Consider the following 54,890-nt stretch of genomic DNA (forward strand, 5'->3'; position numbering starts at 1 on the left):
AAAGATATGTTCCGCCGTTTATCCAGAGGTAAACGTTTCTATATTTCCCGAGTTCGTGCGGTGGGGCCGGATGGGGTGGAGCGTTTGCTGCCTACTACGTTGGAAGTGATTGTGAATTAAAATTAGAAATCGAATATAATAAGGTATAAGACTATGAAACTTTCCTTGAAACTCATGATAGCTGTCACACTCTGTGCGCTGAATCTTTCAGTGGGGTGGGCGCAAAGGCAATATCCGGGTTCGCCTGGCTTGCCGGAGGATGTGGTGTGGATGCGCGAAATCTATCGTACGTTGGATTTGACAAAGGATACCAATGGTGCATTATACTATCCGGTAGAACCACAGGGAAATAAGATGAATCTTTTCGCTACCGTGTTCCGTTTGCTGGCGCAAAAGAAGATTCCGGCTTATGAATATCAGCTGGATGGTACGGAGCGCCTTCAGAAAGATGCTGAGGTGACTTTCCGTGATGTGCTGGATCGCTTTCAAATTTATTATGAACTGAAGAAAGTGGCAAATCGCCGTGACAGTGTTTTGTCTATCAGTAATAGTGATATACCTTCAGCGGATGTATTGAGTTACTTTGTGAAGGAGGTATGGTATTTTGATCAGCGTACTTCTACTTATGGCTCAGTGATAACGGCTATCTGTCCGGTGTTGCATCGTTCGGAAGAATTCAGTTCGGAGAAAGTGAAGTTACCTATGTTTTGGGTGAACTATAAAGACTTGGTTCCCTATCTGACTCAGACAAAAGTCTCCGTTAGCAATTATAATAATGCGGCAAACAGTACTTGGGATGACTTCTTTACGGCACGTTTATATAAAGGAGATATTTATAAAACAACCAATCTGCAAAATCGTACTTTGTCACAATATTGCCCTACGGATAGCGCCATGGTGAAAGAGCAGAAGCGGATTGAAAAAGAACTGGTGGATTTTGAAAATACATTGTATGGCAGGGACCTTATAGAAGAAACGGATTCGGTTTCTACAGCTTCGGGAATAAAAACAGCGAAGACTAATTCGAAGAAAAGGGGGCGTGACAATGCTGTTACAACCAAAAGTAAATCTTCTTCCTCATCAAAGTCAAAATCTTCCGCAGGTAAGTCCCAATCGGTATCTAAGCGGGAAGCAGCAGCCCCGAAGGCGTCAGTACGACGACAACGCCGTTGAACAAAAATGAATCTTTATTGTTCTTTTTAAGAATAAATCCATATATTTGTCCCGATAATTTAAACAAAAAAGAATTATGAAGAAGATTTTTAGTGCTTTCATTATAGCTGTAGGCTGTATGTTTATGGCTATGCCTGCTCAGGCTCAACTCATTAAATGGGGTGTAAAGGGTGGTGTCAACTTGACAAAGATAGACTGGGATGGCGGATATAAAGGTAACAAGGACAACTCTGCCGGTTTCTTTATTGGTCCGATGGCTGAAATTACGATTCCTATTGTAGGCCTGGGTGTTGATGGTGCTTTGTTATTCTCGCAGAGAGGTAAGGGTGACGTAAAACAAATCGGAGCGGAAGTTCCCATCAATCTGAAATATACGATTGGCTTGGGTAGTTTGCTGGGTGTTTATTTTGCAGCTGGTCCTGATTTCTTCTTTGATTTTGACAAGAAGGACAACGTTGACCGGAAGAAAACTCAGGTAGGGCTTAATCTGGGAGTCGGTGTGAAGCTGATCAAGCACTTGCAAGTAGGCGTAAACTATCAGTTCCCGATGGGCGACAGCTTTAAATGGAAAGAGGTAGGTCATGCCATCGGTGCAAAGAATAAGACTTGGCAAATATCTGCCGCTTATCTCTTCTAAGAAAATAGAATCTATTGCGATATAATAGCGTTGCTGATTTTGATTGGCAACGCTATTTTTTTATTGTATCTTTGTCACCGCAATGAAGAAATTTGTGGATGTCATATTGCCTTTGCCTCTGCCCCGCTATTTTACCTATTCTTTGCCTGAGGAATGGGCGGATGAGGTGCAAATGGGGTGTCGGGTGGTAGTTTCGTTCGGGCGTAAGAAGTACTATACAGCGATTGTACGTAACGTACATTATTGTGAGCCGGCGGATTATGAGGTAAAAGAAGTATCTGCATTATTGGATGCCCATCCGATTTTATTGCCGGAACAATTTAAGTTCTGGGAGTGGCTGGCAGATTATTATCTCTGTACACAAGGCGATGTTTATAAGGCTGCTCTTCCTTCCGGTCTGAAATTGGAGAGCGAGACGATGGTAGAGTATAATCCGGATTTTGAATCGGAAGTTCGTTTGCCGGAGCGTGAGCAGAAGATATTGGATTTGCTCTCTGCGGAGCCCGAACAGTGTGTGACGAAACTGGAAAAAGACAGCGGTCTCAAGAATATACTTTCCGTAATTAAATCCTTACTGGATAAGGAGGCCATCTTTGTAAAAGAAGAACTTCGCCGGACTTATAAGCCAAAGACCGAAACGCGTGTGCGACTGGCGGACGAAGTACGGAATGAAAAACGGCTGCAAGAACTTTTTGATGAATTGGCGCGTGCTCCGAAGCAACTGGATTTACTGATGAAATACATCGAATTATCCGGTATTTTGGGAGGTGACGGGCTGAAAAGTTTTCCCAAAGAGGTTAATAAGAAAGAACTATTGCTGCGGGCATCCGCTTCGCCGGCTGTGTTCAATGGCTTGGTAGATAAACATATCTTTGAAGTTTACCAACAGGAAGTGGGACGGCTGAACTCCGTTCTTCGGGAAATTCTTCCCATTAATCCTTTGAATGAACATCAACAAATGGCACACGATGAGATTGTACGAAGCTTCCAATCCAAGAATGTGTGTCTGCTCCATGGGGTAACTGCCAGCGGGAAAACAGAAATCTATATTCATTTGATAGAAGAAGCTGTCCGGCAGGGAAAACAAGTGCTGTACCTGCTACCTGAAATAGCTCTTACCACTCAGATAACCGAACGTCTGCAACGGGTGTTCGGCGATCGTTTAGGAATTTATCATTCTAAATTTCCGGATGCCGAGCGTGTAGAAATCTGGCAGAAGCAGCTGACGGAAAAGGGATATGATATTATCCTTGGAGTTCGTTCTTCTGTTTTCCTGCCTTTTCGTAACCTCGGGTTGGTGATTGTGGATGAAGAACATGAGAATACCTATAAACAACAGGATCCGGCTCCCCGTTATCATGCCCGGAATGCGGCAATCATATTGGCGGCCATGTATGGTGCCAAGACCTTGCTGGGCACAGCTACCCCTTCTATTGAAACCTGGCATAATGCTTCTTCCGGAAAGTATGGACTGGTGGAGCTGAAAGAGCGGTATAAAGAAATTCAATTACCGGAAATTATCCCCGTGGATATCCATGAGTTGCATCGCAAGAAGCGTATGAACGGACCATTCTCGCCGCTGTTGCTTCAATATATTCATGAGGCTTTGGATCAAAAGCAACAAGTCATCTTGTTTCAGAACCGGCGTGGCTTTGCTCCGATGATTGAGTGTAATACGTGCGGGTGGGTGCCGAAGTGCAAAAACTGTGATGTGAGTCTGACATTTCACAAAGGATTGAATCAGCTGACTTGCCATTACTGCGGTTATACCTATCAATTGCCCCATAAGTGCCCGGCTTGCGAAGGTACTGACTTGCGCAATCGTGGGTTTGGTACAGAGAAGATAGAAGATGATATCAAGATTTTGTTTCCCGAAGCCGCTGTTGCCCGTATGGATTTGGATACCACCCGTACCCGTTCTGCTTATGAACGTATCATTGCGGATTTTGAGCAGGGGAAAACGGATATACTGATAGGTACACAGATGGTTTCTAAAGGATTGGACTTTGATCATGTCAGTGTAGTAGGTATTCTGAATGCAGATACGATGTTGAATTATCCTGATTTCCGTTCGTATGAGCGTGCTTTTCAGTTGATGGCACAAGTGGCAGGACGTGCCGGACGGAAGAATAAACGAGGACGTGTGATTTTGCAGACGAAAAGTATCGATCACCCTATTATAGCCCAGGTCATCCATAACGATTTTGACCAGATGGTGGCGGGACAGCTTGCTGAACGTCAGATGTTCCACTACCCGCCTTACTATCGTTTGGTGTACGTCTATCTGAAAAACCGCAACGAGCAACTGCTTGACTTGATGGCACAAACCATGTCAGGCAAGTTGCGTGCAGTCTTCGGTAATCGTGTGTTGGGACCGGATAAACCGCCTGTTGCCCGGATACAAACATTATTTATCCGAAAGATTATTGTCAAGATAGAGTATAATGCTCCGATGGCTCGCGCCCGTGAACTGTTGGTGCAGGTTCAGAAAGAGATGGTGGCGGAGGATCGTTTTAAATCTTTAATCGTCTATTATGATGTAGATCCAATGTAACGGCTACTCTTTGGTTCCTTGCAGAATACCGGAATCTGTATCCATATTCTGAATTCTCTTATTGGCACCCTTGTATTGTCGTCCGAAGTTCAGATTGAAGTTGAGCTTGACAACGATGGTATTTGACATATTGGTACTGTGTATATCTGATTTTACAGGATTCAGTGCAGACCAGTTCTCATTCTCGGAACGGTAAGTTTTCATAAATGGATTGTGTATTCCTGCCATAATAGACCATGCCGGTTGTTTATAACCTATCATGAGCGTATGCATCAGATCCCCTTTCAGCAATTGTTCACCGTATACATACCGGTTAGGCGGGGTGATAGTCATAAAGTTCAAAAGCCAGTTTTTATAGGAAGCATCCAGGTTGATACGTAATTCCTTCAGGGTATAGGTGTGCAGGTAATTGTTTCCTGTACTTATATACCGGTTGATTCCCGGTGTAATGGAAAGGCTGATATGATCTTTCCAGGGCTTGATTTTGAATGTGACTTCTGCTGTCAGATGTTGGAAGGACTTCTGATTTTCATAAGTGCGGATGAACATCCCTTCTTCATAAATCACAGATTCCATGATGGGATTCTTTTCGTATGCATAGCTCACCAAGGCGTCAATGCTGCAAATCCCGGTATTGAATACTGCATTAAAATCCTGGATAGTACTGCGAAATGATTTTAAGTTCGGATTACCCCTGCGTGTTTGTAAGATGTCGATTCTTTGCTCCACATCATTCAGATAGGCTATAGAAGGGGCATTGTTTTTCAAATTGATATGATAGCGGAAATGCAGATTGTCCACAGGGTTGTAAGATACTAAGAGAGAAGGCTGGAGGCCATATCTTTCACTACGGTTGTCCCTTTGGCTATAGTAGAAACGGTTGAGTGATAGATTTGCCATGTATCCCCAATTCTGAATTTTACCTTTATACTCGGCATAGGCATAACTTTCCGCTTGTTTCAGGATGACGTCCATCGCATCTTTCCCTTCATATCGGTTGTCTGTATAAGATTGCAGATGTCTGAGACCTCCCGTCAGTGTTCCTTGCCCTAATTTTTTCTCATAGATAGCTTCGGCTATCAGCGAATATTTCTTTCCGGCAATATCGGAATATAACTCTGTATTTGCGATACCTTCCTGCTTCTCCTGATGAATGCGTGTATTGCTGCTCTTGATGTACGTGCCGACAAGATTGAATATGAGACGCTGGTCATTCTTTAGATTTCGCTGATAGTATAGATCGAGGGATGGCAGGTGGTTCCGTTCTTTGGTGTGGTCGTAGATGGATACCGGAATCTCGGAATCAGATGTGTAGAGTTTGCTCTTCCGGTCTTCATATCCGGCAGGATTATCTTGCAGGGTATATCTGAATTGTGCATTAAAGAGATATTTACCTTTCTCCTGCAGGCTGTAGCTCAGGCTGGAAGTTAACAACTTCTTATTGAACAGCGTTGGCTCTCCGGTTTCCAGGCGATGAAGTTCCTTGTCGGGGAAGATGAAGCGCTCGTCATACTCGCGTGTCCAGTCTCCTTTGCGTTGTATATACCGTGTGTTGGCTGAGATTTCAGACTTTCCATAGTTATATCTTCCGGAAACTATATCGTCAATAGAGGTACGGTTGCTGCTAAGGCTGTGGATGGCACCGCCGCTGATGCTGCCTCCCGCTTTTTTGTTTTTGGTTATATAGTCTATCACGGCAGCGGCGTTTCCGTAGCGTGCCCCCGGAGTGTCGTGATATTCTATGCGGAGAATATCTTCGGGGCTGAGGGAGGATATCTCTGTATAAGTAACCTGAACACCATTAATCAGTAATTGTACTTCTCCGTTGCCGGAAGTGGTTATTTCGCCCGACATAATATCAACTGTGATTCGGGGAAGTTGTAATTTGCCTAATAAGTCTATGCCACTGGACGACATTTTCAGTTGATTCTGAGTCGGAAGAATTACTTTCCGGTCGCCTTTTTCGATGACAGACTGTGCCTGGATGGTTATTTCATCCAGAGAAATAGCCATGACTCCGGTAGAATCTTTAGCAATGAGTTGGGCATAGGAGGGGCTGGCCATACATAGTAGTATGGTCAAAATTGACACTATTGTTTTCATAAATATTTATGGGAATAGCTGTTACCCGGTGGGTAAGCAGATCGTTGAAAAATGAGGTTAGTAATTTAGAAGATCGTTATACAGTCCTTTTAGCCGTTTACGAAGATGAATGACGGCATAATGTTTTCGTGATAATAAGGTATTGACTGATATTCCGGTGGCACTGGCAACTTCTTTGGCTGACAATCCTTCCATTTCCAGTAGCTCGAATGCTTCCCGTTGCTCGGGCGGCAGCTCGGCAAGAGCTGTTTCAAGCTCTTGCCACACGAGTGACCGCATATATTCTATTTCCGGAGTAGGCGGAGCATCGCTGAACAGCACTTCCGAAAACTCGCTCAGTACATTGTCTTCTTTATCATAGCTCGAAGCGGGTAGTTCTTCTTCCTGCATCTTTTTGCCTTTATTGATAATCGTATTTCGTGCTACGCGATATAGCCATGCTGTTACCTGTTCGATAGGATTGAAAGTGCTTTCAATGGTTTTCACCAATTGATACAGTACATCTTGCAGAATATCTTCGGCATCTTCTTTAGTGGAAACCCGCTTGCGGATAAATGCTTTCAGGCGGGGTTGATGTTCTACAATCAGTTCTTCCAAACTGTTGCCTTTGCCGGTCAGATTATTCATTTTCTTTGGGAGTTTCGCTACCGTTGTTTCTATCAAAGTTTTTCTCGTTGAAGAATCCGTCTCTTCCGAAAGGACCACCGAATCCAAACTTCTTTCTTTTATTAATGAAATCCTTGCGTTCTTCCGGAGACATCTTCTCCCATTTAGCGCGGAACGGATTACCCTCTTTGCCACCGGGCATTCTTCTTCGACCTGGGAAACCTCCTCTACCAGGGAAGCCTCCGAAGAAAATGCGTGCAAGCACGAACAATGCCAAAGCTTGCCAGAAATTAATGGCTGCCAGTCCTAAGACTCCGGGTACTACGAAATTCCATAATAGCATGACTATTGCCCCAAATGCTGCAATGGCTAATACCCAAAACAAAGATATAATAAAAAACCTTTTTTTCATGATGTCCTAATTTTATTGATTTACATATTACTTTGAAAACGTTCTCTGTATATGCTGACAACTGAGAAGAAGAAATATTTTAAGAGAATGCAAAAAACTTCTATATTTGCGTTCCTAAATTAAAAATGAGCTTATGAAACCTTGTAGAATACTTTTTGTTTGCCTGGGTAATATTTGCCGTTCTTCCTCTGCGGAAGGTGTGATGAATCATTTGGTTTCAGAAGCCGGACTGGAAGATCTGTTTGTGATAGACTCTGCCGGTATCCTCTCTTATCATCAGGGAGAGTTACCAGATAGCCGGATGCGTGCCCATGCTATTCGTCGCGGTTACGACCTCACACATCGTTCGCGTCCCGTGCGGACAGAAGACTTTTATAACTTCGATTTGATAATAGGGATGGATGACCGGAATATTGAAGATTTGAAAGACCGTGCGCCCTCCCCTGAAGAATGGAAGAAGATACACCGTATGACGGAATTCTGTACTCGCTTTACGCATGCCGACCACGTGCCCGATCCGTATTATGGTGGGGCGGAAGGATTTGAGTATGTGCTCGACTTGCTGGAGGATGCTTGTGCCGGGCTGTTGGAACATCTGAAATAATCGGGTTCGTCAGTGCGAAGTGTCTTGATAGAACCTCTTGTCTTCATTCAGGCTGCATGTTGCATCCACTCCTGCGCTTTGTAGTACTTCGGCAATATCATTCAGGGTTCGGCGCGATACCCTTCCTATATAATAGAGGCGATAGTGATAGTCTTTATCCAATATCTCCATAACGTGCGTAAAAGCCTGTTCGCGTGCAAAGTCAAAATTGACTTTGAGTATGTCTTCGTAAGGATACTTAATTTCACGTCCTACGCTGTATATCCTAAGACTTTCGTCATCTACTTTCAGATAACAGAAACGCGTCATCAACATGTGTATAAAGTAGATACTCAGGCCGAATGAAATGATTCCGAGAATGTATGCCCACCAACTTCCGAATGCTACAGCCTGATATCCCAATATCATAAATGTGATGAAAAGCACAAAGAAATAGAACATATAGAGTGATGGGCGCTGATAGGTCGTGGTCGGAATCTCTGCTGCTGTCCGTTTTCGGGTGATATGGTTCTCAAAAGGTATATCTTGTGAAATCAGATAGCGGATAACAGATGACGGCTTTTGAAACGGATGGACATAAAAAGCTCTTTGAATACCCTGTTTCAGGCGCAATGTTAATATGCCCGCGCCATATTTATCTTTGACCTTCAGGTTGCTCTTGCGCGGAACTTCATGAAAACGTTTCATGAAACTGAAACTTTGGATGTCGTGTAGCCGGATGCCTTTGCGTTGTAGCAGGCTTTCGGTACGTTTCTGGTCTTGTGCGATTGTTTTCATATCTTTTATTTTTTAAGTTCGGGATAGCTGATGCGGGTATGATAAATTGTTTTCAGTTTCTCTTTGAACACTGATTTCACGATAGCAATGTCCTTGAATGTGATAGGACATTCTTTGAAGAAACCTTCTTCCACCTGCGAGTCTATAATCTTTTCTACCAGGTTGTTGATGCTTTCTTCTGTATATTCGGGCAGACTGCGGGATGCAGCTTCTACTGCATCCGCCATCATTAGAATGGCTGTTTCGCGGGTGAACGGGTTTGGACCGGGGTAAGTGAACAATTCCTCGTTCGGCTCTTCATCGGGATGCTCGTTCTTCCAAGAGATATAGAAGTATTTAGTCTTTCCCTTACCGTGATGGGTACTGATGAAGTCTTTTATCACTTTAGGCAAATTGTTTTTTTCCGCCAGTTTCAGTCCGTCCGTCACGTGACTGATTATCACCTGTGCACTTTGCTCGTAACTAAGATTTTTATGCGGATTGACACCTCCTGATTGGTTTTCAGTAAAGAATACCGGATTTTCCATTTTTCCGATGTCGTGGTACAAAGCTCCGGTACGCACCAACTGGCTCTTAGCTCCAATACGGTTGGCGGCTTCTGCGGCAAGATTAGCCACTTGCATGGAATGTTGGAAAGTTCCCGGAACAGTCTCTGACAAACGGCGCAGCAACGGGCTGTTGATATTGGAAAGTTCTACCAGAGTAACGTTGGAAGTAAATCCAAATGTTTTCTCCAACAAGAACAGAAGCGGATAGGTGAACAATAGAAGTACACCATTGACTATAAAGTAACTATACATACTTCCGTTTAATTTCGATAAATCGTTTTCGGTGATCAGTTCGAAAGCGAAGTAAAGAGCGGCATAGGTCAGTATCACTAATAATGCCGTACGGAAGAGCTGCGAACGTTGTGACAATTCGCGCAAACTGAAAATAGCGACCAGGCCGGCAGCCAGTTGCAGCAATATAAATTCGTGTGGGTAGCGTAAACAAATGGAGCAGATCAGTATAGTGACCACCTGCGTAAGGAATGCTGTGCGTGAGTCGAGGAATACGCGGATAATGATAGGCAGCATGGCATACGGAATGATATAAACATTGTATATGTTATTCGACACCATGAGCGCTGTCACTACACAATAGAACATAATCAGTGTAAATAGTAGGGATAAACTCCCCTTGCGTTCGTAATAATCCTTGCGGAATAAATCGAGGTACAGCATAAAACACAGCATGAAAATGCTGACAAACAAGATTTGTCCGGTCAGTATCAAACGTTTTTGTCCGATGGATTCACTGCGTTGGATAGACTCCTTTCTCAGACTTTCAAGGATATTGTAAGTTTCCTTATCTACGATTTCCCCCCGATCAATAATCTTCTGGCCACTTTGTACAACGCCATTGGCCCAGGCATAATTATCCAGTGCTTCCTTTTTGGCTGTTTCGGTGCGTTGCTCATCGTAAGTCAGATTCGGGTACAAATATTCGTTGAGTGAGCACTGGCGCAGGATATACGGAGAATAATGTGCCGTGTCCGCAGTGAGCAGGTAGGCATAAGCATCTTTTACGGAAAAAAGCTGTTCGGTTCCCCGCTGGTTGGCCAGCTTATCATCAATCACCATGATGACAGCGGTGCTGTCTTTTTGTAATTTGTTGCGTTCTTCGGTAGAAAGTATACCTGCTTTATAAATTTCGGATAACCTTTTCTCCAGATAGCGCATATAGTCAGAAGACGGAACAATGTCGCGCAAGTGACTTTGATAATCCGTTTTTAATTTGCTGAGCACGGTTTTTTCTACACTTTTATCCAACTGATAGTAGGGTTGGAAACTGGCAAGCATGCTGTCTTGTTCATGTTTTACTACAGCATCATCTTTATATATGGGGAAATTGAATGTGGCCATAAGTTGCCCATACTTCCACGGTTTGTCAATATCGAACTGATAATTAAACTTGCCGTCACGCGGTAAGAAGTATACTATGATGGCTACCGTGCCGATAAAAATGAGTGCTTTGTATAGCAAATCTCTGTAAGAAAAGCTTTTTTTAGTCTTGGATTTATTCATATCGGTTGAATTTTTTGCGAAAAGTACAAAAAAAAACATTAGTGTGGAAAAAAAGGTTTAATTTTGCCGTCTAATTATCTCATAAGTAATGCAAAATATGACAGAAAGAAGAGTCAGAGTCCGTTTTGCCCCGAGTCCTACGGGGGCTTTGCACATTGGTGGTGTGCGTACAGCATTATATAATTATCTCTTTGCGCGCCAGCATGGGGGAGACATGATTTTCCGTATTGAAGATACTGATAGTAACCGTTTTGTACCGGGTGCAGAAGAATATATCCTTGAGTCTTTCAAGTGGTTGGGCATTCCGTTTGATGAGGGTGTCAGTTTTGGTGGAGAATATGGTCCGTACCGTCAGTCCGAGCGCCGCGAAATATACAAGAAGTATGTGAAGGTGTTATTGGAGAATGATAAGGCTTATATTGCTTTTGATACTCCTGAAGAGCTGGATGCGAAACGTGCCGAGATAGCCAATTTCCAATATGATGCTTCTACTCGTATGCAAATGCGTAATTCATTGACACTTTCGAAAGAAGAAGTGGATGCGTTGATCGCTGAAGGTAAGCAGTACGTAGTTCGTTTCAAGATAGAACCCAATGAAGATGTACATGTAAACGACTTGATTCGTGGTGAGGTGATAATCAATTCTTCCATTTTGGACGATAAAGTACTTTATAAATCAGCTGACGAACTGCCGACTTATCATCTTGCCAATATTGTAGATGACCACTTGATGGAAGTTTCCCATGTGATTCGTGGTGAGGAGTGGTTACCTTCTGCACCTCTGCATGTATTGTTGTACCGTGCTTTCGGGTGGGAAGATACAATGCCGGCTTTTGCTCATCTGCCTCTGCTGTTGAAACCGGAAGGTAACGGCAAATTGAGTAAACGTGATGGTGACCGCCTCGGTTTTCCTGTATTCCCGTTGGAATGGCATGATCCCAAAACCGGTGAAATATCTTCCGGATATCGCGAATCGGGATATTTGCCTGAAGCTGTAATTAATTTCCTGGCTTTGCTGGGCTGGAATCCGGGTAATGATCAGGAGTTGATGTCAATGGATGAGTTGATCAAATTGTTCGATTTGAGTCATTGTAGCAAGTCTGGCGCTAAATTTGATTATAAAAAAGGCATCTGGTTCAACCATGAATATATATTGTTGAAGCCTGATGAAGAAATAGCGGAACTTTTTGTTCCGGTTCTGAAAGAACATGGAGTAGAAGTTCCGTTCGAGAAAGTAGTAACGGTGGTAGGCATGATGAAGAATCGTGTAAGCTTCGTGCGGGAACTTTGGGAAGCATCCAGTTTCTTCTTTGTTGCTCCAACGGAATATGATGAGAAAACCGTGAAGAAACGCTGGAAAGAAGATTCGGCTCAGTGTATGACTGAATTGATGGAAGTACTGGCAGGAATTGAAGATTTTGGCATTGAGAATCAGGAAAAGATTGTAATGGACTGGATTGCCGAAAAAGGATATCATACCGGAAACATTATGAATGCTTTCCGCCTGACATTGGTAGGCGAGGGGAAAGGCCCGCATATGTTCGACATCTCTTGGGTGCTGGGCAAAGAAGAGACACTGGCGCGTATGAAGCGTGCAATTGAAGTACTTTCTTAATTCAATAAGTATGCTTTACGACCTTGCGATAGGTATCTATGACCTTTTGGTGCATCTTGCGGCTCCATTTAGCCGCAAGCCCCGTAAAATGATGAAGGGGCATTGGGTAGTGTACGAACTTCTCAGGCAGCAATTGGAAAAAGATGTACGTTATATTTGGTTTCATGCCGCTTCCTTAGGTGAATTTGAACAGGGGCGTCCCCTGATTGAAAAAATTCGTGCCAAATATCCCGATTATGGTATATTGCTGACATTCTTTTCTCCTTCGGGATACGAGGTACGCAAGAATTATCGCGGGGCGGATGTAGTGTGCTACCTACCGTTCGACAAGCCTCGGAATGTGAAGAAATTCCTGGATATAGCCAATCCTTGCATGGCATTCTTCATTAAATATGAGTTCTGGAAGAATTATCTCGATGAATTACATAAGCGTCGTATTCCGGTGTACAGTGTGTCATCTATATTTCGTCGTGGCCAGGTATTCTTTAAGTGGTATGGCGGTACGTATCGCCATGTTCTTCGTAATTTCGACCACTTGTTCGTACAGAATGAACGTTCCAAGCGTTATTTGGGTAAGATTGGCATCAACCGTGTGACGGTGGTCGGCGATACGCGTTTCGACCGGGTGTTGCAGATACGTGAGGAGGCGAAAGATTTGCCTTTGGTGAAACTCTTTAAGAATAACACCATGACCTTCGTAGCAGGTAGTTCCTGGCAACCGGATGAGGAACTGTTTATTGAATATTTCAATAATCATCCGGAAGTGAAATTGATTATTGCTCCACATGTGATAGATGAGAATCATCTGGTAGAGATTATCCGGAAGTTGAAACGCCCATATGTTCGTTATACGCGTGCGGATGAAAAGAATGTGCTGAAAGCGGATTGTCTGATTATAGATTGTTTCGGCCTGCTTTCTTCTATTTACCGTTATGGTGAAATTGCGTATATCGGAGGCGGCTTCGGGGTCGGTATTCATAATACGTTGGAAGCAGCTGTTTATGGTATTCCTGTAATATTCGGACCTAAGTACCAGAAGTTTATGGAAGCAATTCAACTTTTAGAAGCCCAGGGTGCATTCTCTATCAAGAATTATGAAGAACTGAAAGAATTGCTGGACCGTATGTTGGCTGATGAGGTTTTCTTGCGCGAAACCGGAACGAATGCCGGATACTACGTCACTAGTAATGCTGGGGCTACGGATAAGATATTAAGTATGATTAATTTCTAAGGGATACGAAATAATAAGAACAGCGGGCGGATAGATTTCTATTCGCCCGCTGTCGTATATGGAAGTTCATCTGGCTTTATTCTTTATACCAGTTAGAATACATCAGATAATTATGTGCTATCTTCTGATTCAGTTCTTTAGCCTGAGCCGGATCTACTTTTTTTATGAACTTGGCAGGTACACCGCCCCAGATGCTTCCCGGTTCAATAACTGTATTGCTTAAGACCAGTGAACCGGCGGCAACGATAGCTCCTTCACCTATCACTGCATGGTCAAGGATTGTAGAACCCATTCCCACTAATGCATAGTCTTTGATAGTGGCTCCGTGAATAGTAACATTATGTCCTACAGAAACGTGGTCACCTATTTCAATTGTTGACTTTTCATATAATGTGTGTAGCACACTTCCGTCTTGTATATTGACTCCATTCCCGATACGGATAGAATTTACATCTCCGCGCAATACTGTGCTGAACCAAATGCTGCAATCGCGCCCCATTTTTACGTCTCCGATGATGGCTGCGTTATCTGCTAAAAAACAATTTTCGCCAAACTCGGGAGTAAAACCTCTTACTGATTTAATTAATGCCATTTTATATAGTGATTAATTTTTTGATTATAATTGACTCGTTGCTTCTTTCAACCATGCCTGCTCTTCTTTGTTCAAGCCGGACGATAATTTTTCATATACAGTCTGATGATATTGGTTAAGCCAATTGATCTCTTCTGATGTGAGCAATTCTTTGATAATTCCCTTTTTACAAATAGGGCAAAGGGTTACTGTTTCAAATTGTAGATAGTTGCCAAACATTCCTTCTCCGGCTGGTACTACTAAAACCAGGTTCTCCGTACGAATCCCATGACTTCCGGCTTTATATACTCCCGGTTCATTGGAAGTCAGCATACCCAATTGCAATGTTACCGGATTTTCATTCATACGAATACTCTGAGGTCCTTCGTGTACATTCAGAAAGTGGCCTACACCATGCCCTGTGCCATGCAGGAAGTTCATTCTTCTTTGCCATATCGGCATACGTGCCAGCACATCCAGTTGCGCACCCCGTGTACCGGCAGGGAATACAGCCATTGCCAGTGCAATGTGCCCTTTCAATATCAATGTATAATCAGTCTTTTCTTCTTCTGTCAGTTTTCCTAAAGCAATGGTACGTGTGATATCTGTTGTTCCATCCAGATATTGTGCACCTGAATCCAATAACAAAAAACCTTCCGGTTTTAGCTGGACATCTGTTTCGGGAGTGGCTTCATAGTGCACGATGGCTCCATGTTCCTTGTATCCGGCAATCGTATCGAAACTTTCTCCCATATATAAATCCTGCTCCGCACGAAATTCATGCAGTTTTTTATCTACGCTGATTTCAGTTTCCTTACCCGTGGGAACAGATGCTTCTAACCATTTCAGAAACTTAACCAAAGCTACTCCATCCCGTTGCATGGCAGCATGTATTCCAGCTATTTCCTGTTCGTTGCGGATGGCTTTCAATAAGGTGACCGGAGAAGCGCCATGAATGATCCTGCAATCAGGGTTGACAGCTGAATACATAGCATAATTTGTTTTAGCCGGATTAAGAAGTAGACTCTCAACACTGATTCGGCTGAGGTATGTTTCTGCTTCCTCGTAGGCGTGCAGGTTTGCTCCTGTTTCTTTCATATAAGTAGCAACCTCAGCGGTTATCTTTTGAGGTTGAATAAAATAGTGAGTTTCGTTCTCTTCGATAAGTAGATAGCTGACAAGCACGGGATTGCAATGTACATCGTTTCCACGCAGATTAAGAGTCCATGCGATTTCATCTAAAGCGGATAAGAACAATGCCTTCGCATTGCACTTTTTTAGTTCTTTTCGAATAATGGCAATCTTTTCTATGCTGCTTTTTCCTGCATATTGGATTTCATAAATGAAAGCAGGAGCTTCCGGCATTGGCGGACGATCCGTCCATAATTTATCTAAGGGATCTGAAATGCTTTTTACTTCTATCTGGCATTTTTGCAACTCGGCTTGCATCCTTTCTACTTCTTCTGCAGAAAACATCTTTCCATCTATGCCGACAGCATCGCCAGGAGTTAGTTGTGTACTTAAAAAAGCTGAAATACTGGGTGTTTCGGGAAGCATCTCCTTATAAAGTTTTATTTCCGTGCCTTCTAATTGCTGGGCAGCCTGGAGAAAATAGCGAGAGTCAGTCCATAGTCCTGCTTGGCTTGTAGTAATAACAACGGTTCCTGCCGAACCAGTAAAGCCGGAAATCCATTCCCGGGATTTCCAGTGGGGAGCAACATATTCGCTCAGATGAGGGTCGGTACTTGGGATAATAAAGGCTTGTATGCCTTCCTGGCTGAACAATGCCCGTAGGTCTTGTAGCCGATCATTGATAGTTTGGATCATATACTATATATAATAAGGTGTAACATTCACTCTTCAAAGATACTCACTTTCTTTGAATTTTTTTGTGGGTCGCTGCACTTTATCCGCTGGCATATTAGAAACTAGTTTCTTGCAGTCTTGCGATTAGTTCTTAGTGCATCCCCGGTTGGTTTATCTTTTTCCTCTGGCGGAAGAAGTTTGAGGGGGATAATCTTTTCTCTTTTTGCAGTTTTTTTGGCAGAAAGTTTTGTGAATAAAGAAACTATGTGTAATTTTGCCGCTCAATTTAATCGTGAGATTTTTAAACCATTAACATTTTAATAAAAAGAAAATGATTGTAGTACCTGTAAAAGAAGGCGAAAACATTGAAAAAGCGCTGAAGAAGTTTAAAAGAAAATTTGAGAAAACTGGTATCGTTAAGGAATTAAGAAGCAGACAGCAGTTTGACAAACCGTCTGTAGTTAAAAGACTTAAGAAAGAACGTGCAGTTTACGTACAACAACTTCAGCAAGTAGAAGATTAATAATTCGTAATTTCCTTTGAATTATTGAATTCTTTTCATACATTCGTTGCATGATTTAGATATGTAGCGATATGTTATTGACAGATTCTTTTCTTGACTATCTTCTGTATGAACGGAATTATGCTGAGGGTACGGTTAAGTACTATCGGAGTGATATTTTGGAATTACAGAAATTCGGTGAAGAAATGTTGGGAGATTTAACCCCGTCGGATGTAGATGCAGACCTTGTTCGTGAATGGATTGCTTCCTTAATGGACAATGGTTGCGCTTCGAATACGATTAATCGAAAGTTAAGTTCAATTCAGGCATATTTTAAATATCTCTTGAAGAAGGGGGAAGTTGCTGTGGATCCGTTGCAAAAAATAACGCGACCGAAAAAGAAAAAGCCGCTTCCTGTTTTTTTGAGAGAAGGAGAAATGGATAAATTGCTGGATGATATAGACTTTGGTGAAGGATTTGAAGGTTGTCGTGACCACTTGATAATTGAGATGTTTTATGCTACTGGCATACGACTTTCTGAATTGATAGATTTGGATGATAAAGGTGTTGATTTTTCGGCTTCTCTGATAAAAGTGACGGGAAAGCGAAATAAGCAGCGCTTGATACCTTTTGATGAGGAGTTGGAACGCTCGATGATGGATTATGTCAATGTGCGGAATGAGGCGGTCCCGGATCGTTCGGATGCTTTTTTTGTCCGGAAGAATGGAAAACGACTTGATCGCAGTATCGTAACTAGTCTTGTGAAACGGAATCTCTCGAAAGTAGTAACTGTAAAAAAAAGAAGTCCCCACGTTCTGAGGCATACCTTTGCAACGGCTATGCTGAATAATGGTGCCGATTTGGGCTCAATAAAAGAGTTTCTTGGGCATGAAAGTTTGGCGACAACCGAAATTTATACGCATACTACTTTTGAAGAACTTAAAAAAGTGTATAACCAGGCTCATCCTCGGGCCTAAAAGTAAGGAGGTAAGTATGGAAGTTAGAATTCAGTCAATTCACTTTGATGCGTCAGAGCAATTGCAAGCTTTTGTTCAGAAGAAAGCAGTAAAATTGGAAAAGTATTACGATGATATAAAGAAAGTAGAGGTGTCATTAAAGGTTGTGAAGCCGGAGACTGCAGAAAATAAAGAAGCAGGTATAAAAGTGATTATTCCCAATGGGGAGTTTTATGCAAGCAAAATCTGCAATACGTTTGAAGAGGCGATTGATTTGAGTGTTGAAGCCTTGGAAAAACAGCTGGTTAAACACAAGGAAAAACAACGGAGCAAATAAAATTTCGCTAAAATTTTGCGGAAAAGAAATAAATGCCTAAATTTGCAGCCGTTTCGCTCACGATAGAACGTAACGGTTGCATTTTTTGAGTAATTGCCTCTTTAGCTCAGCTGGCCAGAGCACGTGATTTGTAATCTCGGGGTCGTTGGTTCGAATCCGACAAGAGGCTCAAAAAAACAATAAGGAAAAAAGAGTTCTTTATTTAAATGTAAGGGCAAATACCAGAGTGGCCAAATGGGGCAGACTGTAAATCTGCTGGCTTACGCCTTCGGTGGTTCGAATCCATCTTTGCCCACACCTCTTTTTCTCCTTGCTGTTATAGCTCAGTGGTAGAGCACTTCCTTGGTAAGGAAGAGGTCCCGGGTTCAAATCCCGGTAACAGCTCGTAAGGAAGTAAATGCTGATTATTAATCAAATAAATAACAAGTAAAGCTATGGCTAAAGAGAAATTCGAACGTAAAAAACCGCACGTAAACATCGGTACAATCGGTCACGTTGACCACGGTAAAACCACGTTGACTGCTGCTATCACTACAGTGTTGGCAAAGAAAGGTCTTTCAGAAGTTAAGTCTTTCGATCAGATCGATAATGCTCCTGAAGAAAAAGAAAGAGGTATCACTATTAATACTTCTCACGTAGAGTATGAAACTGCTAACCGCCACTATGCTCACGTAGACTGTCCGGGTCACGCCGACTACGTAAAGAACATGGTAACTGGTGCTGCTCAGATGGACGGTGCTATCATCGTAGTTGCTGCTACTGATGGTCCGATGCCTCAAACTCGTGAGCACATCTTGTTGGCTCGTCAGGTAAACGTACCGAAGCTTGTTGTATTCATGAACAAGTGCGATATGGTTGACGATGAGGAAATGTTGGAACTCGTTGAAATGGAAATGCGCGAACTGTTGGCTGCATACGAATTTGACGGTGACAATACTCCTATTATCCGTGGTTCAGCTCTTGGTGCATTGAACGGTGTAGAAAAATGGGAAGATAAAGTTATGGAGTTGATGGATGCAGTTGACACTTGGATTCCGTTGCCTCCGCGTGATATCGACAAACCGTTCTTGATGCCGGTTGAAGACGTATTCTCTATTACTGGTCGTGGTACTGTTGCTACTGGTCGTATCGAAGCTGGTATCATTCACGTAGGTGATGAAGTTGAAATCCTTGGTTTGGGTGAAGATAAGAAATCTGTTGTAACTGGCGTTGAAATGTTCCGCAAATTGCTGGATCAGGGTGAAGCTGGTGATAACGTAGGTTTGTTGCTTCGTGGTATCGATAAGGAATCTATCAAACGTGGTATGGTTCTTTGTAAACCGGGACAGATTAAACCTCACTCTAAATTCAAAGCTTCTATTTATGTTTTGAAGAAAGAAGAAGGTGGTCGTCATACTCCATTCCACAACAAATACCGTCCTCAATTCTATCTGCGTACTATGGACTGTACAGGTGAAATTACTCTTCCGGAAGGAACTGAAATGGTAATGCCTGGTGATAACGTAGAAATCAACGTAGAATTGATCTATCCGGTAGCTTTGAACGTAGGTTTGCGTTTTGCTATCCGTGAAGGTGGTCGTACGGTAGGTTCTGGTCAGATTACTGAAATCCTTGACTAATTACCAAATATATTAATCAGTTCCCGGTTTATATCGGGAACTGATTATATTCACACGGGAGTAGCTCAGTTGGTAGAGCACCGGTCTCCAAAACCGGGTGTCGGGAGTTCGAGCCTCTCCTCCCGTGCTAATATTTTTGAAATGAAGAAGATTGTAGCTTATTTTAAAGAAACTTACGACGAACTTGTACATAAAGTATCGTGGCCTACGTATTCTGAACTTACTAACAGTGCAGTAGTTGTTTTATATGCTTCCCTGCTTATTGCTCTGGTAGTATTTGCGATGGACTTCTGTTTCCAGAACGTAATGGAGAAAATTATTTATCCACACTAAAAACGAGGGAAAATGTCTGAGATTGAGAAAAAATGGTACGTTTTGCGTGCTATTAGCGGAAAAGAAGCTAAGGTAAGGGAATACCTTGAAGCTGATATTAAAAACAGCGACCTTGGTGATTATGTATCTCAGGTATTGATTCCTACCGAAAAGGTTTATCAGGTTCGCAATGGAAAGAAAATTGTGAAAGAGAGAAGTTATCTCCCTGGTTACGTTTTGGTGGAGGCTGCTCTGGTAGGTGAGGTCGCTCATCACTTGAGAAATACTCCTAATGTGATTGGATTCTTGGGTGGATCGGATAAACCTGTTCCTCTGAGACAATCGGAAGTGAATCGTATACTTGGTACGGTGGACGAATTGCAGGATGCCAGTGAAGAACTGAACATCCCGTATATAGTCGGTGAAACTGTGAAAGTAAATTACGGCCCGTTCAGCGGATTCAGTGGTATCATTGAAGAAGTGAACACCGAGAAGAAGAAACTTAAGGTTATGGTAAAGATATTCGGACGGAAAACTCCGCTCGAATTGGGCTTTATGCAAGTTGAAAAAGAATAATGCAGGTGTTACGCTGTGGTATTCTTTATTAATGTTTATATATAAATCAATAAAAAAATGGCTAAAGAAGTTGCTGGACTAATCAAATTACAGATTAAAGGAGGCGCGGCAAACCCATCACCTCCCGTAGGCCCCGCTTTGGGTTCTAAGGGTATTAATATCATGGAGTTTTGCAAGCAATTCAACGCCAGAACCCAGGACAAAGCAGGAAAGATCCTTCCTGTGATTATCACTTACTACGCAGATAAGTCTTTCGATTTTGTAATCAAGACTCCTCCCGTTGCTATTCAATTACTTGAAATGGCTAAGGTAAAGAGTGGTTCTGCTGAGCCTAACCGCAAGAAAGTTGCCGAGCTTACTTGGGAACAAGTTCGTGCGATTGCTCAGGACAAGATGGTTGACTTAAACTGTTTCACTGTAGAAGCTGCCATGTCAATGGTTGCCGGTACAGCTAGAAGTATGGGTATCGCTGTAAAAGGGGAGTTCCCGGTTAATAACTAATAAACTTCAATTAGAATGGGTAAACTGACAAAAAAACAAAAGTTGGCTGCAGAAAAAATTGAAGCAGGGAAAGCATACTCACTGAAAGAAGCTGCATCTTTGGTAAAGGAAATTACTTATACCAAGTTTGATGCTTCACTGGATATCGACGTGCGTTTGGGCGTTGATCCGCGTAAGGCGAACCAGATGGTGAGAGGTGTTGTATCACTTCCTCATGGTACTGGTAAAGTTGTGCGCGTTTTGGTGCTTTGTACACCGGATGCTGAAGCTGCTGCAAAAGAAGCCGGAGCTGACTACGTTGGTCTTGACGAATATATTGAAAAGATCAAAGGTGGATGGACAGATGTGGATGTAATCATCACTATGCCTTCTATCATGGGTAAAATTGGTGCACTCGGTCGTGTGCTCGGTCCTCGCGGATTGATGCCTAACCCGAAGAGTGGTACTGTAACTATGGATGTTGCTAAAGCTGTAAGAGAAGTAAAACAAGGTAAGATCGACTTCAAGGTTGACAAGAGTGGTATTGTTCATACTTCAGTTGGTAAAGTTTCATTTAGCGTTGATCAAATTCGTGATAATGCGAAAGAATTCATCTCTACTTTGAATAAATTGAAACCGACCGCAGCCAAGGGTACATATATTAAGAGTATTTATCTTTCTAGCACAATGAGTGCAGGTATCAAGATTGACCCGAAATCAGTAGAAGAAATCTAATAAAACGGAGTAATAATGAGAAAGGAAGATAAAAGTACGATTATTGAGCAGATTGCTGCTACAGTAAAGGAATATAATCACTTCTATTTGATAGACATCACTGCAATGAACGCTGCCGCTACAAGCGCGTTGAGAAGAGAATGTTTCAAATCAGACATCAAATTGATGCTGATTAAGAATACATTGCTTCACAAAGCATTGGAGAGTCTGGAAGAAGATTATTCTCCGCTTTATAATTGCTTGAAGGGTACTACAGCTATTATGTTCTGTAATACTGCCAACTTACCTGCTAAGTTGATTAAAGCAAAAGCTAAAGACGGTATTCCCGGACTGAAAGCTGCATATGCAGAAGAAAGCTTCTATGTTGGTGCTGACCAGTTGGATGCTCTCGTTAGTATCAAGAGTAAGAATGAAGTTATTGCCGATATCGTTGCCTTGTTGCAATCACCGGCCAAGAATGTTATTTCTGCTCTCCAATCAGGTGGAAACACTCTTCACGGAGTTCTCAAAACTCTTGGTGAACGTACCGAAGCGTAAAAATGGGAAAGGTGTCATGACCTTGGGAGTTATGTCCCGAACAAATTTTTCAAAAACAAATAAGTATTTAAACAATTAAAATCATACAAAAATGGCAGATTTGAAAGCTTTTGCAGAACAATTAGTTAACTTGACAGTAAAAGAAGTTAATGAACTTGCAACTATCCTTAAAGAAGAATATGGTATTGAACCTGCTGCTGCAGCTGTAGCTGTTGCTGCTGGTCCTGCAGCTGGTGGTGCTGCTGCCGCTGAAGAAAAAAATTCTTTTGATGTAGTATTAAAGAGCGCTGGATCAGCTAAACTTCAGGTTGTTAAAGCCGTGAAGGAAGCTTGTGGTCTTGGTTTGAAAGAAGCTAAGGACTTGGTAGACGGTGCTCCTAGCGTAGTAAAAGAAGGTTTGGCTAAAGACGAAGCAGAATCATTGAAGAAAACATTGGAAGAAGCTGGAGCTGAAGTTGAACTTAAATAACATTAGCCTGTAAATCAGGTAATTCGGTTAAGAACCCTTCTGAAGAGGGTTCTTAACCTTTTTGTGTATATATTTAAAATTAAGTTCTACAAATCCATTAACAGATGTCTTCAAATACTGTAAACCAAAGAATTAATTTTGCTTCGACTAAAAATCCACTTGAATATCCGGATTTTTTGGAAGTACAATTGAAGTCATTCAAAGACTTTTTACAACTGGATACCCCACCCGAAAAGCGTAAGAACGAGGGACTGTATAAAGTATTTGCTGAAAACTTCCCCATTGCCGATACAAGAAACAATTTTGTTCTTGAGTTTTTGGACTACTATATTGATCCGCCGCGTTATACTATTGATGATTGTATAGAGCGAGGGCTTACTTATAGTGTGCCTTTGAAAGCAAAATTGAAATTATACTGTACAGATCCCGATCATGAGGATTTTGATACAGTTATTCAGGACGTATTCCTTGGTCCTATTCCTTATATGACGGATAAGGCGACTTTCGTCATCAACGGTGCGGAACGTGTTGTTGTATCCCAGCTTCACCGTTCTCCAGGCGTATTCTTCGGTCAGAGCGTACATGCTAATGGTACCAAACTTTATTCTGCCCGTATCATCCCGTTCAAAGGTTCTTGGATTGAGTTTGCTACTGATATTAACAATGTCATGTATGCGTACATCGACCGTAAAAAGAAGTTGCCCGTTACTACTTTGTTGAGAGCTATCGGTTTTGAGAATGATAAGGATATTCTTGAAATTTTCAATCTGGCCGAAGATATTAAAGTCAATAAGACTAATCTTAAGAGAGTGCTGGGACGTAAATTGGCGGCTCGTGTTTTGAAAACATGGATTGAGGATTTTGTAGACGAAGATACCGGTGAAGTAGTTTCTATTGAACGTAACGAAGTTGTGATCGATCGTGAAACTGTGATCGAACCGGAACATGTTGATATTATCTTAGAGTCGGGGGTTCAGAACATTCTTGTACACAAGGAAGAGCCGAATCAGTCTGACTATTCTATTATATATAACACGCTCCAGAAAGACCCGAGTAACTCGGAGAAGGAAGCTGTATTGTATATCTATCGCCAGTTGCGTAATGCAGACCCCGCCGATGATGCCAGTGCACGTGAGGTTATCAATAACCTGTTCTTCTCTGAAAAGAGATATGACTTGGGTAATGTAGGTCGCTACAGAATTAACAAGAAGTTGAATCTGACGACTGATATGGATGTGCGTGTTCTTACGAAGGAAGATATTATTGAAATCATTAAGTACTTGATCGAGTTGATTAACTCGAAGGCTGATGTGGATGATATTGACCACTTGAGTAACCGTCGTGTACGTACTGTAGGAGAGCAATTGTCTAATCAGTTTGCTGTTGGTTTGGCTCGTATGTCACGTACGATTCGTGAACGTATGAACGTACGCGATAATGAAGTGTTTACTCCGATTGATTTGATCAACGCCAAGACTATTTCTTCCGTAATCAATTCATTCTTCGGAACGAATGCTTTGTCTCAGTTTATGGACCAGACGAATCCGCTGGCTGAAATTACGCACAAACGTCGTATGTCTGCCCTCGGTCCTGGTGGTTTGTCTCGTGAGCGTGCCGGATTTGAGGTACGTGACGTTCACTACACTCACTATGGTCGTCTTTGTCCAATTGAAACGCCGGAAGGTCCGAACATTGGTTTGATTTCTTCTTTATGCGTGTTCGCTAAGATCAATGTACTTGGTTTCATTGAAACTCCATATCGTAAGGTTGAAAACGGTAAGGTTGACCTTTCTGATGAAGGTTTGGCATATTTGACTGCGGAAGAAGAAGAAGCTAAGATTATTGCTCAGGGTAATGCACCGTTGAATGATGATGGTACTTTCATCCGCGATAAAGTAAAAGCTCGTCAGGATGCTGACTATCCGGTGGTAACTCCGGATGAAGTAGAGTTGATGGACGTTTCTCCCCAGCAGATTGCTTCAATCGCTGCATCTCTGATTCCCTTCTTGGAACATGACGATGCTAACCGTGCGTTGATGGGGTCAAACATGATGCGCCAGGCAGTTCCTTTGTTGAAGAGTGAAGCTCCTATTGTAGGTACAGGTATCGAACGTCAGTTGGTTCGCGACTCTCGTACGCAGATTACCGCTGAGGGTGATGGTGTAATCGAATTTGTGGACGCTACTGTTATCCGTATTTTGTATGATCGTACGGAGGACGAAGAATTTGTAAGCTTCGAACCGGCATTGAAGGAATACCGTATTCCGAAGTGGCGTCGTACGAATCAAAATATGACGATTGACCTTCGTCCTATTTGTGAAATTGGTCAGCGTGTAACGAAAGGCCAGATTTTGACAGAAGGATATTCTACGGAAAAAGGTGAGTTGGCTTTGGGTAAAAACTTGTTGGTTGCTTACATGCCGTGGAAGGGTTACAACTATGAGGATGCTATCGTATTGAACGAACGTGTGGTTCGTGAAGATATATTGACTTCAATTCATGTAGAAGAATATTCACTGGAAGTTCGTGAAACGAAACGCGGTATGGAAGAATTAACTTCCGACATTCCGAATGTGAGTGAAGAAGCTACTAAAGATTTGGACGAAAATGGTATTGTACGTGTGGGCGCTCGCATTCAGCCGGGTGATATATTGATTGGTAAGATTACACCGAAAGGTGAGTCTGATCCGTCACCGGAGGAAAAATTGCTTCGTGCAATTTTCGGCGATAAGGCAGGTGATGTGAAAGATGCTTCTTTGAAAGCTTCTCCTTCTTTGAAAGGTGTTGTTATCGATAAGCGTTTGTTCTCACGTGTAATCAAGAGTCGTAGTTCCAAATTGGCTGATAAGGCTTTGTTGCCGAAGATTGATGATGAGTTTGATGCGAAGGTTGCTGATTTAAGAGGTGTCTTAATTAGGAAACTGCTGAAGTTGACTGAAAATCATGTATCAGAGGGTGTAAAAGATTATATGGGTGCTGATATTATTTCAAAAGGTGCCAAATTCTCTCCTTCTGATTTTGGTGATCTGGACTTTACTTCAATACAATTGAGCAACTGGACGAATGATGACCGCATCAATGGTATGATTCGTGATTTGGTGATGAATTTCATCAAGAAATATAAAGAACTGGATGCCGAATTGAAACGTAAAAAGTTTGCTATTACCATTGGTGATGAACTTCCGGCTGGTATCATTCAGATGGCGAAAGTTTATATTGCTAAGAAACGTAAGATCGGTGTAGGTGATAAGATGGCAGGTCGTCATGGTAATAAGGGTATTGTTTCACGCGTTGTTCGTCAGGAAGATATGCCATTCCTAGCTGATGGTACTCCGGTAGATATTGTATTGAATCCGTTGGGTGTGCCTTCTCGTATGAACATCGGTCAGATATTCGAAGCTGTATTAGGCCGTGCCGGTAAGAATCTGGGTGTTAAATTTGCGACTCCTATTTTTGACGGTGCTACATTGGATGACTTGAATGAGTGGACTGACAAGGCTGGTTTGCCACGTTATGGCAAGACTAAGTTGTATGATGGGGGTACGGGTGAACCGTTTGACCAACATGCTACGGTTGGTGTTACCTATATGTTGAAGTTGGGGCACATGGTTGAAGATAAGATGCACGCACGTTCTATAGGTCCGTACTCTCTGATTACTCAACAACCGTTGGGTGGTAAGGCACAATTCGGTGGTCAGCGTTTTGGAGAAATGGAGGTTTGGGCGCTTGAAGCATTTGGTGCTGCGCACATCCTGCAGGAAATTTTGACTATCAAATCCGATGACGTTGTAGGTCGTTCTAAAGCTTATGAAGCGATTGTGAAGGGTGAACCGATGCCGCAACCCGGTATTCCTGAATCACTTAATGTATTGTTGCATGAGTTGAGAGGTTTGGGCCTTAGCATCAACCTGGAATAAATCTAAAATTAATAGTCGGGAGTGATAATCTATTTGCTCCCGGCTATTAATTCTCAATATTCAATTGTCAATTTTCAATTATATATAATAAAGTATGGCTTTTAGAAAAGATAACAAGATAAAGAGTAATTTCTCGAAGATCTCTATTGGTTTGGCTTCTCCGGAAGAAATCCTTGAGAATTCGAGTGGTGAAGTTTTAAAGCCTGAAACTATCAACTATCGTACGTATAAGCCTGAACGTGACGGTTTGTTCTGTGAACGTATTTTTGGTCCTATCAAGGATTATGAATGCCATTGCGGTAAATATAAACGTATCCGTTATAAAGGTATTGTCTGCGACCGTTGTGGTGTGGAAGTGACAGAGAAAAAAGTACGTCGTGAGCGTATGGGACACATCCAGCTGGTTGTGCCGGTAGCTCATATTTGGTATTTCCGTTCACTTCCTAATAAAATTGGTTATTTGCTGGGTCTGCCTACAAAGAAACTAGATTCTATTATTTACTATGAGCGTTATGTGGTAATCCAGGCTGGTGTGATGGCTGGTGAGATTGCTGAATATGATTTGCTCTCGGAAGAAGAATATCTGGATTTGATGGAGAAGTTGCCGAAAGACAATCAATTCCTAGAAGATTCAGATCCTAATAAGTTCATAGCTAGGATGGGTGCCGAAGCCATTTATGACTTGCTGGCTCGTCTAGATTTGGATGCATTGTCTTATGATTTGCGTCATCGTGCTGGTAACGACGCTTCTCAACAGCGTAAGAATGAGGCTTTAAAGCGTCTCCAGGTTGTTGAATCATTCCGTGCATCTCGTGGACGCAATAAGCCGGAATGGATGATTGTACGTATCGTACCGGTTATCCCGCCCGAACTTCGTCCGTTGGTTCCGTTGGATGGTGGTCGTTTTGCCACTTCTGACTTGAATGATCTTTATCGCCGCGTAATTATTCGTAACAATCGTCTGAAAAGACTGATTGAGATAAAGGCTCCTGAAGTCATTTTGCGTAATGAAAAGCGTATGTTACAGGAAGCGGTTGACTCATTGTTCGACAATTCACGTAAGTCCAGTGCAGTAAAAACGGATGCTAACCGTCCTTTGAAATCTCTTTCCGATAGTTTGAAAGGTAAGCAGGGGCGTTTCCGTCAGAACTTGTTGGGTAAACGTGTTGACTACTCTGCGCGTTCGGTTATCGTTGTAGGTCCGGAACTGAAAATGGGGGAATGTGGTATTCCTAAATTGATGGCAGCTGAACTGTACAAACCGTTCATTATACGTAAGTTGATTGAACGTGGTATTGTAAAGACCGTGAAGAGTGCCAAGAAGATTGTAGATCGCAAAGAAGCTGTTATCTGGGATATTCTGGAACATGTAATGAAAGGTCATCCAGTACTGTTGAACCGTGCACCGACATTGCACCGTTTGGGTATTCAGGCATTCCAGCCTAAGATGATTGAAGGAAAAGCTATTCAGTTGCACCCGTTGGCATGTACGGCTTTCAATGCTGACTTTGATGGTGACCAGATGGCTGTTCACTTGCCGTTGAGTAATGAAGCAGTTTTGGAGGCTCAGATGTTGATGCTTCAATCTCATAATATCTTGAATCCGGCAAATGGTGCTCCTATTACTGTACCTTCTCAGGATATGGTTCTTGGTTTGTACTACATTACTAAATTACGTAAGGGTGCAAAAGGCGAAGGCTTGATATTCTATGGTCCGGAAGAAGCTTTGATTGCTTACAATGAGGGTAAGGTTGATATTCATGCTCCGATCAGCGTTGTTGTGAAGGATGTAGACGAGAATGGGAATGTTGTTGATGTAATGATGCATGACACTTCAGTAGGTCGTGTAATTGTTAACGAAATTGTTCCTCCTGAAGCTGGTTATATCAACACCATTATTTCTAAAAAATCACTTCGTGATATCATTAGTGATGTAATTAAGGTGTGTGGTGTGGCTAAAGCCGCTGATTTCCTCGATGGTATCAAGAACTTAGGTTATCAAATGGCCTTTAAGGGTGGTTTGTCATTCAACTTGGGTGATATTATCATTCCGGAACAAAAAGAAGCATTGGTACAGAAAGGTTATGATGAAGTTGAGCAGGTTATCAACAACTATAATATGGGTTTCATTACCAATAATGAACGTTATAACCAGGTAATCGATATTTGGACACATGTTAATTCTGAGTTGTCTAATATATTGATGAAAACTATTTCGAGTGATGATCAGGGATTCAATGCTGTGTATATGATGTTGGATTCTGGTGCCCGTGGTTCTAAAGAACAGATTCGTCAGTTGTCTGGTATGCGTGGTTTGATGGCAAAACCGCAGAAGGCAGGTGCAGAAGGTGGGCAGATTATTGAAAACCCCATTCTTTCAAACTTTAAGGAGGGGCTTTCGGTGTTGGAGTACTTTATCTCTACCCACGGTGCCCGTAAAGGTTTGGCGGATACGGCATTGAAGACGGCTGATGCGGGATATTTGACTCGTCGTCTGGTAGACGTATCTCATGACGTGATTATTAATGAAGAAGACTGCGGGACACTCCGTGGATTGGTTTGTACAGACTTGAAGAATAATGATGAAATCATTGCTACGCTGTATGAACGTATTCTTGGTCGTGTATCTGTACATGATATCGTTCATCCTACAACAGGTGAATTGCTGGTTGCCGGTGGTGAAGAAATAACAGAGGAAGTTGCTAAGAAGATTCAGGACTCTCCGATTGAAAGTGTTGAAATACGTTCAGTATTGACTTGTGAATCGAAGAAGGGAGTTTGTGCGAAATGTTATGGACGTAATCTTGCAACAAGCCAGATGGTTCAAAGAGGTGAGGCTGTTGGGGTAATTGCTGCACAGTCTATCGGTGAGCCGGGTACACAGTTGACGTTGCGTACCTTCCATGCCGGTGGTACGGCTGCCAATATCGCAGCCAATGCAAGTATTATGGCTAAGAATCCGGCACGCCTGGAATTTGAAGAACTCCGTACTGTAGACGTTGTGGACGAAGCTGGTGAACCTGCAAAAGTTGTGGTAGGTCGTTTGGCAGAAGTACGTTTTGTGGATGTAAATACCGGTATTGTTCTTTCTACTCATAACGTACCTTATGGTTCTACACTTTATGCCGCTGATGGTGAAGTAGTAGAGAAAGGTAAGATGATTGCTCGCTGGGATCCGTTCAATGCTGTTATTATAACAGAAGCTACTGGTAAGATTGAGTTTGAAGGTGTTATTGAAAACATTACTTATAAAGTAGAGTCTGATGAATCTACCGGTTTGCGCGAAATTATCATTATTGAATCTAAAGATAAGACGAAAGTTCCAACGGCTCATATAATGACAGAGGATGGAGAACTTATTCGTACATATAATCTCCCTGTAGGTGGTCACGTGGTAGTTGAAAATGGACAAAAGGTGAAAGCCGGTGAGGTTATTGTGAAGATTCCTCGCGCCGTTGGTAAAGCCGGTGATATCACGGGTGGTCTTCCACGCGTAACTGAATTATTCGAAGCTCGTAATCCGTCTAATCCTGCTGTTGTTTCTGAAATCGATGGCGAGGTTACAATGGGTAAGGTGAAGCGTGGTAACCGCGAAATTGTTGTAACTTCAAAAACTGGTGAGGTTAAGAAGTATCTGGTACCGTTATCTAAACAGATTCTGGTACAAGAGAATGACTATGTGCGGGCCGGTACTCCGTTGTCTGATGGTGCTATAACTCCTGCTGATATTCTTGCTATTAAGGGGCCTACCGCTGTGCAGGAATATATCGTGAACGAAGTGCAGGATGTATACCGTTTGCAGGGTGTGAAGATTAATGATAAACACTTTGAGATCATTGTTCGTCAGATGATGCGTAAAGTTCAAATTGATGAGCCTGGCGATACACGCTTCTTGGAACAACAGGTAGTGGACAAGTTGGAGTTCATGGAAGAAAACGATCGTATCTGGGGTAAGAAAGTTGTGGTTGATGCTGGTGATTCCCAAAATCTGCAACCAGGTCAGATTGTAACCGCCCGTAAGTTGCGTGATGAAAACAGTATGTTGAAACGTCGCGACTTGAAACCTGTTGAAGTACGTGATGCTGTCCCTGCAACTTCTACTCAGATTCTTCAGGGTATTACGCGTGCAGCTCTGCAAACTTCAAGCTTTATGTCTGCTGCTTCATTCCAGGAGACTACTAAGGTATTGAACGAAGCAGCTATCAACGGTAAGGTTGATAAATTGGAAGGTATGAAGGAGAACGTTATTTGTGGTCATTTGATACCCGCAGGTACTGGTCAGCGTGAGTTTGAAAAGATTATTGTTGGTTCCAAAGAAGAGTATGACCGTATCCTTGCTAACAAGAAGACGGTATTGGATTACAATTCAATGGATGTTGAAGAATAAGATGTAATAAATACAGTCAGTTGATTATTAAATAGGAAAGAGGAGATATCTTGTATAGGATGTCTCCTCTTTTGTTTTTGGAATAAAATATTATTCTTACCTTTGAATATTCAAAAGCTTAATCGTAAAATGAAAATGGAAAACAGAGAAATGAATAATCAGTTGCAAATAGAACTGAAAGAAGATATTGCTCAAGGCACGTATGCTAATTTGACTGTGATCACACATTCCAGTTCTGAATTTATTGTGGATTTTATATGTGTAATGCCGGGAATGCCTAAGGCCAGTGTGAAGTCCCGTATTGTACTGGCTCCGGAACATGCAAAGAGATTATTGCGTGCTTTGGAAGAAAATATAGGTAAATATGAACGTACATTTGGTTCCATTAGATTGTTGGATGAGCAATCAATTCCGCCTATGACGAACCTCAAAGGGGAGGCATAAAATCAAAAAAAAACTTGTAGTGCATTGATTATTCAAATATTATTCGTATTTTTGCAGCCCAAAAGTGTATAGCTACGAAATTAATATAACAATAATATATAATTAAAAACAATTAAAATGCCTACAATTCAGCAATTAGTAAGAAAAGGACGCGAGGTGTTGGTGGAGAAAAGTAAGTCACCGGCTCTTGATTCATGTCCTCAAAGACGTGGCGTTTGCGTGAGAGTGTATACAACCACTCCGAAAAAACCGAATTCTGCAATGCGTAAAGTTGCGCGTGTACGTTTGACCAATGGTAAAGAGGTGAACTCTTACATTCCGGGAGAAGGACATAACTTGCAGGAGCACTCTATTGTATTAGTACGTGGTGGTCGTGTAAAAGACCTTCCAGGTGTACGTTATCACATTGTTCGTGGTACATTGGATACTGCGGGTGTTGCAGGTCGTACTCAAAGACGTTCTAAATACGGATCTAAACGTCCGAAACCGGGACAACAGGCTGCACCGGCTAAGAAGAAAAAATAAATAGTAGCCTTACACTGTAAACAGTTAAATTAAAAGTAATAACTTACGTTTTAGTTTATTGGAAATGCTAAAGGTTGAGTAAATTCTCCGGAGGGAGAGTTGAAGAAGTCAAGAAGTAAACAACCAAGAACGAAAAACATTATTCTTTCAAACAAATGAGAAAAGCAAAACCCAAAAAACGCGTTATCCTGCCGGATCCCGTGTTTAATGATCAAAAGGTTTCAAAATTCGTAAACCATCTGATGTATGACGGAAAGAAGAATACCTCTTATGAAATCTTCTACGCCGCTCTGGAAACAGTAAAAACAAAACTTCCTAACGAAGAAAAATCTGCCCTTGAAATTTGGAAAAAGGCATTGGATAATGTAACTCCTCAGGTTGAAGTTAAGTCTCGTCGTGTAGGTGGTGCTACATTCCAGGTTCCTACTGAAATCCGCCCGGACCGTAAAGAGTCAGTTTCTATGAAGAACTTGATCCTTTTTGCTCGCAAGCGTGGTGGTAAATCAATGGCTGATAAATTGGCCGCTGAGATTATGGATGCGTATAATGAACAAGGTGGTGCTTTCAAACGTAAAGAAGATATGCACAGAATGGCTGAAGCTAACCGTGCATTTGCTCATTTCAGATTCTAATACTATAAGAATAACCGATAGATTAAAAACTTAAAGTAAAAGGAATTAAAAAATGGCTAAGCAAGATTTACATTTGACGCGTAATATTGGTATCATGGCTCACATTGATGCCGGAAAAACAACAACCTCTGAACGTATCCTGTTTTATACGGGTTTGACTCACAAAATTGGAGAAGTACATGATGGTGCTGCTACAATGGACTGGATGGCGCAGGAACAGGAACGTGGTATTACTATTACTTCTGCAGCTACTACAACTCGTTGGAAATATGCAGGTGATACTTATAAAATCAACTTGATTGATACTCCGGGACACGTTGACTTTACTGCTGAAGTAGAGCGCTCTTTGCGTATCTTGGATGGTGCTGTTGCTGCATATTGTGCAGTGGGTGGTGTTGAACCGCAGTCTGAGACTGTATGGCGTCAGGCTGATAAGTACAATGTGCCGCGTATTGCTTATGTGAACAAGATGGACCGTTCTGGTGCTGACTTCTTTGAGGTCGTTCGCCAGATGAAGGCCGTTTTGGGCGCTAATCCTTGCCCGATTGTTATTCCTATAGGTGCTGAAGAGTCTTTCAAAGGTCTGGTTGATCTTATCAAGATGAAAGCTATCTATTGGCATGACGAAACTATGGGTGCTGACTACACTGTAGAGGAAATCCCTGCTAATCTAGTTGACGAAGCTAACGAATGGAGAGATAAGATGCTCGAAAAGGTGGCAGAGTTTGACGATGCTTTGATGGAGAAATATTTCGATGATCCTTCTACTATTACAGAAGAAGAAGTGCTGAGAGCTCTTCGTAATGCTACTGTACAGATGGCTGTAGTTCCGATGTTGTGTGGTTCTTCATTCAAGAATAAAGGTGTACAGACACTGCTTGACTATGTTTGCGCATTCTTGCCTTCTCCATTGGATACTGAAAATGTAGTTGGAACAAATCCTGATACAGGTGCTGAGGAAGATCGTAAGCCCAGCGATGATGAAAAGACTTCTGCATTGGCATTTAAGATTGCTACTGACCCGTATGTAGGTCGTTTGACATTCTTCCGTGTTTACTCTGGTAAGATTGAAGCAGGTTCTTATATCTATAATTCTCGTTCTGGTAAAAAAGAACGTGTATCTCGTCTGTTCCAGATGCACTCAAACAAGCAGAATCCGGTTGAAGTAATCGGTGCTGGTGATATTGGTGCAGGTGTTGGATTTAAGGATATTCATACTGGTGATACATTGTGTGATGAAGATGCACCGATTGTATTGGAGTCTATGGATTTCCCGGAACCGGTTATTGGTATTGCTGTAGAACCGAAGACTCAGAAGGATATGGACAAACTGTCTAACGGTTTGGCTAAATTGGCTGAAGAAGATCCGACGTTTACTGTGAAGACTGACGAACAAACTGGTCAGACTGTTATCTCTGGTATGGGTGAGCTTCACTTGGATATCATTATTGACCGTCTGAAACGTGAGTTTAAGGTAGAATGTAATCAAGGTAAGCCTCAAGTAAATTACAAAGAGGCTATCACTAAGACAGTTAACTTGCGTGAAGTTTATAAGAAACAGTCTGGTGGACGTGGTAAATTTGCGGATATCATCGTAAATATTGGTCCTGCTGACGAGGATTTCGTACAAGGCGGTCTGCAATTTGTTGATGAAGTGAAGGGTGGTAACATTCCTAAGGAATTTATTCCATCTGTACAGAAAGGTTTCACAACTGCCATGAAGAATGGTGTGTTGGCTGGTTATCCTTTGGATTCACTGAAAGTGACATTGCTTGATGGTTCTTTCCACCCGGTTGACTCTGACCAGTTGTCATTCGAAATCTGTGCTATCCAGGCATATAAGAGTGCTTGCGCTAAAGCGGGTCCTGTGCTTATGGAGCCTATTATGAAACTAGAAGTTGTGACTCCGGAAGAAAACATGGGTGATGTAATCGGTGACTTGAACAAACGCCGTGGTCAGGTAGAAGGTATGGAGTCTAGCCGTTCAGGTGCTCGTATCGTGAAGGCGATGGTTCCGTTGGCAGAAATGTTTGGTTATGTAACTGCGTTGCGTACAATCACTTCTGGCCGTGCGACTTCATCAATGGTATATTCTCATCACGCTCAGCTTTCTAGCTCTATTGCGAAGGCAGTATTGGAAGAGGTGAAGGGACGTGCTGATTTACTCTAAAATATTTAGAATCCGTAGGCTAGCGAATGACTCTTAGCCTACGGAATTTTATCTTGTTATAATATTAATAATTAATCAAACTAATGAGTCAGAAAATTAGAATTAAATTGAAATCTTACGACCACAACTTGGTTGACAAATCAGCTGAGAAGATTGTAAGAACGGTGAAGGCAACGGGTGCTATCGTTAGCGGTCCGATTCCTCTCCCTACGCATAAGCGTATTTTTACCGTGAACCGTTCGACTTTCGTTAATAAGAAGTCACGTGAACAGTTTGAACTCTCTTCTTATAAGAGATTGATCGACATCTATAGCTCAACAGCTAAGACTGTAGATGCTCTGATGAAGTTGGAGTTACCGAGTGGTGTGGAAGTAGAAATCAAAGTTTAGTATTTAAATTTTAAGTGAAATGCCAGGATTATTAGGAAAAAAAATCGGAATGACATCCGTTTTCAGTGCCGAGGGTAAGAATGTACCATGCACTGTTATCGAAGCAGGTCCTTGTGTTGTTACTCAAGTTAAGAGTGTCGAAAAAGATGGCTATGCAGCTGTTCAGTTGGGCTTCCAGGATAAGAAGGAGAAGCATACGACTAAACCGTTGATGGGGCACTTTAAGAAGGCTGGAGTAACTCCCAAGAAACACTTGGCTGAGTTCAAAGAATTTGAAACAGAGTTAAATCTGGGTGACACTGTTACCGTAGAATTGTTCAATGATGTAACGTTCGTTGATGTTATCGGAACTTCTAAGGGTAAGGGTTTTCAAGGTGTAGTTAAGAGACATGGTTTTGGTGGTGTAGGTCAGGCTACTCACGGTCAACACAATCGTGCTCGTAAGCCGGGTTCTATCGGTGCTTGTTCATACCCTGCAAAAGTATTCAAAGGAATGCGTATGGGTGGTCAACTTGGCGGCGACAGAGTGACTGTTCAAAACTTACAGGTATTAAAGGTTCTTCCGGATCACAACCTTCTTTTGATTAAGGGTTCTGTTCCCGGTTGCAAAGGTTCAATCGTAATAATTGAAAAATAATGGAAGTTAACGTATATAACATTAAAGGTGAAGACACTGGGAGAAAGATTACGTTAAACGAGTCTATCTTCGGAATTGAGCCCAACGACCATGCTATCTATTTAGACGTAAAACAATTTATGGCTAATCAGCGTCAGGGTACACACAAATCAAAAGAAAGAAGTGAGATAAGTGGTTCTACTCGTAAAATTGGTCGTCAGAAAGGCGGTGGCGGTGCACGTCGTGGTGATATGAATTCACCGGTACTTGTTGGTGGTGCTCGTGCTTTCGGTCCTAAACCTAGAGATTACTACTTCAAGTTGAATAAAAAAGTAAAGACATTAGCTCGTAAGTCAGCTTTGGCATATAAAGCTCAGAACAATGCAGTTGTTATTGTAGAAGACTTTAATTTTGAAGCTCCGAAAACGAAAGATTTCGTTGCTATGACAAAAAATCTTAAAGTTTCTGACAAAAAGCTGCTTGTGATTTTACCAGAAGCAAATAAAAACGTATATTTGTCGGCTCGTAACGTGGAAAGTGCAAATGTACAGACAGTCTCAGGATTAAATACTTACAGAGTATTGAATGCTGGGGTTGTTGTGTTTACTGAAAGCGCTCTTTCGGCTATTGACAATATCTTAATGTAAAAAGGAGGCTTAAATAATGGGAATTATTATTAAACCGTTAGTAACAGAGAAAATGACAGCAATTACTGATAAGGCGAACAACCGTTTCGGCTTTATTGTGCGTCCTGATGCTAACAAACTGGAAATTAAGAGTGAAGTTGAAGCCTTATATAACGTTACGGTAGTTGATGTGAATACGGTTAAGTATGCAGGCAAAAATAAAAGCCGTTATACAAAAGCTGGTATCATCAATGGTCGTACGAGTGCTTATAAAAAAGCAATCGTTACGTTGAAAGAAGGAGATACTATTGATTTTTATAGCAATATTTAAAAGAAATGGCAGTACGTAAATTTAAGCCCACAACACCGGGGCAAAGACATAAAATTATTGGTACCTTTGAGGAAATTACTGCGCGGGTACCAGAAAAATCTCTTGTTTATGGCAAGAAGTCTTCAGGTGGTCGTAACAGCGAAGGTAAGATGACTATGCGCTACATCGGTGGTGGTCATAAGAAGATTATCAGAATTGTAGATTTCAAGAGAAATAAGGACGGTGTGCCTGCAGTGGTTAAAACAATAGAATATGACCCGAATCGTTCGGCTCGTATTGCTTTGTTGTTTTATGCAGATGGAGAAAAAAGATATATAATTGCTCCCAATGGATTGCAAGTAGGTGCGACTTTGATGTCAGGTGAAAATGCAGCTCCGGAAATCGGTAATGCACTTCCTCTTCAGAATATTCCGGTTGGTACTGTAATTCATAACATTGAATTACGTCCGGGTCAAGGCGCAGCTTTGGTTCGTTCGGCTGGTAATTTTGCTCAGCTAACTTCAAGAGAAGGTAAATATTGTGTTATCAAGTTGCCTTCAGGTGAAGTTAGACAAATACTTAGCACTTGTAAAGCTACTATCGGTAGTGTTGGTAATTCAGATCATGGATTGGAAAGTTCAGGTAAAGCTGGACGTTCTCGTTGGATGGGTCGTCGCCCACGGAACCGTGGTGTTGTGATGAACCCGGTTGATCACCCAATGGGTGGTGGTGAAGGACGTGCTTCAGGAGGACACCCAAGATCTCGTAAGGGATTGTATGCTAAGGGACTTAAGACTAGAGCTCCGAAGAAACAATCGTCTAAGTATATTATTGAGAGAAGAAAGAAGTAATCTGATTAATTGAGTAAACTATGAGTCGTTCATTAAAAAAAGGTCCGTATATTAACGTTAAGCTTGAGAAGAAAGTTCTTGCTATGAATGAATCAGGCAAGAAAATTGTTGTTAAGACTTGGGCCAGAGCTTCAATGATTTCGCCTGATTTCGTAGGCCATACAGTTGCAGTTCATAACGGAAATAAATTTATTCCTGTATACGTTACCGAAAATATGGTAGGGCACAAGTTGGGCGAATTTGCTCCAACTCGTACTTTCAGAGGACACGCTGGTAACAAGAAAAAATAACAGGATTTATCTGAAATAATAAAGTATAAATATAATGGGAGCAAGAAAAAAAATATCGGCTGAAAAAAGAAAAGAAGCCCTTAAGACCATGTATTTTGCAAAGTTGCAGAATGTTCCTACTTCCCCTCGCAAAATGCGTCTCGTGGCTGACATGATTCGCGGGATGGAAGTGAATAGAGCACTTGGCGTTTTGAAGTTTTCTTCAAAAGAAGCAGCTGCCAGAGTTGAGAAATTACTGCGCTCTGCAATTGCTAACTGGGAGCAGAAAAACGAACGTAAAGCTGAAAGTGGCGAATTATTTGTAACGAAGATTTTTGTTGATGGTGGTGCTACACTCAAAAGAATGAGACCGGCTCCGCAGGGTAGAGGTTACAGAATTCGTAAGCGTTCAAATCACGTAACGTTGTTCGTTGGTTCTAAAAGTAATAACGAAGATCAAAATTAAGGTAAATGGGACAAAAAGTTAATCCAATAAGCAACCGTTTAGGAATTATCAGAGGATGGGATTCCAATTGGTATGGTGGAAATAATTACGGCGATTCTTTGCTGGAAGATAGCAAGATTCGTAAATATTTGAACGCTAGACTTGCAAAAGCCAGTGTTTCAAGAATCGTAATTGAACGTACACTGAAACTCGTGACTATTACCGTTTGTACTGCACGTCCGGGTATTATTATCGGTAAAGGTGGCCAGGAAGTTGATAAGTTGAAAGAAGAGTTGAAAAAGGTTACCGATAAGGATATTCAGATCAATATCTTCGAAGTGAAAAGACCTGAGTTGGATGCTGTTATAGTTGCAAACAACATCGCTCGCCAGGTAGAGGGAAAGATTGCCTATCGCCGTGCCATTAAAATGGCTATCGCTAATACAATGCGTATGGGTGCTGAAGGTATCAAAATTCAGATTTCAGGACGTTTGAATGGTGCTGAAATGGCCCGTTCTGAAATGTATAAGGAAGGAAGAACTCCGTTGCACACTTTCAGAGCAGATATCGACTATTGTCATGCAGAAGCATTGACGAAGGTTGGTCTTCTCGGTATTAAAGTTTGGATCTGTAGAGGTGAAGTTTTTGGTAAGAGAGAATTAGCTCCGAACTTTACGCAAAGCAAAGAAAGCGGTCGTGGAAGCAATAGCGGAAACAATGGCGGAAAGAACTTCAAAAGAAAGAAAAATAATCGCTAAACGAATTTGAATTTTTAGGAATTATGTTACAACCGAAAAAGACAAAATTCAGAAGACAACAAAAAGGCCGTCAAAAAGGTATTGCCCAGAGAGGTAACCAGTTGGCTTTCGGTTCTTTTGGAATTAAGGCTTTGGAAACAAAATGGATTACAGGCCGTCAGATCGAAGCTGCTCGTATTGCAGTGACAAGATATATGCAACGTCAAGGACAAATTTGGATTCGTATTTTCCCGGATAAACCTATTACCAGAAAACCTGCTGATGTACGTATGGGTAAAGGTAAAGGTGCTCCAGAGGGCTTTGTTGCCCCTGTTACTCCGGGAAGAATTATTATCGAAGCCGAAGGGGTATCTTATGAAATCGCAAAAGAAGCTTTGCGCTTAGCTGCACAGAAGCTTCCTATTACAACTAAGTTTGTTGTAAGACGTGATTATGATATTCAAAATCAAAATGCGTAATGGATATGAAAATAGCAGAAATTAAAGAAATACCTACCAATGATCTGGTAGAAAGAGTAGAGGCAGAAGTGACAAACTATAATCAAATGGTTTTAAATCATTCTATTTCTCCTTTGGACAATCCTGCTCAGATCAAACAATTACGCAGGACTATTGCGCGTATGAAAACTGAATTACGCCAAAGAGAACTTAACAATAAATGATGAGCTTGATGGAAGCAAGAAATTTAAGAAAAGAAAGAACTGGGGTTGTGCTGAGCAATAAAATGGAGAAGACCATTACAGTAGCAGCTAAGTTTAAAGAGAAACACCCCATATATGGTAAGTTCGTTAGCAAGACTAAGAAGTACCATGCTCATGATGAAAAAAATGAGTGCAATATCGGTGATACTGTACTTATTATGGAGACTCGTCCTTTGAGCAAGACTAAAAGATGGAGATTGGTAGAAATAATTGAAAGAGCTAAGTAATTATGATACAAGTAGAATCCAGAATTACAGTATGTGATAACAGTGGAGCAAAAGAGGCCCTCTGTATTCGCGTTTTGGGCGGTACGGGTCGTCGTTATGCTTCAGTGGGGGACGTGATTGTTGTTTCTGTAAAGAGCGTCATTCCTTCAAGTGATATTAAAAAAGGTGCAGTGTCTAAAGCTTTGATCGTACGTACTAAGAAAGAAATCCGTCGTCCCGATGGTTCTTATATACGTTTTGATGATAATGCTTGCGTATTGTTGAACAATGCAGGCGAGATTAGAGGTAGTCGTATTTTCGGTCCGGTAGCTCGTGAACTTCGTGCTACCAACATGAAAGTTGTGTCACTCGCTCCTGAAGTACTTTAATTTTGTAAAAGATTTAAGTAATGAGTAAATTACATATTAAAAAAGGCGATACAGTTTACGTAAATGCTGGTGAAGACAAAGGCAAAACTGGTCGTGTGTTGAAGGTTCTTGTTGATAAAAATCGTGCAATTGTTGAAGGTGTCAATATGGTGTCCAAGAGCACTAAGCCTAATGCAAAGAACCCTCAGGGTGGTATTGTGAAGCAGGAAGCTTCTATCCATTTGTCTAACTTGAATCCCGTAGATCCTAAGACGGGTAAAGCTACGCGTATCAGTCGTAAAGTAACTATTGGTGAAAACGGTAAGAAGACTATTGCACGTGTTTCTAAAAAATCAGGAGAGGAGATTAAGTAATGAGTAATACTGCAAGCCTTAAGAAAGAATATGTAGAGCGTATTGCGCCTGCATTGAAATCACAGTTCCAGTATTCTTCTTCGATGCAGGTACCCGTACTTAAGAAGATTGTTATCAATCAGGGTTTGGGTATGGCTGTTGCTGATAAGAAGATTATCGAAGTGGCAATTAATGAAATGACTGCTATTACAGGTCAGAAAGCTGTTGCAACCATTTCTCGTAAAGATATCGCTAACTTTAAGTTGCGTAAGAAAATGCCGATTGGCGTTATGGTAACTTTGCGTCGTGAGAGAATGTACGAATTTCTTGAAAAATTAGTTCGTGTAGCTCTTCCCCGTATCCGTGACTTCAAGGGTATTGAAAGTAAGTTTGATGGAAAGGGTAACTATACTCTTGGTATTCAGGAGCAAATCATTTTCCCTGAAATTAATATCGATAGTATTACCAGAATTCTCGGAATGAATATTACCTTTGTAACCTCTGCACAAACAGATGAAGAAGGTTATGCCTTGTTGAAAGAATTCGGTTTACCGTTTAAAAACGCTAAAAAAGATTGATAATATGGCAAAGGAATCAATGAAAGCACGTGAAGTAAGACGTGCTAAATTAGTAGCCAAATATGCCGAGAAGAGAGCTGCATTGAAGCAAATTGTTAGAACAGGTGATCCAGCTGAAGCTTTTGAAGCTGCACAGAAATTGCAGGAACTGCCTAAAAATTCTAATCCGATTCGTATGCACAACCGTTGCAAGTTGACTGGTCGTCCTAAAGGATATATCCGTCAATTCGGTATCTCTAGAATTCAATTCCGCGAGATGGCTTCTAACGGTCTTATTCCCGGTATTAAAAAAGCAAGCTGGTAATTTTTGTTTTAAATATTGTCAGGGTAGGCCTGATTAATTTAATTTTTTATTATATGACTGATCCAATAGCAGATTATTTGACGAGGTTGCGGAACGCTATTCAAGCAAAGCACAGAGTTGTAGAAGTTCCCGCTTCAAATTTGAAAAAAGAAATCACTAAGATTCTTTTTGAGAAAGGCTACATTCTTAATTATAAGTTTGTAGAAGATGGTCCTCAAGGTACAATTAAGGTTGCCTTGAAGTATGATCCGGTTAACAAAGTAAACGCAATTAAGAAATTGGAAAGAATCTCTTCTCCAGGTTTGCGTCAGTATACCGGTTACAAGGACATGCCGCGAGTTATTAATGGTTTGGGTATTGCTATAATATCTACTTCCAAAGGTGTAATGACCAACAAAGAAGCCGCAGAACTGAAAATTGGTGGTGAAGTTTTGTGTTATGTATATTAATAGGAGGAATTAGCAATGTCAAGAATAGGAAAATTACCCATTAGTATTCCCGCTGGAGTAACAGTTACTCTGAAAGAGAATGTGGTTACCGTGAAGGGAGCCAAAGGCGAACTTAGCCAATATATAGATCCTGCTATCAATGTTGCCATTGAAGATGGTCATGTGACTTTGAGTGAGAATGAAAATGCAATGTTGGATAATCCCAAACAAAAGCATGCATTCCATGGTTTGTACCGCTCTTTAGTTCACAACATGGTTGTTGGTGTATCTGAAGGATATAAAAAAGAATTGGAACTTGTAGGTGTGGGGTATCGTGCTTCTAATCAAGGAAATATCATAGAGTTGTCCTTGGGTTATACGCATAGTATCTTCATACAGTTGCCTCCTGAAGTTAAGGTAGAGACAAAATCTGAAAGAAATAAGAATCCTCTTATTATTTTAGAGTCTTGCGATAAACAATTGCTGGGTCAAGTTTGCTCTAAGATACGTTCTTTCCGTAAGCCCGAACCGTATAAAGGTAAAGGTGTTAAGTTTGTTGGTGAAGAAATTCGTAGAAAGTCTGGTAAATCTGCCGGCGCTAAGTAATTTACATAAAATAAGAATGTTATGACAACAAAAATAGAAAGACGAATTAAAATCAAATATAGAGTACGCAATAAAATTTCAGGTACTGCTGAACGTCCGCGTATGAGTGTATTTAGAAGTAATAAGCAAATCTACGTCCAACTTATCGACGATTTGAGTGGTAAGACTTTGGCTTCTTCTTCTTCTTTGGGTATAACAGAGAAGTTGCCGAAGAAAGAACAAGCTGCAAAGGTTGGAGAGTTGATCGCTAAAAAAGCTCAGGAAGCAGGTATTACTACTGTTGTTTTCGACCGTAATGGTTACTTGTATCATGGGAGAGTAAAAGAAGTGGCTGATGCTGCTCGTAACGGTGGACTTAAATTTTAATCATTATGGCAATTAATAATAGAGTTAAGATTACAAACGATATAGAACTGAAAGACCGTTTGGTTGCTATTAATCGTGTAACTAAAGTGACCAAAGGTGGTAGAACTTTTAGTTTCTCTGCAATTGTTGTTGTAGGTAACGAAGAAGGCATCATCGGTTGGGGTCTTGGTAAAGCTGGTGAAGTTACCGCAGCAATCGCTAAAGGAGTTGAATCAGCTAAGAAGAATCTGACGAAAGTACCTGTACTGAAGGGTACTGTTCCTCACGAACAGTCCGCTAAGTTTGGTGGCGCGGAAGTATTCATCAAGCCGGCTTCTCATGGTACAGGTGTAGTTGCCGGTGGTGCAATGCGTGCAGTACTTGAAAGTGTTGGTATTACAGACGTTTTGGCTAAGTCAAAAGGATCTTCTAATCCACACAACTTGGTGAAGGCTACTATCCTGGCGTTGGGTGAAATGCGTGACGCACGTATGGTTGCTCAAAACAGAGGAATTAGTATTGAAAAAGTATTTAGAGGATAAGGAGGAATATATGTCGACTATAAAGATTAAACAAGTTAAAAGTAGAATTGGTGCTCCGGCTGATCAGAAAAGAACTCTCGATGCACTGGGACTTCGTAAGTTGAATCGTGTGGTTGAACACGAGTGTACTCCTTCAATTCTTGGAATGGTGGATAAGGTTAAACACTTGGTTACCATTGTTAAGTAATTATTTGTTGAATATAAAACGAATTACAATATGAACTTAAGTAATTTAAAACCTGCAGAAGGATCTACTAAAACAAGAAAGAGAATTGGACGTGGTCCGGGTTCTGGCTTGGGAGGTACTTCTACCAGGGGTCATAAGGGAGCTAAATCAAGATCTGGTTATTCTAAGAAAATCGGTTTTGAAGGTGGTCAGATGCCTCTCCAACGTCGTGTTCCTAAATTCGGTTTTAAGAACATTAATCGTGTAGAGTATAAGGCTATCAACTTGGATACAATTCAGAAACTTGCTGAAGCTAAGAAGTTGGAATCAGTTGGAATTAATGACTTTATCGCTGCTGGTTTTATTTCTTCAAATCAGTTGGTGAAGGTATTAGGTAATGGAACTTTGACTACAAAGTTGGATGTGCAAGCTCATGCATTCTCTAAGACTGCTGTTGCTGCCATTGAAGCTGCTGGTGGAAGTGTAGTAAAACTCTAATTCGATGAGAAAAGCTATTGAAACATTAAAGAATATATGGAAAATTGAGGATCTGAGACAGCGGATCCTCATTACCATATTGTTTGTGGCAATCTACCGTTTTGGTTCGTACGTCGTACTGCCTGGTATTAATCCGGCTATGCTGACACAATTGCATCAACAAACAAGCGAGGGCCTCTTAGCCTTATTAAACATGTTTTCGGGAGGAGCATTCTCTAATGCATCTATTTTTGCATTAGGAATTATGCCTTATATCTCTGCTTCAATCGTTATTCAGTTGTTAGGGATTGCGGTTCCGTATTTCCAGAAACTTCAACGTGAAGGTGAGAGTGGTAGAAGAAAAATGAACCAGTATACTCGTTATTTGACGATTATTATTTTGTTGGTTCAGGCTCCTTCTTATTTGCTCAATCTTAAAATGCAGGCCGGTCCTTCCTTAAATGCTTCATTAGATTGGACTCTGTTCATGATTACCTCTACCATTATCTTGGCAGCTGGTAGTATGTTTATTTTGTGGCTTGGTGAGAGAATCACTGATAAGGGTATCGGTAATGGTATTTCATTTATCATCTTAATCGGTATTATTGCCCGTTTGCCTCAGTCTTTATTCCAGGAATTAATTTCCCGTATGACTGATAAGACAGGTGGTTTGGTTATGTTCTTAATTGAAATCGTATTCCTGTTGCTGGTAATTGCTGCTGCAATTTTGTTGGTGCAAGGTACAAGAAAAATTCCTGTACAATATGCTAAAAGAATTGTAGGTAACAAACAATATGGTGGTGCAAGACAATACATTCCTTTGAAAGTGAATGCAGCTGGCGTAATGCCTATCATCTTTGCTCAGGCAATTATGTTTATCCCTATCACCTTTATTGGTTTTTCAAATGTAGATCATGTGAGCGGTTTTGTACGTGCATTTACTGATCATACAAGCTTCTGGTATAATTTCGTATTTGCAATAATGATTATACTGTTTACGTATTTTTATACTGCAATTACGATTAACCCAACTCAGATGGCTGAGGATATGAAGAGAAATAATGGTTTCATTCCGGGTATTAAGCCGGGAAAGAAGACAGCCGAATATATTGATGATATTATGTCTCGTATAACATTGCCTGGCTCTTTCTTCTTGGCTTTGGTAGCTATTATGCCAGCGTTTGCCGGTATTTTTGGTGTGAAAGCTGAATTTGCTCAATTCTTCGGCGGTACATCTTTGTTAATTCTTGTAGGTGTGGTTCTTGATACACTCCAGCAGATTGAAAGTCACTTGTTGATGAGACATTATGACGGTCTGTTGAAATCTGGTCGTATTAAAGGACGTAGTAATGTAGCTGCATATTAATCTTTTTATAAGATGATATTTCTTAAAACGGAAGATGAAATAGAGCTGCTCCGTGAGAGTAATTTGCTTGTCGGGAGGACATTGGCTGAAGTTGCAAAACTGGTAAGGCCGGGAGTTACTACAAAGGAACTGGATAAAGTAGCGGAAGAGTTTATCAGAGATCATGGTGCTGTTCCTACTTTCAAAGGTTTTCCAAATCAATATGGTGATCCATTTCCAGCTTCGTTGTGTACATCGATAAATGAACAGGTGGTACATGGTATTCCTGGAGATATAGTACTAAAAGAAGGTGATATTGTATCGGTTGATTGTGGTACTTATATGAATGGGTTTTGTGGTGATTCTGCCTATACATTTTGTGTAGGGGAAGTAGATGAGGAAGTTCGCAAATTACTGAAGGTTACTAAAGAGGCATTATACATCGGAATAGAAAATGCCGTTCAAGGAAAACGGTTGGGTGATATCGGATATGCAATACAAGAACATTGTGAGTCCAATTCATTCGGTGTAGTGCGTGAGTTTGTTGGTCATGGTATAGGTAAAGAAATGCACGAAGACCCTCAAGTTCCTAATTATGGAAAACGTGGTTATGGAACTATGTTAAAGAAAGGTCTTTGTATTGCTATTGAACCAATGATTACGCAAGGTAGTCGCCAAATAGTAATGGAGCGTGATGGTTGGACGGTGAGAACTAAGGATTGGAAGTATGCAGCTCATTTTGAGCATACAGTGGCTGTTGGCGCTGGTAAAGCTGATATCTTATCATCGTTTGAGTTCATAGAAGAAGTATTAGGAGATAAAGCAATTTAAAAAAATAATATGGCTAAGCAATCTGCAATAGAACAAGATGGAGTTATTGTTGAAGCATTGTCTAATGCAATGTTTCGTGTTGAATTAGAAAACGGACATGAGATTACTGCACATATTTCCGGTAAGATGCGAATGCATTACATTAAAATCCTGCCGGGGGATAAAGTAAGAGTCGAAATGTCTCCTTACGATTTATCGAAAGGAAGAATTGTATTTAGATATAAATAAAATTAAGATATGAAAGTAAGAGCATCTTTAAAGAAACGTACGCCAGAATGTAAGATCGTTAGACGCAATGGCCGTTTGTATGTTATTAACAAGAAAAATCCTAAGTATAAACAACGTCAAGGATAATATTATTATTTTTGCAAAAAAAATAATTTAGTATATGGCTATAAGAATAGTTGGTGTCGATTTGCCTCAAAATAAAAGAGGTGAAGTTGCGTTGACCTATATCTATGGAATAGGTCGTAGTAGTTCAGCAAAGATTTTAGATAAAGCTGGTGTAGATAAAGACCTGAAGGTAAAAGACTGGACGGATGATCAAGCTGCCAAGATTCGTGAGATCATTGGTGCAGAATTTAAAGTAGAAGGTGATCTTCGCTCGGAAGTTCAATTGAACATCAAACGTTTGATGGATATTGGTTGTTACCGTGGTGTACGTCATCGTATCGGTTTGCCTGTAAGAGGACAGAGCACAAAGAATAATGCTCGTACTCGTAAGGGTAGAAAGAAAACCGTTGCAAATAAGAAAAAAGCTACTAAATAATAATTGTTGATATGGCAAAAAAAACAGTTGCAGCAAAGAAGAGAAATGTGAAAGTTGACGCTAATGGACAGTTGCATGTTCATTCATCTTTCAACAATATTATTGTTTCTCTTGCAAATAGTGAAGGGCAGATTATTTCTTGGTCATCTGCTGGTAAAATGGGATTTAGAGGTTCTAAGAAGAACACTCCTTATGCAGCACAGATGGCTGCCCAGGATTGTGCGAAGATAGCATTTGATCTTGGCCTGAGAAAGGTAAAAGCATATGTGAAGGGTCCAGGTAACGGACGTGAGTCTGCTATTAGAACTATTCACGGTGCAGGTATCGAAGTTACTGAAATCGTTGATGTAACTCCGCTTCCACATAATGGTTGTCGTCCTCCGAAAAGACGTAGAGTTTAAGATTTACCTTTAATAAAAATGATCTTGATTTTGTTTTTGGATTACATTAATTTCTCTCTGTAATCGCGGCTGCAACAAATTGAGTTCATGAATAAAACAATTAAAATTTAAAAGAAATGGCTAGATATACTGGACCAAAATCAAGAATAGCCCGTAAATTCGGTGAAGGTATCTTCGGAGCAGATAAAGTATTGTCAAAGAAGAACTATCCTCCCGGACAACACGGTAATTCCAGAAAAAGAAAAACTTCTGAGTATGGTGTTCAACTTCGTGAGAAACAGAAGGCCAAATACACCTATGGAGTTTTAGAGAAACAATTCCGCAACCTGTTTGAAAAGGCAGAAACAGCTAAAGGTATTACCGGTGAAATTCTGCTTCAGTTGCTCGAAGGTCGTCTTGATAACATTGTATTCCGTTTAGGTATTGCTCCTACTCGTGCAGCTGCTCGTCAGTTGGTGGGTCACAAGCATATTACTGTGGATGGTGAAGTGGTAAATATTCCTTCATTTGCAGTAAAACCGGGTCAGGTCATTGGTGTTCGTGAAAGATCTAAATCTTTGGAAGTAATTGCTAATTCACTGGCTGGCTTTAACCACAGCAAATATCCTTGGTTGGAATGGGATGATAACTCTAAGGTTGGTAAATTGTTGCATGTACCTGAAAGAGCAGACATTCCTGAAAACATTAAAGAGCATTTGATCGTAGAATTGTATTCTAAATAAAATAATTAATTTCATGGCGATATTAGCATTTCAAAAACCTGATAAAGTATTAATGTTGGAAGCGGATTCTAGATTCGGTAAATTCGAATTTCGTCCGTTGGAGCCCGGTTTTGGTATTACCGTTGGTAATGCACTACGCCGCATCCTGCTTTCGTCATTAGAGGGTTTTGCTATCACTACTATCAAAATAGATGGTGTTGAGCATGAGTTCTCTAGCGTACCGGGAGTTAAAGAGGATGTTACTAACATTATCTTGAATCTGAAACAGGTGAGATTCAAGCAAGTAGTTGAAGAATTCGAAAGTGAGAAAGTAAGTATTACAATCGAAAATTCTAGTGAATTTAAAGCAGGTGACATAGGTAAGTATTTGACTGGATTTGAAGTGTTAAATCCTGAATTAGTTATTTGTCATTTAGATTCTAAAGCAACTATGCAAATCGATATTACGATTAACAAAGGTCGTGGATATGTTCCGGCTGATGAAAACCGCGAATATTGCACGGATGTTAACGTAATTCCTATCGATTCCATTTATACACCGATACGTAATGTGAAGTATCAGATTGAACCGTTCCGTGTTGAACAAAAGACGGACTACGACAAATTGGTACTTGAGATTACTACCGACGGTTCTATTCATCCGAAGGAAGCGCTGAAAGAAGCTGCAAAGATTCTGATTTATCACTTTATGCTCTTCTCTGATGAGAAGATTACATTGGAAAGCAATGATGTGGATGGCAATGAAGAATTTGATGAAGAAGTATTGCACATGCGTCAATTGTTGAAAACTAAACTTGTTGATATGGACTTATCGGTTCGTGCCCTCAACTGCTTGAAGGCTGCCGATGTAGAAACATTGGGTGATTTGGTACAATTCAATAAGACGGATTTGCTGAAATTCAGAAACTTCGGAAAGAAATCGCTTACTGAGCTTGATGATTTGCTGGAAAGTCTGAATCTTTCGTTTGGAACCGATATTTCTAAATATAAATTAGATAAAGAATAAAAAATGAGACATAATAAGAAATTCAATCATTTAGGTCGTACTGCTTCTCACAGAAACGCGATGTTATCTAACATGGCATGTTCTTTGATTAAGCACAAAAGAATCACTACGACTGTTGCAAAGGCTAAAGCTCTGAAGAAGTTTGTTGAGCCTTTGATTACGAAGTCAAAGGATGACACGACTAACTCTCGTCGTGTTGTATTCAGCAATCTGCAAGACAAGCAAGTTGTAACGGAACTGTTCAAGGAAATCTCTGTGAAGATTGCTGACCGTCCGGGTGGTTATACTCGTATCATCAAGACAGGACACCGTCTAGGTGACAACGCTGAAATGTGCTTTATTGAACTCGTTGATTACAACGAAAACATGGCTAAGGAAAAGGTTGCTAAGAAAGCTACTCGCACCCGCCGTTCTAAGAAAGCTGCTACTGAAGCTGCTGCTCCGGCAGAAGCTCCGGTTGCTGAAGCACCGGCAGTTGAAGAGGCAAAAGCGGAAGAAGCTAAAGCTGAATAAATCGACTATTCTTTTCAATATAAAAGCCGTCTCTTGTGAAAGGGGCGGCTTTTTTACTCTGCATTCGGATATTTTGGAAGGAAAGAAGATATATCTTTCCTAAACATTCATTAAAAGGTTCTACTATTAAACAATTAAATGAAACAAACTGTTATCTTTGCAGATAGATATGGCAAAGTTTCTGAAGGTGATATTATTCCTGGTCCTTGCTACTGCCTTTTGTGGAAGTGTGAGTGATGCATTTACCGTACAGACGGTAGATGAAATGGTTATTGCCGCTCAAGTTAGTTTAGGAGAAGAGGGGAATACACAGCGAAATGATGTTCGGCAAGGAAGTTATATTCCGGCTCCGAAATTGCCATACTTGTCAGATGCAGAACTTGCAAGCTCCGCTGGAACTACTCAGTTGCTCACCTTTTCACGTGCGCAACGTTTGTATACAACAGAATATATCCTTTCGTTAAAAGACATGATAGAGCGGCTGGCTCATCGTGACGATGTACTGTCATTGCATCGCTCGAAGTTGTTTGATACCAGCACCTCTTATCGTTGCCACCCTGCGTGTGAATATTATGTATTTACGCTCAGGCGAATTATCATTTAGACGTTTGAATGAATTCAGATTTATTTGCCTTATGTGGTCATAGACTGTACGAGGTGATTATTGGTATGTTTTATCAGTTAAACTTTTATTCATTTTAAACGATTTAAATTATGGCAACTCAAGTAATTGACGCAACTATTTTTGCGTCTACACACCCCGATATCGCAAAACGCACAAGTGTCTCCGGACTAATTTTTTCAGTGGCAATGCTGCTGTTAGGTATCCTTGTATTCGCATCAACTTTTGAAGTAACTGACCGCTCATCTACGCTTAGTATGTTGTTGATGGTGTTAGGTACGGCATTTTTCCTCTTAGGAATATTCCGTTTGTTCTGGAAATCTAAAGAAGTGGTATATATTCCGACAGGAAGTATTACTAAGGAACGCAGCGTGTTCTTCGATTTGAAACACATGGGTAAGTTGAAAGAGATGATTGAAAAAGGCCAGCTTTCTATTGAAGAAGGTGTAAAGAGTGAAGGAAGCGGTAATGTACGTTTGGATGTTATACTTTCTCAAGATAATAAATTTGCAGCCGTTCAGCTGTTCCAGTTTGTGCCTTATACATACACTCCGGTAACCTCTGTACATTATTATACAGGGAATGACGCAGCAACCATATCGGCTTTCTTGGCGAAGTGTAAAGTGAACTAACCCTCAGGGTTTCTGGACTTAACTTTGAAGTTATGGGGATTAGTCGGTAACGGCTATCCCCATTTTTTTCATCAGGAAACAGGCATTCATATTCTGAGCTACTCCTTCGCGCAGACGATAAGAAAAGGTCAGTTCATTACCTGTGATGTCGGCTTCGAATCGGTAATTATGGATGTCATCAGGATAAATGTCGGCAAGCGTGCCGAGCATCAGGTCGTGAGTAGCGATGATACCATTTGCCTGTAAAGTCATGAATTGTTTGATAAGGGCGAGCGAGCCTTTCTGCTTATCCATAGAGTTGGTTCCTTTTAGAATCTCATCAAGGATGATGAAAAACTCTTCACCGGCTTGTAGTTTGTCGATGATAAGTTTCAGACGTTTCAGTTCTGCAAAGAAATAGGATTCGTTATCATTCAGGGAGTCGCTGGTGCGCAGACTGGTGATGAGCTGAACAGGATACAGTTCCATACTCCGGGCGCAAACGGGGGTGCCGATGCAAGCCAGCAAATAGTTGATGCCTACCGTACGAAGATACGTACTTTTGCCTGCCATATTTGCTCCGGTGATAATAATGAAGAAAGGACGTTTTTCTATATCAATGTCATTGCGTACACATTTGTCGCGGTTCATCAGTGGATGTCCCATAGATGCGGCGCGGAGACTGAAAGACCGGGTGGTAATAATAGGGTAGGAGTAATCCGGATGATTATAGGCGAATGTGGCCAGTGAACACAGAGCATCCATGTGAGCGATAGCTGTCAGCCAGCGTGGCAGTTCAGAAGCATATTGCTCTTTCCATCCTTCAATCTGTATGATTTTGCGGATTTCCCAGAAGAATAATCCGTTGAGGGTGGCATATATGTAGGCGTTGTTTCGCTGATCGAGTTCGTTCATAAGCTTACTTAGACGCTGGATGGAGTGAGAAGCCGTTTGTTTTTCATCACCGATCCACTCTCTCACTTCCTTCAATATCGGACTTTTCATGGGTTGGTTCTCTATAAGTCGGAGCAGATTGGCATACGTTGCTAATATCTGTAGCTTCTTTCCGTAGACAGCTTGCATTTTAGTGATTTTACTAGTGAAACAAAAGCTGGCAAAAACAAAGCATAACCATAGAATACCGAAAACTGTGAGCGGAATAATGCCTGCAATAGCCAATGCTATACATAAGATATTTATTCCACCCGCCAATAGCGGCAGCATGCGAAAGAAAATATTCTTCCGGAAGACACTGGGACTCTTAGCCCATGCCTTTAATTCATCTTCATCAGCAGCTTTTCCTTTATAGAGCAGTCCCAGAATACGGAATTCTTGTCGAAAGTTCAATTCCGATGCCAGTTCGCGAATGGCTTCCTGTCGGAATTCTATCTCTTTCTTATTTACCAGATGCGTGCCCAGCCAATTGGCTAACAAGCTTTTTCCAAGTTGCGTACAGCTACGGTTTATATACTGAAAAAGAGAATGTGGACCAAACACATCCAGGTCATAACTGTACAGGTGTGCTGGATTGATAAATTCTGCTCCGTCTTCAAAAGAGGATGTGTCATAATTCAGCGCCGAAAGTTCTTGCTCATTGATTGCTATCTTTTTTTCCAGATAATCTTTCCGGTGAAACAGCCGGTTGTGATACTTTATCAACAGGATAAAAGGCAGAAGTGTAACGGTAATGATCCCCGTTAATACTATCCAGCCTGATGACCAGAAATATATAATTCCCGCAATTCCTGCAACAAATAACAATAATCGCAGTGAGCCTATGCGGTAAATCTTGTTTTGTACTTTATTTAATTCCGAACGTCCTTCTTCAGCGATGCGCTGATAAGTGGCGGTTATTTCATTGATTGTGTCCATTCTATTGTCTCTTTGCCGCAAAGGTAAAATAAGCCTGCTTTATAACCAAATGCTTTATGCGCTTTCTCTTCTCCTAACAGAAAACTTGGCCCGGTCTTGCGCTCCTTAAGCGAACTGTCGTTTCCTTTAATGAGAACTGTGTAATACCCTAATAATCTATCGAGGTGGCAGGTTCTCGCCTTATATATCTCTTTGATGAGTATTGCTTATTTCTCCAGTTACTCGCAACTTTGAAGCGTATTATGCAGTACAGAGATAAGCCCAAGTATAAATATGCATGAACATAAATCTGCCGTAATTGCATTTTTCTTTTCAATAATTTGCTCTTCTTGGATAAATAATGTAACTTTCGCTCAGATAAAACTGTTTTAGAAAGAAAAGCTTGGGGTATGAAAAGGTGGTGGTTATTAGGCATATTCGGATTATTGGTTGCTTTGCATGGGAGCGCCCAGCAAGTGATATATGCCAATTTGAAGGAACTGGTGGAAGATCGTGGCGACACACTCTCCACATTGAAGATAGAGAAGCGCTCCAAGAATCAGATTTTACTGATGGGGGGTGCTGACTATCGCGTCTCGGTAGATGACAATCCCGGTCTCTGCCGATATTTGAAATCCCGTTGTTATGCGGTGAGGGCTGACTCGGCGTTATACGTCAACTGTAAGAAAGTGCGTTATAAACGTTTCCGTTTCGGCGGTTGGTATGCCCCTGCCACTTGGATACAGGGGAAAATTTATTTCTATGCACAGCCTGTAGGTTCTGTGGCGGCAAGTACCACACAGCCTGCCGACGCTACGAAGCTGGGTGGAGATGTCGGTACGGCCATTGCCGCTTCGGGGCTGGTCAATGCGCGGGTTTATTATGAACTGAATCCGGAAACGGGTAAAGTAGAATTCGTAGGAAAAGACAAAATGCTACAGCTACTGAAAAATGAGCCGGAACTTCTGAACGCCTTCTTACAGGAAAGCAGTGAAAGTGCGGAAGTTACAGGTAAATACTTACTACGCTTAAAATGACTAAATGATAAATAAATCCCGGTATCACTTGTTGATATCGGGATTTATTTCTATATTGCGGCATCTTACGGAAGTAAACTGATGACATTTTGTAACCTTTCATCCTGCATGTTATGGAAATAACCTTAAGTAACACATTGCCCCCTTATCCCACTTTCGTAGAGGGTATCCGGAGGGCTCCCGACCGTGGCTTCACACTTTCGCCCGCACAAACTGCCACGGCGTTAAAGAACGCATTGCGCTATATCCCCAAAGAATTACACGAGACCCTCGCTCCGGAGTTTATGGAAGAACTTCGTACCCGCGGGCGTATCTATGGCTACCGATATCGTCCGCAAGGTGACCTCAAAGCGAAACCTATTGATGCCTACAAAGGAAATTGCATTGAAGGTAAGGCTTTCCAAGTGATGATTGACAATAATCTCTGCTTCGACATTGCCCTCTATCCTTATGAACTCGTCACTTACGGTGAAACGGGACAGGTCTGTCAAAACTGGATGCAGTATCGTCTCATTAAACAATATCTTGAAGTGCTGACTCAAGATCAGACACTCGTTATTGAAAGTGGCCATCCGCTGGGATTATTTCGTTCTAAGCCCGATGCACCACGCGTGATTATTACGAATGCCATGATGGTAGGTCTTTACGACAATCAGAAGGATTGGCACGTAGCCATGCAAATGGGAGTTGCCAACTACGGTCAGATGACTGCCGGAGGCTGGATGTACATTGGTCCTCAAGGTATTGTGCATGGCACCTTTAATACTCTGCTGAATGCCGGACGTATGAAGCTCGGTATTCCTCAGAACGGTGATTTGTGCGGACACTTGTTTATATCTTCCGGTTTGGGTGGCATGAGCGGTGCCCAGCCTAAGGCCGCAGAGATGTCGGGTGCGGCTTCCATTATAGCCGAGGTGGATATGTCACGCATTGAAACCCGGCATCGCCAAGGTTGGGTGGGGTACATCACGGACTCTATTCCCGAAGCATTCTCGCTGGCGCATGAGGCGATGGACGGCAAGAAACCGATATCCATTGCTTATCATGGGAATATCGTTGACCTGCTGGAATATGCTGTAAACCAAAATATAC

General features: G+C 41.4%; 65 protein-coding genes and 4 tRNA genes (2 of these 69 only partly in view). 61 read left to right on the top strand and 8 right to left on the bottom strand.

The genetic code is table 11. The features are described from left to right. From gldM to priA, 4 genes are all read left to right on the top strand, one after another. On the top strand, positions 1-120 hold the end of the coding sequence (gldM, locus tag K6V21_RS08335; protein WP_217713517.1) for a gliding motility protein GldM. It extends 1,452 nt beyond the left edge of the window; the window shows 120 of its 1,572 coding nt (coding positions 1,453-1,572); its start codon lies off the left edge, out of view; its stop codon occupies positions 118-120. Between the two features lie 33 nt (positions 121-153). Further along, complete coding sequence (gldN, locus tag K6V21_RS08340) at positions 154-1,173, top strand: gliding motility protein GldN (RefSeq protein ID WP_224321494.1); 1,020 nt, start codon at positions 154-156, stop codon at positions 1,171-1,173. 76 nt (positions 1,174-1,249) lie between these two features. Further along, complete coding sequence (locus K6V21_RS08345) at positions 1,250-1,810, top strand: porin family protein (RefSeq protein ID WP_007212036.1); 561 nt, start codon at positions 1,250-1,252, stop codon at positions 1,808-1,810. A gap of 82 nt (positions 1,811-1,892) precedes the next feature. Continuing rightward, positions 1,893-4,364: a primosomal protein N' gene (gene priA / locus K6V21_RS08350; RefSeq protein WP_217713519.1), complete on the top strand. Its 2,472-nt coding sequence runs from the start codon at positions 1,893-1,895 to the stop codon at positions 4,362-4,364. A gap of 3 nt (positions 4,365-4,367) precedes the next feature. Here priA and K6V21_RS08355 read toward each other — a convergent pair whose 3' ends face one another. Genes K6V21_RS08355 through K6V21_RS08365 form a run of 3 tightly spaced genes read right to left on the bottom strand, consistent with a single transcriptional unit; the run spans position 4,368 to position 7,485 of the window. After that, positions 4,368-6,467 (bottom strand): TonB-dependent receptor plug domain-containing protein, encoded by a 2,100-nt coding sequence (locus K6V21_RS08355; protein WP_224321495.1) that lies wholly within the window; start codon positions 6,465-6,467, stop codon positions 4,368-4,370. A 57-nt stretch (positions 6,468-6,524) separates the two neighbouring features. After that, the gene (locus K6V21_RS08360) at positions 6,525-7,094 is read right to left on the bottom strand and encodes an RNA polymerase sigma factor (RefSeq protein WP_224321496.1); all 570 of its coding nucleotides are present in this window, start codon (positions 7,092-7,094) and stop codon (positions 6,525-6,527) included. Then, complete coding sequence (locus K6V21_RS08365; RefSeq protein ID WP_224321497.1) at positions 7,087-7,485, bottom strand: hypothetical protein; 399 nt, start codon at positions 7,483-7,485, stop codon at positions 7,087-7,089. The genes K6V21_RS08360 and K6V21_RS08365 overlap by 8 nt, the downstream gene beginning before the upstream one ends. A 133-nt stretch (positions 7,486-7,618) precedes the next feature. Here K6V21_RS08365 and K6V21_RS08370 point away from each other — a divergent pair, with 133 nt between their 5' ends. Further along, positions 7,619-8,089: a low molecular weight protein-tyrosine-phosphatase gene (locus tag K6V21_RS08370; RefSeq protein WP_217713522.1), complete on the top strand. Its 471-nt coding sequence runs from the start codon at positions 7,619-7,621 to the stop codon at positions 8,087-8,089. Positions 8,090-8,098: 9 nt separating this feature from the next. Here the strand turns inward: K6V21_RS08370 and K6V21_RS08375 are convergent, their stop codons facing one another. Both K6V21_RS08375 and K6V21_RS08380 read right to left on the bottom strand, forming a co-directional pair. Next, positions 8,099-8,866 carry a hypothetical protein gene (locus K6V21_RS08375; protein ID WP_224321498.1) on the bottom strand — a complete coding sequence of 256 codons (768 nt, stop codon included), beginning with the start codon at positions 8,864-8,866 and terminating at the stop codon, positions 8,099-8,101. Positions 8,867-8,871: 5 nt separating this feature from the next. Next, complete coding sequence (locus tag K6V21_RS08380; RefSeq protein WP_217713524.1) at positions 8,872-10,932, bottom strand: HD family phosphohydrolase; 2,061 nt, start codon at positions 10,930-10,932, stop codon at positions 8,872-8,874. A 97-nt stretch (positions 10,933-11,029) separates the two neighbouring features. On the opposite strand from K6V21_RS08380, the gene gltX reads away from it, so the two are divergent. Further along, positions 11,030-12,547, top strand: a complete 1,518-nt coding sequence (gene gltX / locus K6V21_RS08385; RefSeq protein ID WP_149924871.1) for a glutamate--tRNA ligase — start codon at positions 11,030-11,032, stop codon at positions 12,545-12,547. Positions 12,548-12,557: 10 nt separating this feature from the next. Further along, complete coding sequence (locus K6V21_RS08390) at positions 12,558-13,778, top strand: 3-deoxy-D-manno-octulosonic acid transferase (protein ID WP_224321499.1); 1,221 nt, start codon at positions 12,558-12,560, stop codon at positions 13,776-13,778. Between the two features lie 76 nt (positions 13,779-13,854). Here the strand turns inward: K6V21_RS08390 and K6V21_RS08395 are convergent, their stop codons facing one another. Both K6V21_RS08395 and K6V21_RS08400 read right to left on the bottom strand, forming a co-directional pair. Next, positions 13,855-14,370 carry a gamma carbonic anhydrase family protein gene (locus K6V21_RS08395; RefSeq protein ID WP_026367237.1) on the bottom strand — a complete coding sequence of 172 codons (516 nt, stop codon included), beginning with the start codon at positions 14,368-14,370 and terminating at the stop codon, positions 13,855-13,857. Positions 14,371-14,394: 24 nt separating this feature from the next. After that, positions 14,395-16,176 carry an aminopeptidase P family protein gene (locus K6V21_RS08400; protein WP_224321500.1) on the bottom strand — a complete coding sequence of 594 codons (1,782 nt, stop codon included), beginning with the start codon at positions 16,174-16,176 and terminating at the stop codon, positions 14,395-14,397. Between the two features lie 310 nt (positions 16,177-16,486). On the opposite strand from K6V21_RS08400, the gene rpsU reads away from it, so the two are divergent. The 52 genes from rpsU (at position 16,487) to K6V21_RS08660 (ending at position 50,931) form a co-directional block, all read left to right on the top strand. Next, positions 16,487-16,678 carry a 30S ribosomal protein S21 gene (gene rpsU / locus K6V21_RS08405; RefSeq protein WP_007212050.1) on the top strand — a complete coding sequence of 64 codons (192 nt, stop codon included), beginning with the start codon at positions 16,487-16,489 and terminating at the stop codon, positions 16,676-16,678. A 71-nt stretch (positions 16,679-16,749) separates the two neighbouring features. Next, entirely contained in the window at positions 16,750-17,634 is an 885-nt protein-coding gene (xerA, locus tag K6V21_RS08410) for a site-specific tyrosine recombinase/integron integrase (protein ID WP_224321501.1), read from the top strand. 16 nt (positions 17,635-17,650) lie between these two features. Continuing rightward, complete coding sequence (gene hpf / locus K6V21_RS08415; protein WP_044263560.1) at positions 17,651-17,950, top strand: ribosome hibernation-promoting factor, HPF/YfiA family; 300 nt, start codon at positions 17,651-17,653, stop codon at positions 17,948-17,950. A 95-nt stretch (positions 17,951-18,045) separates the two neighbouring features. Beyond that, positions 18,046-18,119 (top strand) — tRNA-Thr (locus K6V21_RS08420). Positions 18,120-18,162: 43 nt separating this feature from the next. After that, positions 18,163-18,245, top strand: a tRNA-Tyr gene (locus K6V21_RS08425). A 17-nt stretch (positions 18,246-18,262) separates the two neighbouring features. Beyond that, positions 18,263-18,334, top strand: a tRNA-Thr gene (locus K6V21_RS08430). 50 nt (positions 18,335-18,384) lie between these two features. After that, entirely contained in the window at positions 18,385-19,569 is a 1,185-nt protein-coding gene (tuf, locus tag K6V21_RS08435) for an elongation factor Tu (protein ID WP_217713528.1), read from the top strand. 54 nt (positions 19,570-19,623) lie between these two features. Next, positions 19,624-19,696, top strand: a tRNA-Trp gene (locus K6V21_RS08440). 14 nt (positions 19,697-19,710) lie between these two features. After that, positions 19,711-19,902: a preprotein translocase subunit SecE gene (gene secE, locus K6V21_RS08445; protein ID WP_007212054.1), complete on the top strand. Its 192-nt coding sequence runs from the start codon at positions 19,711-19,713 to the stop codon at positions 19,900-19,902. Positions 19,903-19,914: 12 nt separating this feature from the next. Beyond that, positions 19,915-20,457, top strand: coding sequence for a transcription termination/antitermination protein NusG (gene nusG, locus K6V21_RS08450; protein WP_217713529.1), 543 nt, complete (start codon positions 19,915-19,917; stop codon positions 20,455-20,457). 57 nt (positions 20,458-20,514) lie between these two features. Continuing rightward, positions 20,515-20,958, top strand: coding sequence for a 50S ribosomal protein L11 (rplK, locus tag K6V21_RS08455; RefSeq protein WP_044263553.1), 444 nt, complete (start codon positions 20,515-20,517; stop codon positions 20,956-20,958). Positions 20,959-20,973: 15 nt separating this feature from the next. Continuing rightward, complete coding sequence (gene rplA, locus K6V21_RS08460) at positions 20,974-21,672, top strand: 50S ribosomal protein L1 (protein ID WP_007219563.1); 699 nt, start codon at positions 20,974-20,976, stop codon at positions 21,670-21,672. A 15-nt stretch (positions 21,673-21,687) separates the two neighbouring features. After that, positions 21,688-22,209, top strand: coding sequence for a 50S ribosomal protein L10 (gene rplJ / locus K6V21_RS08465; protein WP_007212058.1), 522 nt, complete (start codon positions 21,688-21,690; stop codon positions 22,207-22,209). A 91-nt stretch (positions 22,210-22,300) separates the two neighbouring features. Beyond that, the gene (gene rplL / locus K6V21_RS08470) at positions 22,301-22,678 is read left to right on the top strand and encodes a 50S ribosomal protein L7/L12 (RefSeq protein ID WP_224321502.1); all 378 of its coding nucleotides are present in this window, start codon (positions 22,301-22,303) and stop codon (positions 22,676-22,678) included. 104 nt (positions 22,679-22,782) lie between these two features. Then, positions 22,783-26,595: a DNA-directed RNA polymerase subunit beta gene (rpoB, locus tag K6V21_RS08475; protein ID WP_007212060.1), complete on the top strand. Its 3,813-nt coding sequence runs from the start codon at positions 22,783-22,785 to the stop codon at positions 26,593-26,595. Between the two features lie 94 nt (positions 26,596-26,689). After that, complete coding sequence (gene rpoC / locus K6V21_RS08480) at positions 26,690-30,982, top strand: DNA-directed RNA polymerase subunit beta' (protein ID WP_007219564.1); 4,293 nt, start codon at positions 26,690-26,692, stop codon at positions 30,980-30,982. Between the two features lie 135 nt (positions 30,983-31,117). Then, positions 31,118-31,426 (top strand): DUF3467 domain-containing protein, encoded by a 309-nt coding sequence (locus tag K6V21_RS08485; RefSeq protein WP_217713530.1) that lies wholly within the window; start codon positions 31,118-31,120, stop codon positions 31,424-31,426. A 117-nt stretch (positions 31,427-31,543) separates the two neighbouring features. Further along, entirely contained in the window at positions 31,544-31,951 is a 408-nt protein-coding gene (rpsL, locus tag K6V21_RS08490) for a 30S ribosomal protein S12 (RefSeq protein ID WP_007212064.1), read from the top strand. A 155-nt stretch (positions 31,952-32,106) separates the two neighbouring features. Continuing rightward, positions 32,107-32,583, top strand: coding sequence for a 30S ribosomal protein S7 (gene rpsG, locus K6V21_RS08495; protein ID WP_007219566.1), 477 nt, complete (start codon positions 32,107-32,109; stop codon positions 32,581-32,583). 52 nt (positions 32,584-32,635) lie between these two features. Next, complete coding sequence (gene fusA, locus K6V21_RS08500; protein WP_224321503.1) at positions 32,636-34,753, top strand: elongation factor G; 2,118 nt, start codon at positions 32,636-32,638, stop codon at positions 34,751-34,753. An 83-nt stretch (positions 34,754-34,836) separates the two neighbouring features. Then, positions 34,837-35,142, top strand: a complete 306-nt coding sequence (rpsJ, locus tag K6V21_RS08505) for a 30S ribosomal protein S10 (RefSeq protein WP_002558075.1) — start codon at positions 34,837-34,839, stop codon at positions 35,140-35,142. Positions 35,143-35,161: 19 nt separating this feature from the next. Then, positions 35,162-35,779, top strand: coding sequence for a 50S ribosomal protein L3 (gene rplC / locus K6V21_RS08510; protein WP_007212067.1), 618 nt, complete (start codon positions 35,162-35,164; stop codon positions 35,777-35,779). Continuing rightward, on the top strand, positions 35,779-36,405 hold the full coding sequence (gene rplD, locus K6V21_RS08515; protein WP_026367239.1) for a 50S ribosomal protein L4: 627 nt from the start codon (positions 35,779-35,781) through the stop codon (positions 36,403-36,405). Before rplC ends, rplD begins: the two co-directional genes overlap by 1 nt. Before the next feature lie 16 nt (positions 36,406-36,421). After that, positions 36,422-36,715 (top strand): 50S ribosomal protein L23, encoded by a 294-nt coding sequence (rplW, locus tag K6V21_RS08520; RefSeq protein ID WP_007212069.1) that lies wholly within the window; start codon positions 36,422-36,424, stop codon positions 36,713-36,715. A gap of 5 nt (positions 36,716-36,720) precedes the next feature. Beyond that, positions 36,721-37,545 carry a 50S ribosomal protein L2 gene (gene rplB / locus K6V21_RS08525; RefSeq protein ID WP_007212070.1) on the top strand — a complete coding sequence of 275 codons (825 nt, stop codon included), beginning with the start codon at positions 36,721-36,723 and terminating at the stop codon, positions 37,543-37,545. A 20-nt stretch (positions 37,546-37,565) separates the two neighbouring features. Then, a complete protein-coding gene (gene rpsS, locus K6V21_RS08530; RefSeq protein WP_007212071.1) occupies positions 37,566-37,835 on the top strand; it encodes a 30S ribosomal protein S19 in 270 nt (89 codons plus the stop codon). 34 nt (positions 37,836-37,869) lie between these two features. Further along, entirely contained in the window at positions 37,870-38,280 is a 411-nt protein-coding gene (rplV, locus tag K6V21_RS08535) for a 50S ribosomal protein L22 (RefSeq protein WP_004291236.1), read from the top strand. A 5-nt stretch (positions 38,281-38,285) separates the two neighbouring features. Continuing rightward, positions 38,286-39,017: a 30S ribosomal protein S3 gene (gene rpsC / locus K6V21_RS08540; RefSeq protein WP_007212072.1), complete on the top strand. Its 732-nt coding sequence runs from the start codon at positions 38,286-38,288 to the stop codon at positions 39,015-39,017. A gap of 23 nt (positions 39,018-39,040) precedes the next feature. Next, on the top strand, positions 39,041-39,475 hold the full coding sequence (gene rplP, locus K6V21_RS08545; RefSeq protein ID WP_007212073.1) for a 50S ribosomal protein L16: 435 nt from the start codon (positions 39,041-39,043) through the stop codon (positions 39,473-39,475). Positions 39,476-39,480: 5 nt separating this feature from the next. Then, the gene (gene rpmC / locus K6V21_RS08550; RefSeq protein ID WP_007212074.1) at positions 39,481-39,678 is read left to right on the top strand and encodes a 50S ribosomal protein L29; all 198 of its coding nucleotides are present in this window, start codon (positions 39,481-39,483) and stop codon (positions 39,676-39,678) included. After that, positions 39,675-39,944 carry a 30S ribosomal protein S17 gene (gene rpsQ, locus K6V21_RS08555; protein WP_007212075.1) on the top strand — a complete coding sequence of 90 codons (270 nt, stop codon included), beginning with the start codon at positions 39,675-39,677 and terminating at the stop codon, positions 39,942-39,944. The genes rpmC and rpsQ overlap by 4 nt, the downstream gene beginning before the upstream one ends. A 2-nt stretch (positions 39,945-39,946) precedes the next feature. Next, on the top strand, positions 39,947-40,312 hold the full coding sequence (gene rplN, locus K6V21_RS08560; protein ID WP_007212076.1) for a 50S ribosomal protein L14: 366 nt from the start codon (positions 39,947-39,949) through the stop codon (positions 40,310-40,312). A 20-nt stretch (positions 40,313-40,332) separates the two neighbouring features. Beyond that, the gene (gene rplX / locus K6V21_RS08565) at positions 40,333-40,665 is read left to right on the top strand and encodes a 50S ribosomal protein L24 (RefSeq protein WP_044263537.1); all 333 of its coding nucleotides are present in this window, start codon (positions 40,333-40,335) and stop codon (positions 40,663-40,665) included. Next, positions 40,665-41,222, top strand: a complete 558-nt coding sequence (gene rplE / locus K6V21_RS08570; RefSeq protein ID WP_044263536.1) for a 50S ribosomal protein L5 — start codon at positions 40,665-40,667, stop codon at positions 41,220-41,222. The genes rplX and rplE overlap by 1 nt, the downstream gene beginning before the upstream one ends. A 4-nt stretch (positions 41,223-41,226) precedes the next feature. Beyond that, complete coding sequence (gene rpsN, locus K6V21_RS08575) at positions 41,227-41,526, top strand: 30S ribosomal protein S14 (RefSeq protein ID WP_007212079.1); 300 nt, start codon at positions 41,227-41,229, stop codon at positions 41,524-41,526. 53 nt (positions 41,527-41,579) lie between these two features. Then, on the top strand, positions 41,580-41,975 hold the full coding sequence (gene rpsH, locus K6V21_RS08580) for a 30S ribosomal protein S8 (RefSeq protein ID WP_004291226.1): 396 nt from the start codon (positions 41,580-41,582) through the stop codon (positions 41,973-41,975). 15 nt (positions 41,976-41,990) lie between these two features. Then, positions 41,991-42,560 carry a 50S ribosomal protein L6 gene (rplF, locus tag K6V21_RS08585; protein ID WP_217713532.1) on the top strand — a complete coding sequence of 190 codons (570 nt, stop codon included), beginning with the start codon at positions 41,991-41,993 and terminating at the stop codon, positions 42,558-42,560. A 21-nt stretch (positions 42,561-42,581) separates the two neighbouring features. After that, positions 42,582-42,926, top strand: coding sequence for a 50S ribosomal protein L18 (gene rplR / locus K6V21_RS08590; protein ID WP_149949724.1), 345 nt, complete (start codon positions 42,582-42,584; stop codon positions 42,924-42,926). Positions 42,927-42,931: 5 nt separating this feature from the next. Beyond that, a complete protein-coding gene (gene rpsE / locus K6V21_RS08595) occupies positions 42,932-43,447 on the top strand; it encodes a 30S ribosomal protein S5 (RefSeq protein ID WP_007212082.1) in 516 nt (171 codons plus the stop codon). A gap of 10 nt (positions 43,448-43,457) precedes the next feature. After that, on the top strand, positions 43,458-43,634 hold the full coding sequence (gene rpmD / locus K6V21_RS08600; protein WP_005929058.1) for a 50S ribosomal protein L30: 177 nt from the start codon (positions 43,458-43,460) through the stop codon (positions 43,632-43,634). Between the two features lie 30 nt (positions 43,635-43,664). Next, positions 43,665-44,111: a 50S ribosomal protein L15 gene (rplO, locus tag K6V21_RS08605; RefSeq protein ID WP_007212084.1), complete on the top strand. Its 447-nt coding sequence runs from the start codon at positions 43,665-43,667 to the stop codon at positions 44,109-44,111. 4 nt (positions 44,112-44,115) lie between these two features. Beyond that, on the top strand, positions 44,116-45,456 hold the full coding sequence (secY, locus tag K6V21_RS08610; protein ID WP_007212085.1) for a preprotein translocase subunit SecY: 1,341 nt from the start codon (positions 44,116-44,118) through the stop codon (positions 45,454-45,456). A 12-nt stretch (positions 45,457-45,468) separates the two neighbouring features. Further along, a complete protein-coding gene (gene map, locus K6V21_RS08615) occupies positions 45,469-46,266 on the top strand; it encodes a type I methionyl aminopeptidase (protein WP_217713533.1) in 798 nt (265 codons plus the stop codon). A gap of 9 nt (positions 46,267-46,275) precedes the next feature. After that, the gene (gene infA, locus K6V21_RS08620) at positions 46,276-46,494 is read left to right on the top strand and encodes a translation initiation factor IF-1 (RefSeq protein WP_002558052.1); all 219 of its coding nucleotides are present in this window, start codon (positions 46,276-46,278) and stop codon (positions 46,492-46,494) included. A gap of 9 nt (positions 46,495-46,503) precedes the next feature. After that, positions 46,504-46,620: a type B 50S ribosomal protein L36 gene (gene ykgO, locus K6V21_RS08625; RefSeq protein ID WP_002558051.1), complete on the top strand. Its 117-nt coding sequence runs from the start codon at positions 46,504-46,506 to the stop codon at positions 46,618-46,620. A gap of 34 nt (positions 46,621-46,654) precedes the next feature. Continuing rightward, entirely contained in the window at positions 46,655-47,035 is a 381-nt protein-coding gene (gene rpsM, locus K6V21_RS08630) for a 30S ribosomal protein S13 (RefSeq protein ID WP_007212087.1), read from the top strand. Between the two features lie 11 nt (positions 47,036-47,046). After that, positions 47,047-47,436 (top strand): 30S ribosomal protein S11, encoded by a 390-nt coding sequence (rpsK, locus tag K6V21_RS08635; RefSeq protein ID WP_007212088.1) that lies wholly within the window; start codon positions 47,047-47,049, stop codon positions 47,434-47,436. Positions 47,437-47,552: 116 nt separating this feature from the next. Continuing rightward, on the top strand, positions 47,553-48,158 hold the full coding sequence (rpsD, locus tag K6V21_RS08640) for a 30S ribosomal protein S4 (protein ID WP_007212089.1): 606 nt from the start codon (positions 47,553-47,555) through the stop codon (positions 48,156-48,158). Between the two features lie 13 nt (positions 48,159-48,171). Then, positions 48,172-49,164 carry a DNA-directed RNA polymerase subunit alpha gene (locus tag K6V21_RS08645; protein ID WP_007212090.1) on the top strand — a complete coding sequence of 331 codons (993 nt, stop codon included), beginning with the start codon at positions 48,172-48,174 and terminating at the stop codon, positions 49,162-49,164. A 3-nt stretch (positions 49,165-49,167) separates the two neighbouring features. After that, positions 49,168-49,677, top strand: coding sequence for a 50S ribosomal protein L17 (gene rplQ, locus K6V21_RS08650; protein WP_044263525.1), 510 nt, complete (start codon positions 49,168-49,170; stop codon positions 49,675-49,677). A 169-nt stretch (positions 49,678-49,846) separates the two neighbouring features. Next, positions 49,847-50,281 (top strand): hypothetical protein, encoded by a 435-nt coding sequence (locus K6V21_RS08655; RefSeq protein ID WP_217713534.1) that lies wholly within the window; start codon positions 49,847-49,849, stop codon positions 50,279-50,281. 110 nt (positions 50,282-50,391) lie between these two features. Then, the gene (locus tag K6V21_RS08660; RefSeq protein WP_224321504.1) at positions 50,392-50,931 is read left to right on the top strand and encodes a hypothetical protein; all 540 of its coding nucleotides are present in this window, start codon (positions 50,392-50,394) and stop codon (positions 50,929-50,931) included. Positions 50,932-50,970: 39 nt separating this feature from the next. Here the strand turns inward: K6V21_RS08660 and K6V21_RS08665 are convergent, their stop codons facing one another. After that, complete coding sequence (locus K6V21_RS08665) at positions 50,971-52,782, bottom strand: MutS family DNA mismatch repair protein (protein ID WP_224321505.1); 1,812 nt, start codon at positions 52,780-52,782, stop codon at positions 50,971-50,973. 389 nt (positions 52,783-53,171) lie between these two features. Between K6V21_RS08665 and K6V21_RS08670 the strand changes: the two genes are divergently transcribed. Together K6V21_RS08670 and K6V21_RS08675 are read left to right on the top strand one after the other, a co-directional pair. Then, positions 53,172-53,798, top strand: coding sequence for a DUF6563 family protein (locus tag K6V21_RS08670; protein WP_007212098.1), 627 nt, complete (start codon positions 53,172-53,174; stop codon positions 53,796-53,798). A gap of 113 nt (positions 53,799-53,911) precedes the next feature. Beyond that, a protein-coding gene (locus tag K6V21_RS08675) for a urocanate hydratase (RefSeq protein ID WP_224321506.1) crosses the window boundary here: on the top strand, positions 53,912-54,890 show its start. Its footprint extends 998 nt past the window's final position; 979 of the gene's 1,977 nt are visible here — the first part of the coding sequence; the start codon lies at positions 53,912-53,914; the stop codon falls past the right edge of the window.

Source organism: Bacteroides cellulosilyticus, from assembly GCF_020091405.1.
Lineage (GTDB): Bacteria > Bacteroidota > Bacteroidia > Bacteroidales > Bacteroidaceae > Bacteroides.

What these genes read in the sequence shown, in the direction of transcription:
- gldN (WP_224321494.1), top strand. Translation starts at nt 154, where the DNA reads ATGAAACTTTCCTTGAAACTCATGATAGCTGTCACACTCTGTGCGCTG.
- K6V21_RS08345 (WP_007212036.1), top strand. Translation starts at nt 1,250, where the DNA reads ATGAAGAAGATTTTTAGTGCTTTCATTATAGCTGTAGGCTGTATGTTT.
- priA (WP_217713519.1), top strand. Translation starts at nt 1,893, where the DNA reads ATGAAGAAATTTGTGGATGTCATATTGCCTTTGCCTCTGCCCCGCTAT.
- K6V21_RS08355 (WP_224321495.1), bottom strand. Translation starts at nt 6,467, where the DNA reads ATGAAAACAATAGTGTCAATTTTGACCATACTACTATGTATGGCCAGC.
- K6V21_RS08360 (WP_224321496.1), bottom strand. Translation starts at nt 7,094, where the DNA reads ATGAATAATCTGACCGGCAAAGGCAACAGTTTGGAAGAACTGATTGTA.
- K6V21_RS08365 (WP_224321497.1), bottom strand. Translation starts at nt 7,485, where the DNA reads ATGAAAAAAAGGTTTTTTATTATATCTTTGTTTTGGGTATTAGCCATT.
- K6V21_RS08370 (WP_217713522.1), top strand. Translation starts at nt 7,619, where the DNA reads ATGAAACCTTGTAGAATACTTTTTGTTTGCCTGGGTAATATTTGCCGT.
- K6V21_RS08375 (WP_224321498.1), bottom strand. Translation starts at nt 8,866, where the DNA reads ATGAAAACAATCGCACAAGACCAGAAACGTACCGAAAGCCTGCTACAA.
- K6V21_RS08380 (WP_217713524.1), bottom strand. Translation starts at nt 10,932, where the DNA reads ATGAATAAATCCAAGACTAAAAAAAGCTTTTCTTACAGAGATTTGCTA.
- gltX (WP_149924871.1), top strand. Translation starts at nt 11,030, where the DNA reads ATGACAGAAAGAAGAGTCAGAGTCCGTTTTGCCCCGAGTCCTACGGGG.
- K6V21_RS08390 (WP_224321499.1), top strand. Translation starts at nt 12,558, where the DNA reads ATGCTTTACGACCTTGCGATAGGTATCTATGACCTTTTGGTGCATCTT.
- K6V21_RS08395 (WP_026367237.1), bottom strand. Translation starts at nt 14,370, where the DNA reads ATGGCATTAATTAAATCAGTAAGAGGTTTTACTCCCGAGTTTGGCGAA.
- K6V21_RS08400 (WP_224321500.1), bottom strand. Translation starts at nt 16,176, where the DNA reads ATGATCCAAACTATCAATGATCGGCTACAAGACCTACGGGCATTGTTC.
- rpsU (WP_007212050.1), top strand. Translation starts at nt 16,487, where the DNA reads ATGATTGTAGTACCTGTAAAAGAAGGCGAAAACATTGAAAAAGCGCTG.
- xerA (WP_224321501.1), top strand. Translation starts at nt 16,750, where the DNA reads ATGTTATTGACAGATTCTTTTCTTGACTATCTTCTGTATGAACGGAAT.
- hpf (WP_044263560.1), top strand. Translation starts at nt 17,651, where the DNA reads ATGGAAGTTAGAATTCAGTCAATTCACTTTGATGCGTCAGAGCAATTG.
- tuf (WP_217713528.1), top strand. Translation starts at nt 18,385, where the DNA reads ATGGCTAAAGAGAAATTCGAACGTAAAAAACCGCACGTAAACATCGGT.
- secE (WP_007212054.1), top strand. Translation starts at nt 19,711, where the DNA reads ATGAAGAAGATTGTAGCTTATTTTAAAGAAACTTACGACGAACTTGTA.
- nusG (WP_217713529.1), top strand. Translation starts at nt 19,915, where the DNA reads ATGTCTGAGATTGAGAAAAAATGGTACGTTTTGCGTGCTATTAGCGGA.
- rplK (WP_044263553.1), top strand. Translation starts at nt 20,515, where the DNA reads ATGGCTAAAGAAGTTGCTGGACTAATCAAATTACAGATTAAAGGAGGC.
- rplA (WP_007219563.1), top strand. Translation starts at nt 20,974, where the DNA reads ATGGGTAAACTGACAAAAAAACAAAAGTTGGCTGCAGAAAAAATTGAA.
- rplJ (WP_007212058.1), top strand. Translation starts at nt 21,688, where the DNA reads ATGAGAAAGGAAGATAAAAGTACGATTATTGAGCAGATTGCTGCTACA.
- rplL (WP_224321502.1), top strand. Translation starts at nt 22,301, where the DNA reads ATGGCAGATTTGAAAGCTTTTGCAGAACAATTAGTTAACTTGACAGTA.
- rpoB (WP_007212060.1), top strand. Translation starts at nt 22,783, where the DNA reads ATGTCTTCAAATACTGTAAACCAAAGAATTAATTTTGCTTCGACTAAA.
- rpoC (WP_007219564.1), top strand. Translation starts at nt 26,690, where the DNA reads ATGGCTTTTAGAAAAGATAACAAGATAAAGAGTAATTTCTCGAAGATC.
- K6V21_RS08485 (WP_217713530.1), top strand. Translation starts at nt 31,118, where the DNA reads ATGGAAAACAGAGAAATGAATAATCAGTTGCAAATAGAACTGAAAGAA.
- rpsL (WP_007212064.1), top strand. Translation starts at nt 31,544, where the DNA reads ATGCCTACAATTCAGCAATTAGTAAGAAAAGGACGCGAGGTGTTGGTG.
- rpsG (WP_007219566.1), top strand. Translation starts at nt 32,107, where the DNA reads ATGAGAAAAGCAAAACCCAAAAAACGCGTTATCCTGCCGGATCCCGTG.
- fusA (WP_224321503.1), top strand. Translation starts at nt 32,636, where the DNA reads ATGGCTAAGCAAGATTTACATTTGACGCGTAATATTGGTATCATGGCT.
- rpsJ (WP_002558075.1), top strand. Translation starts at nt 34,837, where the DNA reads ATGAGTCAGAAAATTAGAATTAAATTGAAATCTTACGACCACAACTTG.
- rplC (WP_007212067.1), top strand. Translation starts at nt 35,162, where the DNA reads ATGCCAGGATTATTAGGAAAAAAAATCGGAATGACATCCGTTTTCAGT.
- rplD (WP_026367239.1), top strand. Translation starts at nt 35,779, where the DNA reads ATGGAAGTTAACGTATATAACATTAAAGGTGAAGACACTGGGAGAAAG.
- rplW (WP_007212069.1), top strand. Translation starts at nt 36,422, where the DNA reads ATGGGAATTATTATTAAACCGTTAGTAACAGAGAAAATGACAGCAATT.
- rplB (WP_007212070.1), top strand. Translation starts at nt 36,721, where the DNA reads ATGGCAGTACGTAAATTTAAGCCCACAACACCGGGGCAAAGACATAAA.
- rpsS (WP_007212071.1), top strand. Translation starts at nt 37,566, where the DNA reads ATGAGTCGTTCATTAAAAAAAGGTCCGTATATTAACGTTAAGCTTGAG.
- rplV (WP_004291236.1), top strand. Translation starts at nt 37,870, where the DNA reads ATGGGAGCAAGAAAAAAAATATCGGCTGAAAAAAGAAAAGAAGCCCTT.
- rpsC (WP_007212072.1), top strand. Translation starts at nt 38,286, where the DNA reads ATGGGACAAAAAGTTAATCCAATAAGCAACCGTTTAGGAATTATCAGA.
- rplP (WP_007212073.1), top strand. Translation starts at nt 39,041, where the DNA reads ATGTTACAACCGAAAAAGACAAAATTCAGAAGACAACAAAAAGGCCGT.
- rpmC (WP_007212074.1), top strand. Translation starts at nt 39,481, where the DNA reads ATGAAAATAGCAGAAATTAAAGAAATACCTACCAATGATCTGGTAGAA.
- rpsQ (WP_007212075.1), top strand. Translation starts at nt 39,675, where the DNA reads ATGATGAGCTTGATGGAAGCAAGAAATTTAAGAAAAGAAAGAACTGGG.
- rplN (WP_007212076.1), top strand. Translation starts at nt 39,947, where the DNA reads ATGATACAAGTAGAATCCAGAATTACAGTATGTGATAACAGTGGAGCA.
- rplX (WP_044263537.1), top strand. Translation starts at nt 40,333, where the DNA reads ATGAGTAAATTACATATTAAAAAAGGCGATACAGTTTACGTAAATGCT.
- rplE (WP_044263536.1), top strand. Translation starts at nt 40,665, where the DNA reads ATGAGTAATACTGCAAGCCTTAAGAAAGAATATGTAGAGCGTATTGCG.
- rpsN (WP_007212079.1), top strand. Translation starts at nt 41,227, where the DNA reads ATGGCAAAGGAATCAATGAAAGCACGTGAAGTAAGACGTGCTAAATTA.
- rpsH (WP_004291226.1), top strand. Translation starts at nt 41,580, where the DNA reads ATGACTGATCCAATAGCAGATTATTTGACGAGGTTGCGGAACGCTATT.
- rplF (WP_217713532.1), top strand. Translation starts at nt 41,991, where the DNA reads ATGTCAAGAATAGGAAAATTACCCATTAGTATTCCCGCTGGAGTAACA.
- rplR (WP_149949724.1), top strand. Translation starts at nt 42,582, where the DNA reads ATGACAACAAAAATAGAAAGACGAATTAAAATCAAATATAGAGTACGC.
- rpsE (WP_007212082.1), top strand. Translation starts at nt 42,932, where the DNA reads ATGGCAATTAATAATAGAGTTAAGATTACAAACGATATAGAACTGAAA.
- rpmD (WP_005929058.1), top strand. Translation starts at nt 43,458, where the DNA reads ATGTCGACTATAAAGATTAAACAAGTTAAAAGTAGAATTGGTGCTCCG.
- rplO (WP_007212084.1), top strand. Translation starts at nt 43,665, where the DNA reads ATGAACTTAAGTAATTTAAAACCTGCAGAAGGATCTACTAAAACAAGA.
- secY (WP_007212085.1), top strand. Translation starts at nt 44,116, where the DNA reads ATGAGAAAAGCTATTGAAACATTAAAGAATATATGGAAAATTGAGGAT.
- map (WP_217713533.1), top strand. Translation starts at nt 45,469, where the DNA reads ATGATATTTCTTAAAACGGAAGATGAAATAGAGCTGCTCCGTGAGAGT.
- infA (WP_002558052.1), top strand. Translation starts at nt 46,276, where the DNA reads ATGGCTAAGCAATCTGCAATAGAACAAGATGGAGTTATTGTTGAAGCA.
- ykgO (WP_002558051.1), top strand. Translation starts at nt 46,504, where the DNA reads ATGAAAGTAAGAGCATCTTTAAAGAAACGTACGCCAGAATGTAAGATC.
- rpsM (WP_007212087.1), top strand. Translation starts at nt 46,655, where the DNA reads ATGGCTATAAGAATAGTTGGTGTCGATTTGCCTCAAAATAAAAGAGGT.
- rpsK (WP_007212088.1), top strand. Translation starts at nt 47,047, where the DNA reads ATGGCAAAAAAAACAGTTGCAGCAAAGAAGAGAAATGTGAAAGTTGAC.
- rpsD (WP_007212089.1), top strand. Translation starts at nt 47,553, where the DNA reads ATGGCTAGATATACTGGACCAAAATCAAGAATAGCCCGTAAATTCGGT.
- K6V21_RS08645 (WP_007212090.1), top strand. Translation starts at nt 48,172, where the DNA reads ATGGCGATATTAGCATTTCAAAAACCTGATAAAGTATTAATGTTGGAA.
- rplQ (WP_044263525.1), top strand. Translation starts at nt 49,168, where the DNA reads ATGAGACATAATAAGAAATTCAATCATTTAGGTCGTACTGCTTCTCAC.
- K6V21_RS08655 (WP_217713534.1), top strand. Translation starts at nt 49,847, where the DNA reads ATGGCAAAGTTTCTGAAGGTGATATTATTCCTGGTCCTTGCTACTGCC.
- K6V21_RS08660 (WP_224321504.1), top strand. Translation starts at nt 50,392, where the DNA reads ATGGCAACTCAAGTAATTGACGCAACTATTTTTGCGTCTACACACCCC.
- K6V21_RS08665 (WP_224321505.1), bottom strand. Translation starts at nt 52,782, where the DNA reads ATGGACACAATCAATGAAATAACCGCCACTTATCAGCGCATCGCTGAA.
- K6V21_RS08670 (WP_007212098.1), top strand. Translation starts at nt 53,172, where the DNA reads ATGAAAAGGTGGTGGTTATTAGGCATATTCGGATTATTGGTTGCTTTG.